General features: G+C 68.4%; 47 protein-coding genes and 1 pseudogene (1 of these 48 only partly in view). 18 read left to right on the top strand and 30 right to left on the bottom strand.

Features of this window, described 5'->3' with window-relative positions:
- A protein-coding gene (locus QKY98_RS18935; protein WP_284671394.1) for an ATP-binding protein crosses the window boundary here: on the bottom strand, positions 1-107 show its start. It extends 1,210 nt beyond the left edge of the window; only the first 107 of its 1,317 coding nucleotides appear in the window; it begins with the start codon at positions 105-107; its stop codon lies off the left edge, out of view.
- Entirely contained in the window at positions 108-803 is a 696-nt protein-coding gene (locus QKY98_RS18930; RefSeq protein ID WP_007162700.1) for a response regulator, read from the bottom strand.
- Positions 804-953: 150 nt separating this feature from the next.
- Between QKY98_RS18930 and QKY98_RS18925 the strand changes: the two genes are divergently transcribed.
- Both QKY98_RS18925 and QKY98_RS18920 read left to right on the top strand, forming a co-directional pair.
- Positions 954-2,096, top strand: a complete 1,143-nt coding sequence (locus QKY98_RS18925) for an efflux RND transporter periplasmic adaptor subunit (protein ID WP_284671393.1) — start codon at positions 954-956, stop codon at positions 2,094-2,096.
- Positions 2,096-5,194 (top strand): multidrug efflux RND transporter permease subunit, encoded by a 3,099-nt coding sequence (locus tag QKY98_RS18920; protein ID WP_284671392.1) that lies wholly within the window; start codon positions 2,096-2,098, stop codon positions 5,192-5,194. Before QKY98_RS18925 ends, QKY98_RS18920 begins: the two co-directional genes overlap by 1 nt.
- 2 nt (positions 5,195-5,196) lie before the next feature.
- Here the strand turns inward: QKY98_RS18920 and QKY98_RS18915 are convergent, their stop codons facing one another.
- From QKY98_RS18915 to QKY98_RS18890, 6 genes are all read right to left on the bottom strand, one after another.
- Positions 5,197-6,582 carry an MFS transporter gene (locus QKY98_RS18915; protein ID WP_037007309.1) on the bottom strand — a complete coding sequence of 462 codons (1,386 nt, stop codon included), beginning with the start codon at positions 6,580-6,582 and terminating at the stop codon, positions 5,197-5,199.
- 77 nt (positions 6,583-6,659) lie between these two features.
- A complete protein-coding gene (locus QKY98_RS18910) occupies positions 6,660-7,586 on the bottom strand; it encodes a hydroxymethylglutaryl-CoA lyase (RefSeq protein ID WP_027598452.1) in 927 nt (308 codons plus the stop codon).
- A complete protein-coding gene (locus tag QKY98_RS18905; RefSeq protein WP_077171004.1) occupies positions 7,583-8,773 on the bottom strand; it encodes a CaiB/BaiF CoA transferase family protein in 1,191 nt (396 codons plus the stop codon). Before QKY98_RS18905 ends, QKY98_RS18910 begins: the two co-directional genes overlap by 4 nt.
- Positions 8,774-8,883: 110 nt before the next feature.
- Positions 8,884-9,789, bottom strand: a complete 906-nt coding sequence (locus QKY98_RS18900; protein WP_027602961.1) for a LysR family transcriptional regulator — start codon at positions 9,787-9,789, stop codon at positions 8,884-8,886.
- Positions 9,790-9,861: 72 nt separating this feature from the next.
- Positions 9,862-10,332, bottom strand: a complete 471-nt coding sequence (locus QKY98_RS18895; RefSeq protein ID WP_027598449.1) for a nuclear transport factor 2 family protein — start codon at positions 10,330-10,332, stop codon at positions 9,862-9,864.
- Positions 10,333-10,420: 88 nt separating this feature from the next.
- Positions 10,421-11,185, bottom strand: a complete 765-nt coding sequence (locus tag QKY98_RS18890) for a LuxR family transcriptional regulator (protein WP_027602960.1) — start codon at positions 11,183-11,185, stop codon at positions 10,421-10,423.
- 154 nt (positions 11,186-11,339) lie between these two features.
- Between QKY98_RS18890 and QKY98_RS18885 the strand changes: the two genes are divergently transcribed.
- Entirely contained in the window at positions 11,340-12,722 is a 1,383-nt protein-coding gene (locus tag QKY98_RS18885; RefSeq protein WP_077171005.1) for an APC family permease, read from the top strand.
- Between the two features lie 26 nt (positions 12,723-12,748).
- On the top strand, positions 12,749-13,681 hold the full coding sequence (locus tag QKY98_RS18880; protein ID WP_077171006.1) for an acetamidase/formamidase family protein: 933 nt from the start codon (positions 12,749-12,751) through the stop codon (positions 13,679-13,681).
- On the opposite strand, the gene QKY98_RS18875 is transcribed toward QKY98_RS18880, so the two are convergent.
- Positions 13,647-14,564: a DMT family transporter gene (locus QKY98_RS18875; RefSeq protein ID WP_284671391.1), complete on the bottom strand. Its 918-nt coding sequence runs from the start codon at positions 14,562-14,564 to the stop codon at positions 13,647-13,649. The genes QKY98_RS18880 and QKY98_RS18875 overlap by 35 nt on opposite strands.
- A gap of 137 nt (positions 14,565-14,701) precedes the next feature.
- Between QKY98_RS18875 and QKY98_RS18870 the strand changes: the two genes are divergently transcribed.
- Entirely contained in the window at positions 14,702-15,628 is a 927-nt protein-coding gene (locus QKY98_RS18870) for a LysR family transcriptional regulator (RefSeq protein WP_027598444.1), read from the top strand.
- Here the strand turns inward: QKY98_RS18870 and modC are convergent.
- From modC to ettA, 4 genes are all read right to left on the bottom strand, one after another.
- On the bottom strand, positions 15,620-16,696 hold the full coding sequence (gene modC, locus QKY98_RS18865; protein ID WP_284671390.1) for a molybdenum ABC transporter ATP-binding protein: 1,077 nt from the start codon (positions 16,694-16,696) through the stop codon (positions 15,620-15,622). The genes QKY98_RS18870 and modC overlap by 9 nt on opposite strands.
- Before the next feature lie 2 nt (positions 16,697-16,698).
- Positions 16,699-17,376, bottom strand: coding sequence for a molybdate ABC transporter permease subunit (gene modB / locus QKY98_RS18860; RefSeq protein ID WP_144956162.1), 678 nt, complete (start codon positions 17,374-17,376; stop codon positions 16,699-16,701).
- Positions 17,377-17,380: 4 nt separating this feature from the next.
- The gene (gene modA / locus QKY98_RS18855; RefSeq protein ID WP_115946697.1) at positions 17,381-18,136 is read right to left on the bottom strand and encodes a molybdate ABC transporter substrate-binding protein; all 756 of its coding nucleotides are present in this window, start codon (positions 18,134-18,136) and stop codon (positions 17,381-17,383) included.
- A gap of 113 nt (positions 18,137-18,249) precedes the next feature.
- Positions 18,250-19,914 (bottom strand): energy-dependent translational throttle protein EttA, encoded by a 1,665-nt coding sequence (gene ettA / locus QKY98_RS18850; RefSeq protein WP_007162716.1) that lies wholly within the window; start codon positions 19,912-19,914, stop codon positions 18,250-18,252.
- A 211-nt stretch (positions 19,915-20,125) separates the two neighbouring features.
- Here ettA and QKY98_RS18845 point away from each other — a divergent pair, with 211 nt between their 5' ends.
- Complete coding sequence (locus tag QKY98_RS18845) at positions 20,126-24,319, top strand: EAL domain-containing protein (protein ID WP_284671389.1); 4,194 nt, start codon at positions 20,126-20,128, stop codon at positions 24,317-24,319.
- Between the two features lie 123 nt (positions 24,320-24,442).
- Positions 24,443-25,696, top strand: a complete 1,254-nt coding sequence (gene glyA, locus QKY98_RS18840) for a serine hydroxymethyltransferase (RefSeq protein WP_027602952.1) — start codon at positions 24,443-24,445, stop codon at positions 25,694-25,696.
- Between the two features lie 210 nt (positions 25,697-25,906).
- Here glyA and trxB read toward each other — a convergent pair whose 3' ends face one another.
- Positions 25,907-26,881, bottom strand: a complete 975-nt coding sequence (gene trxB, locus QKY98_RS18835) for a thioredoxin-disulfide reductase (RefSeq protein ID WP_027598439.1) — start codon at positions 26,879-26,881, stop codon at positions 25,907-25,909.
- Positions 26,882-27,180: 299 nt separating this feature from the next.
- Here trxB and cysZ point away from each other — a divergent pair, with 299 nt between their 5' ends.
- Entirely contained in the window at positions 27,181-27,933 is a 753-nt protein-coding gene (cysZ, locus tag QKY98_RS18830) for a sulfate transporter CysZ (RefSeq protein WP_007162720.1), read from the top strand.
- 129 nt (positions 27,934-28,062) lie between these two features.
- On the opposite strand, the gene QKY98_RS18825 is transcribed toward cysZ, so the two are convergent.
- Positions 28,063-28,548 (bottom strand): FKBP-type peptidyl-prolyl cis-trans isomerase, encoded by a 486-nt coding sequence (locus tag QKY98_RS18825; protein ID WP_027598438.1) that lies wholly within the window; start codon positions 28,546-28,548, stop codon positions 28,063-28,065.
- Between the two features lie 225 nt (positions 28,549-28,773).
- Here QKY98_RS18825 and QKY98_RS18820 point away from each other — a divergent pair, with 225 nt between their 5' ends.
- Together QKY98_RS18820 and QKY98_RS18815 are read left to right on the top strand one after the other, a co-directional pair.
- The gene (locus tag QKY98_RS18820) at positions 28,774-29,502 is read left to right on the top strand and encodes a GNAT family N-acetyltransferase (protein WP_058790355.1); all 729 of its coding nucleotides are present in this window, start codon (positions 28,774-28,776) and stop codon (positions 29,500-29,502) included.
- On the top strand, positions 29,499-30,296 hold the full coding sequence (locus tag QKY98_RS18815) for a lysophospholipid acyltransferase family protein (RefSeq protein ID WP_169854697.1): 798 nt from the start codon (positions 29,499-29,501) through the stop codon (positions 30,294-30,296). Before QKY98_RS18820 ends, QKY98_RS18815 begins: the two co-directional genes overlap by 4 nt.
- Here QKY98_RS18815 and QKY98_RS18810 read toward each other — a convergent pair.
- Positions 30,239-30,826, bottom strand: coding sequence for an acyl carrier protein phosphodiesterase (locus tag QKY98_RS18810; RefSeq protein ID WP_284671388.1), 588 nt, complete (start codon positions 30,824-30,826; stop codon positions 30,239-30,241). The two genes, QKY98_RS18815 and QKY98_RS18810, sit on opposite strands and share 58 nt — an antisense overlap.
- Positions 30,827-30,920: 94 nt before the next feature.
- On the opposite strand from QKY98_RS18810, the gene QKY98_RS18805 reads away from it, so the two are divergent.
- Positions 30,921-31,880 (top strand): 2-hydroxyacid dehydrogenase, encoded by a 960-nt coding sequence (locus QKY98_RS18805; RefSeq protein ID WP_027602947.1) that lies wholly within the window; start codon positions 30,921-30,923, stop codon positions 31,878-31,880.
- Between the two features lie 29 nt (positions 31,881-31,909).
- Positions 31,910-32,911: a methyltransferase gene (locus tag QKY98_RS18800; protein WP_284671387.1), complete on the top strand. Its 1,002-nt coding sequence runs from the start codon at positions 31,910-31,912 to the stop codon at positions 32,909-32,911.
- A gap of 118 nt (positions 32,912-33,029) precedes the next feature.
- Here QKY98_RS18800 and QKY98_RS18795 read toward each other — a convergent pair whose 3' ends face one another.
- Entirely contained in the window at positions 33,030-33,851 is an 822-nt protein-coding gene (locus QKY98_RS18795) for a M48 family metallopeptidase (protein WP_007162727.1), read from the bottom strand.
- Positions 33,852-34,012: 161 nt separating this feature from the next.
- Between QKY98_RS18795 and QKY98_RS24050 the strand changes: the two are divergent.
- Positions 34,013-35,284, top strand: a pseudogene (locus QKY98_RS24050) (cache domain-containing protein); the annotation flags it as partial.
- Positions 35,258-36,142, top strand: coding sequence for a methyl-accepting chemotaxis protein (locus tag QKY98_RS24045; protein ID WP_371100520.1), 885 nt, complete (start codon positions 35,258-35,260; stop codon positions 36,140-36,142). The pseudogene QKY98_RS24050 and the gene QKY98_RS24045, both read left to right, overlap by 27 nt.
- A gap of 64 nt (positions 36,143-36,206) precedes the next feature.
- Here the strand turns inward: QKY98_RS24045 and QKY98_RS18785 are convergent, their stop codons facing one another.
- The 3 genes from QKY98_RS18785 to QKY98_RS18775 form a co-directional block, all read right to left on the bottom strand.
- The gene (locus tag QKY98_RS18785) at positions 36,207-36,824 is read right to left on the bottom strand and encodes an SOS response-associated peptidase (protein ID WP_042136699.1); all 618 of its coding nucleotides are present in this window, start codon (positions 36,822-36,824) and stop codon (positions 36,207-36,209) included.
- A gap of 154 nt (positions 36,825-36,978) precedes the next feature.
- Positions 36,979-37,239 (bottom strand): putative signal transducing protein, encoded by a 261-nt coding sequence (locus tag QKY98_RS18780; protein WP_284671386.1) that lies wholly within the window; start codon positions 37,237-37,239, stop codon positions 36,979-36,981.
- A complete protein-coding gene (locus tag QKY98_RS18775) occupies positions 37,239-37,421 on the bottom strand; it encodes a CPXCG motif-containing cysteine-rich protein (protein WP_017639858.1) in 183 nt (60 codons plus the stop codon). The genes QKY98_RS18780 and QKY98_RS18775 overlap by 1 nt, the downstream gene beginning before the upstream one ends.
- Positions 37,422-37,528: 107 nt before the next feature.
- On the opposite strand from QKY98_RS18775, the gene QKY98_RS18770 reads away from it, so the two are divergent.
- A complete protein-coding gene (locus QKY98_RS18770) occupies positions 37,529-38,689 on the top strand; it encodes a 1-acyl-sn-glycerol-3-phosphate acyltransferase (protein ID WP_284671385.1) in 1,161 nt (386 codons plus the stop codon).
- A gap of 60 nt (positions 38,690-38,749) precedes the next feature.
- Here QKY98_RS18770 and QKY98_RS18765 read toward each other — a convergent pair whose 3' ends face one another.
- From QKY98_RS18765 to QKY98_RS18735, 7 genes are all read right to left on the bottom strand, one after another.
- Positions 38,750-39,337, bottom strand: coding sequence for a YajG family lipoprotein (locus QKY98_RS18765; RefSeq protein WP_007161696.1), 588 nt, complete (start codon positions 39,335-39,337; stop codon positions 38,750-38,752).
- A gap of 118 nt (positions 39,338-39,455) precedes the next feature.
- Positions 39,456-40,958: an efflux transporter outer membrane subunit gene (locus QKY98_RS18760; RefSeq protein ID WP_284671384.1), complete on the bottom strand. Its 1,503-nt coding sequence runs from the start codon at positions 40,956-40,958 to the stop codon at positions 39,456-39,458.
- Between the two features lies 1 nt (position 40,959).
- Complete coding sequence (locus QKY98_RS18755) at positions 40,960-44,097, bottom strand: efflux RND transporter permease subunit (RefSeq protein ID WP_027598429.1); 3,138 nt, start codon at positions 44,095-44,097, stop codon at positions 40,960-40,962.
- 12 nt (positions 44,098-44,109) lie between these two features.
- Entirely contained in the window at positions 44,110-45,306 is a 1,197-nt protein-coding gene (locus QKY98_RS18750; RefSeq protein WP_027598428.1) for an efflux RND transporter periplasmic adaptor subunit, read from the bottom strand.
- 346 nt (positions 45,307-45,652) lie between these two features.
- The gene (locus QKY98_RS18745) at positions 45,653-46,231 is read right to left on the bottom strand and encodes a YceI family protein (RefSeq protein WP_007161692.1); all 579 of its coding nucleotides are present in this window, start codon (positions 46,229-46,231) and stop codon (positions 45,653-45,655) included.
- A gap of 35 nt (positions 46,232-46,266) precedes the next feature.
- Entirely contained in the window at positions 46,267-46,821 is a 555-nt protein-coding gene (locus tag QKY98_RS18740) for a cytochrome b (RefSeq protein ID WP_027598427.1), read from the bottom strand.
- 173 nt (positions 46,822-46,994) lie between these two features.
- Positions 46,995-48,572 (bottom strand): flavin monoamine oxidase family protein, encoded by a 1,578-nt coding sequence (locus QKY98_RS18735; protein WP_115946691.1) that lies wholly within the window; start codon positions 48,570-48,572, stop codon positions 46,995-46,997.
- A gap of 174 nt (positions 48,573-48,746) precedes the next feature.
- On the opposite strand from QKY98_RS18735, the gene QKY98_RS18730 reads away from it, so the two are divergent.
- The 3 genes from QKY98_RS18730 to QKY98_RS18720 all read left to right on the top strand — a co-directional run bounded on the left by QKY98_RS18730 (position 48,747) and on the right by QKY98_RS18720 (position 51,616).
- Positions 48,747-50,147: an adenosylmethionine--8-amino-7-oxononanoate transaminase gene (locus tag QKY98_RS18730; protein ID WP_284671383.1), complete on the top strand. Its 1,401-nt coding sequence runs from the start codon at positions 48,747-48,749 to the stop codon at positions 50,145-50,147.
- Between the two features lie 13 nt (positions 50,148-50,160).
- Positions 50,161-50,889, top strand: coding sequence for a 16S rRNA (uracil(1498)-N(3))-methyltransferase (locus QKY98_RS18725; protein ID WP_284671382.1), 729 nt, complete (start codon positions 50,161-50,163; stop codon positions 50,887-50,889).
- Positions 50,890-50,956: 67 nt separating this feature from the next.
- On the top strand, positions 50,957-51,616 hold the full coding sequence (locus QKY98_RS18720; protein WP_181109465.1) for an HAD-IA family hydrolase: 660 nt from the start codon (positions 50,957-50,959) through the stop codon (positions 51,614-51,616).
- On the opposite strand, the gene QKY98_RS18715 is transcribed toward QKY98_RS18720, so the two are convergent.
- The 3 genes from QKY98_RS18715 to QKY98_RS18705 all read right to left on the bottom strand — a co-directional run.
- Positions 51,613-52,080 carry a chemotaxis protein CheW gene (locus tag QKY98_RS18715; protein ID WP_007161686.1) on the bottom strand — a complete coding sequence of 156 codons (468 nt, stop codon included), beginning with the start codon at positions 52,078-52,080 and terminating at the stop codon, positions 51,613-51,615. The genes QKY98_RS18720 and QKY98_RS18715 overlap by 4 nt on opposite strands.
- Positions 52,081-52,091: 11 nt before the next feature.
- Positions 52,092-53,111, bottom strand: a complete 1,020-nt coding sequence (locus QKY98_RS18710) for a chemotaxis protein CheB (protein WP_284671381.1) — start codon at positions 53,109-53,111, stop codon at positions 52,092-52,094.
- Positions 53,104-56,668 (bottom strand): Hpt domain-containing protein (locus tag QKY98_RS18705; RefSeq protein WP_284671380.1); only part of this gene is annotated, 3,565 nt, incomplete at its 5' end. The genes QKY98_RS18710 and QKY98_RS18705, both read right to left, overlap by 8 nt.

The following is a 56,668-nucleotide window of genomic DNA, read 5'->3' as shown; positions in this document are numbered from 1 at the left end:
CTGTAGCGCTCGTAGAACACCTGCAGCAGCGCCTCGGGCACCAGGTAGCTGGCGGCGCCATAGGTCACCAGCAGGATGAGGTAGAGGCGGACGAGGATCTTGAGCATCTATTCCCACTCGGCGCGGGAAAGGAGATAGCCCTTGCCCCAGACGGTCTTGATCCGCCGGGCGTCGCCGGGGTGCTCTTCGAAGCGCCGGCGCAGCTTGGAGATGGCCACGTCCACCGAGCGGTCGACGCCGTTGAATTCGATGCCGCGCAGTTGCTGGATCAGTTGGTCGCGGCTGAGCACCTCGCCGGCATGGCGCATGAGGATCGCCAGCAGGTTGAATTCGGTAGATGACAGCTCCACCAGCTGGTCGCGCCACCAGACCTGGCGTTCACCCGGCAGCAGCCGCAGCTGGCCGATCGTCAGGCGGTCATCGGCGGGCGCCTCACCCAGCTGGCAGCGGCGCAGCAGGGTGCGGATACGTGCCAGCAGCACCCGCGGTTCGCAGGGCTTGCTGACGTAGTCGTCGGCGCCGATCTCCAGGCCCAGCACCTGGTCGTGGCTGTCGTCCAGGGCGGTGAGCATCAGGATCGGCAGGCCTGGCTGGGCGGCGCGCAGCTGACGGCAGACCTGCAGGCCGTCCAGCCCCGGCAGCATGACGTCGAGCACCACCAGGTGCGGGCGCAGGCGCTGCACCGCGGCCAGGGCTTCGTCGCCGCGACCGATCACCGTCACGGCATAGCCCTGACGGCCCAGGTAGGTGGCGATGAGCTCGGCCAGGGCGGTGTCGTCTTCGACGATGAGCAAGGGGATCACGGCAGGCCTTCATGGCGGAAAGTGCCGAGCATAGCCGAGCCCCGGGCAGGCGGGCGCGGGGCTTAACACTCTTTCACAAGAGACCTACAGACGTTTACAGGGAGGCCCGAGCGGGACGCCTACCATGGCGCTCTCCTGGAGGAAGCCCCGATGTCCCTGCCCCGCCCTGCCCTCGGCAGCCTCGCGCTGCTCTGCCTGCTGCTCGCCGCCTGCGACCGTCCGGCCCCGGAGGCCGCCATCCCGCCCGCGCCCAGGGTGCAGGTGGAGACGCTGCACCCCTCGCCCCTGGCCATCGCCAGCGAACTCAGTGGCCGCCTGGTGGCGCCGCGGACCGCCGAGGTACGGGCGCGGGTCGCCGGCATCGTGCTGCAGCGGGTGTTTCACGAGGGCAGCGAGGTCAAGGCCGGCGCGGTGCTGTTCCGTATCGATCCGGCGCCGCTGCAGGCCGAGGTGGACAGCGCCGCCGCCGCCCTGCGCAAGGCCGAGGCCAGCGCCTTCCAGGCCCGCCGCCTGGCCGAGCGCTATGCGGCACTGGTGGAGAGCGAGGCGATCAGTCGTCAGGCGCAGGACGATGCCCAGGGTGCCAGTCTGCAGGCGCAGGCCGAGGTGGCGGCCGCCCAGGCAGCGCTCAAGCGGGCGCGGCTGAATCTGGGCTATGCCACGGTCACCGCGCCCATCGCCGGGCGCATCGGCAAGGCCCTGGTCAGCGAAGGCGCCCTGGTCGGCCAGGGCGATGCCACGGCGTTGGCGATCATCCAGCAGCTGGACCCCATCCATGCCGACGTCACCCAGTCGACCCGCCAGCTCAAGGCGCTGCGCGATGCCCTCAGCGACGGCCGGCTACAGCAGGTGGCGCCGGACCAGGCGCGGGTCACCCTGCTGCAGGAAGACGGCAGCCCCTACCTGGAGAGCGGCCGCCTGCTATTCGCCGATCTGGCGGTGGACGCCAGCACCGGCCAGATCACCCTGCGCAGCCAGTTTCCCAATCCACGGCGCGAACTCCTGCCGGGCAGCTTCGTGCGGGTGCGCCTGGAGCAGGCGCGGCTCGACCAGGGTCTGAGCGTGGCGCAACGGGCGGTGCAGCGCAGCGCCGGCGGCCAGGCCCAGGTCTGGGTGGTGGATGCCGAAGACCGGCTCGCCCTGCGCGAGGTGCGCCTGGGACCGGTGGTGGACGGTCGCTGGGTGGTGGAATCCGGCCTGGCCGCTGGTGAGCGGGTACTGCTCTCGGGCCTGCAACAGGCGCAGCCGGGCCTGGTGGTGGAACCCCAGGCCGCCCCGGCGGAGGCGCGCTGATGGCCAATTTCTTCATCGACCGCCCGGTGTTCGCCTGGGTGGTGGCGCTGTTCATCCTGCTCGCCGGCCTGCTGGCCCTGCCGCAGTTGCCGGTGGCCCAGTACCCCAACGTGGCGCCGCCGCAGATCGAATTGACCCTGAGCTATCCGGGCGCCTCGCCGCAGACCCTGGACGAGAGCGTGGTCAGCCTGGTCGAGCAGGAACTCAATGGCGTCAATCACCTGCTCTACTTCTCGTCCAGCAGCAGCCAGGGCAGCGCCACCCTGACCGTGACCTTCCAGCCCGGCACCGATCCGGAGCTGGCCAAGGTGGACATCCAGAATCGCCTCAAGGTGGTGGAGCCGCGCCTGCCGCGGGCGGTCACCCAGCAGGGCATCCAGATCGAGGAGACTTCCGCCGGCTACCTGCTGTTCGTCACCCTCACCGCCACCGACGCGCGCCTCGACACCACCGCCCTGAGCGACTACCTGGCGCGCAACGTGGTCAACGAACTGCGCCGGCTGGACGGCGTGGGCAAGGCCCAGCTGTTTGGCGCCGAGCACGCCCTGCGCGTCTGGCTCGATCCCAGTCGCCTGGTGGCGGTCGGCCTGACCCCGGCCGACGTGACCCGCGCCATTGCCGAGCAGAACGTCCAGGTGGCGGCCGGGAGTCTTGGCGAATTGCCCGCCCCCGCGGGTCAGGAGCTGACCGCGCCGGTGCTGATCAAGGGCCAGCTCAGCGACCCGGCCGAATTCGCCGGCATCCTGCTGCGCGCCGGGGCCGATGGCTCCAGCGTGACCCTGGGCGATGTCGCCCGGGTCGAGGTGGGCAGCCAGAGCTACAACTTCGGCACCCGGCTGGACGGCAAGCCCTCGGTGGCGGTGGGGGTGCAGCTGGCGCCCACCGCCAATGCCCTGGCCACCGCCAAGGCGGTGCGCGCCAAGCTGGCCGAGTTGTCCCGGTACTTTCCGCCGGGGATGAAGTACGACATCCCCTACGACACGGCGCCCTTCGTCGAGATCTCCATCACCCAGGTCATCCACACCCTGCTGGAGGCCATGGCGCTGGTGTTCGCGGTGATGTACCTGTTCCTGCAGAATCTGCGCTACACCCTGATCCCGACCCTGGTGGTGCCGGTGGCACTGCTGGGCACCTGCGCCGTGCTCCTGGCGCTGGGCTATTCGATCAATGTGCTGACCCTGTTTGGCATGGTGCTGGCCATCGGTATCCTGGTGGACGACGCCATCGTGGTGGTGGAGAACGTCGAGCGCCTCATGGCCACGGAAGGACTCGATCCGCGCGCCGCCACGCGCAAGGCCATGGGCGAGATCTCCGGCGCCATCGTCGGCATCACCCTGGTGCTGACCGCGGTCTTCGTGCCCATGGCCTTCATGAGCGGTTCGGTGGGCGTCATCTATCGCCAGTTCTCGGCGTCCATGGCGGTGGCCATCCTGCTTTCCGCCTTTCTCGCCCTGAGCCTGACCCCGGCGCTGTGCGCCACCCTGCTCAAGCCGATTCCCCAGGGCGCCCATGCCCGCGGCGGCTTCTTCGGCGCCTTCAACCGGGGCTTCGAGCGCCTGACCGGCGGTTTCGAAGGCTGGGTGGCCCGCGCCATCCGCCGACTGCTGCCCAATCTCCTGCTGTTCGCCGTCCTGCTGGCGGCCCTGGTGGCGCTCTATGGCCGCCTGCCCGGCGCCTTTCTGCCCACCGAGGACCAGGGCTATCTGATCACCGACATCCAGCTGCCGCCGGGCGCTACCCAGGAGCGCACCCTCAAGGTGCTCGAGCGCCTGGAGCGCCATTACGCCGCGGAACCCGGGGTGGCCAACGACCTCGTGCTGCTCGGCTTCAGCTTTTCCGGCAGCGGCCAGAACGCCGCCCTGGCCTTCACCACCCTCAAGGACTGGTCCGCCCGCGGCCCGGCCGACTCCGCCGCGGCCATCGCCGGGCGGGCCAATACCGTCCTGGCGGGCGAGAGCGAGGCCCAGGGCTTCGCCGTGCTGCCGCCGCCGGTGGAAGGCCTGGGCACCTCCAGCGGCTTCGAGGTGCGCCTGCAGGACAGGTCCAATCGCGGCCAGGCGGCGCTCAAGGCCGCGCGGGACGAGTTGCAGGCCAGGCTGGTGGGCAATCCGATCATCGCCTACGTGCGGGAGACCACCCTGGCCGACAGCGCCCAGGTGCAGCTGGTGGTGGATCGCCGCCAGGCCGCCGCGCTAGGAGTAAGTTTCAGCGCCCTCGGCGAAACCATAGGCACGGCCCTGGGCTCCAGCTACGTCAACGACTTTCCCAATCGAGGCCGGATGCAGCAGGTGATCGTGCAGGCCGACCTGGGTACCCGCAGCCAGGTGGACGACCTGCTGCGCCTGGAGGTACGCAACGAGCGCGGACGCATGGTGCCGCTGTCCGCTTTCGTCAGCGCCGACTGGACCCAGGGCCCGGCGCAGTTGTCGCGCTACAACGGCTACCCCGCCATCAGCCTGGCCGGCGAACCGCTGCCCGGTCATACCACCGGCGAGGCCATGGCCGAACTGGAGCGCCTGGCCGCCGAGTTGCCGCGCGGTTTCGCCCTGGAGTGGACGGCGCTGTCGCTGCAGGAACGCCTCTCCGCCGGCCAGGCGCCCCTGCTGCTGGGCCTGTCGCTGCTGGTGGTGTTCCTCTGCCTGGCGGCGCTCTACGAGAGCTGGTCGATTCCCACCGCGGTGCTGCTGGTGGTGCCCCTGGGGGTGCTCGGTGCGGTGCTGGCGGTGACCCTGAGGGGGATGCCCAACGACGTCTTCTTCAAGGTCGGCCTGATCACGGTGATCGGCCTCACGGCGAAGAACGCCATCCTGATGATCGAATTCGCCAAGCGCCTGCACGACGAAGGCATGGACCTGCACCAGGCCACCTGCCGCGCCGCCCGCCTGCGCCTGCGACCCATCGTCATGACCTCGCTGGCCTTCATCCTCGGCGTGGTGCCCCTGGCCCTGGCCACCGGGGCCAGCTCGGCGAGCCAGCAGGCGGTGGGCACCGGGGTGATCGGCGGTATGCTCAGCGCCACCCTGGCGCTGGTCTTCGTTCCGGTGTTCTTCGTGCTGGTGCTGCGGCTGGTCCGGCGCTGGCGCGCGCCGGACCGTTAGCCTCAGGCGTTGTGGGGGCGCTTGTCGCCCAGCAGCGTGGCGTCCTCGACCGGCGCGGGCTCGGGCTTGCGGGCGCCGAGCTTGTCCGAGGTCCGCAGGCTCTGCGGCAGCGCCCAGAACATCAGGCCGGCGGCCAGCAGGCTGGTGCAGCCGATGAGATAGAGCGCCGGGGTGGTGCTGCCGGTCAGGTCCTTGATGTAGCCCACCATCACCGGACTGACGATACCGCCGACCTGCCCCAGGGTGTTGATCAGGGCGATGCCCCCCGCGGCGCCTGCGCCGGCGCCGGCCAGCAGTTTCGGCGGCAGCGACCAGAAGGTCGGGATGGCGGCGATGATGCCGGCGCCCATCAGGGCCAGGGACAGGATCAGGAAGAGGGTGTGGTCGGCGAAGAGTCCCGCACTGAAGAACCCCAGGGCGCCGGCGATCACCAGGCCGCAGACGAACTTGCGCCGCTCGCCGCTGGCGTCCGACAGCCGTCCCACCACCACCATGGTGATGGCGCCGAAGACGTAGGGCACGGCGGTCAGCAGGCCGATGAGGGTGGGGCTCTCGGTACCGGCGCTGCGGATCAGCTGCGGCGCCCAGAAGTTGAGGCCATAGGAGGCGACCTGGATCAGGAAGTAGATCACCGCGAGCAGCAGGAAGCCCGGCAGCCGGATCGCCGCCAGCAGCGAGCCGTGGCTGTTGTTTTCATGGCGGGCGATGCGGCTGGCCAGGAAGGTCTTCTCGTCGGCGTTGAGCCAGGGCGCATCGGCGATGCGGTCATGCAGCAGGCGCAGCACCAGCACGCCGAGCAGCACGCAGGGGATGCCACCGACCAGGAACAGCCAGTGCCAGCCGCGCATGCCGAGCAGACCGTCCATCTGCCCGAGGATCACCCCCGAGACCGGGGCGCCGATCAGTCCGGCAAAGGCCGAGGCGAGAAACAGCGTCGAGGTGATGCGGCCGCGATAGCTCTGCGGAAACCACAGCGTCAGGTAGTAGAGGATGCCCGGCGCGAAGCCGGCCTCCATGGCGCCGATCAGGAAGCGCAGCACATAGAACTGCCATTCGGCGGTGACGAACATCATCAGCGCCGTGGCGATGCCCCAGGAGATCATGATGCGGGCGATCCAGCGCCGGGCGCCGACCTTGTACAGCATCATGTTGCTGGGCACCTCGAACAGCACATAGCCCACCACGAAGAGTCCCGCGCCCAGGCCATAGGCGGTGTTGCTCAGCGACAGGTCGGCCTGCAGCTGGAACTTGGCGAAGCTGATGTTGATGCGATCGAAGAAGGCGAACAGGTAGCAGACCATGATCAGCGGCATGAGCCGCCAGGCGACCTTGCGGACGATGGCCTGTTCGGTGGCCGCCAGGGCGGCGGAGGTTGCGGATGAGGACATAGCGGTCTCCCGGGAGCGGCCAGGCTGGCGCTCCTTTGTTGTTGTAGTCAGGGCGAACGAATGAAAACGGGGGCGGCTCAGCCAGTGGCGGCGGGCGGAGGATGCAGATCGCAGTTGCGACCGGCCTTGGCCAGCTGACCGGGGGTGTCGTGGCCGAGCAGCGCCGGCAGGGTGCGCGACAGCGCTATCAGCCGCTCCAGGTCGATTCCGGTCTCCACTCCGGTTTCCACGCAGAGATTCACCAGGTCCTCGGTGCAGATGTTGCCGGACGCACCGGGCGCGAAGGGGCAGCCGCCGAGGCCGCCGAGGGCGGCGTCGAAGCGGCGCGCGCCGGCTTCATAAGCCGCCAGCACGTTGCACAGGCCGAGGCCGCGGGTGTTGTGGAAATGCAGGGTCAGGGCGGACGCCGGGATCAGCTCCAGCACCTGGCGCACGATCCGCGCGACCTGCCGCGGATTGGCCATGCCGGTGGTGTCGGCGAGGGTGATGCCGGTCATGCCCAGCGCCAGATAGCGCTGCACCAGCTCGAACACCCAGCCTTCGTCGATGCGCCCCTCGAAGGGGCAGCCGAAGGTGGTCGCCACCGTGCCGTTGAGCGAGACCGCCTGCCCCTTGGCCAGCTGCACCACCTCGGCGAAGCTGGCGAGGGACTGCTCGCAGCTCATGCGCATGTTGGCGCGGTTGTGGGTCTGGCTGGCGGAGAGCACCAGGTTCAGCTCGTCGGCGCCGGCCGCCAGGGCGCGCTGGGCGCCCTTGAGATTGGGCACCAGGGCGACGTAGGTCACCCCGGGCCGGCGGGCGATGCCCTGGAACACGGCCTCGCCGTCGCGCAGCATGGGTACCGCCTTGGGCGAGACGAAGGAACCGGCCTCGATCCGCGAGAAACCCAGCGCCGAAAGCTCGTCGATCAGAGCGATCTTGTCGGTGGTTTCCACCCAGCTCGGCTCGATCTGCAAGCCATCGCGGGGGGCGACTTCCTGGACGATCAGGCGTTCGGTACTCATTGCACCACCCCGCCCTGCCTGAGTCGCTGGATGTCCGCTTCGCTCAGCCCCAGTTCGGCCAGCAGGCCGTCGGTGTGCTGACCGAGGGTCGGACCCTGCCAGTTGACCTGGCCCGGAGTGGCCGACAGCTTGGGCACGATGCCCGGCATCTTCAGGGTGGCGCCGTCGGGCAGGGTGGTATCCAGCAGCATGTCTCGCGCCTGGTAGTGGGGATCGGCGACGATGTCGGCGGCCGAATAGATGCGGCCGGCCGGGACTTCGGCGCCTTCGAGGATCTCCAGCACCTCGTCGATGCCGCGACTGCCGGTCCAGGCGGCGATGGCCTCGTCGATCAGCTCGCAGTGGCGGGCGCGCCCATCGTTCTGCGCAAGGTCCGGGCGCTCGGCCAGATCGGGACGGCCGATGGCCTGCATCAGCCGGACATAGATGGGATCGCTGTTGCCGGCGATCACCACGAAACCGCCATCGCCGGTGGGATAGGTGTTGGACGGCGCGATGCCCGGCAACGCCCCGCCGGTGCGCTCGCGCACATGACCGAGCATGGAGTATTCGGGCACCAGGCTTTCCATGACGTTGAACACGCTCTCGACCAGGGAGACATCGACCACCTGGCCGTCGCCCTGGCCGGTCTTGACCCGCAGCACCGACATCAGGGCGCCGATCACCGCGTGCATGGAGGCCAGGGAATCGCCGAGGCTGACCCCAACCCGCGCCGGCGGCACGCCCGGGGTACCGGTGGTGTAGCGGATGCCGCCCATGGCCTCGCCGATGGCACCGAAGCCGGGTCTATCACGATAGGGGCCGGTCTGGCCGTAGCCGGAGATGCGCACCAGGGTGAGCTTGGGATTGAGGGCGTGCAGGACGTCCCAGCCGAGGCCGAGCTTTTCCAGGGCGCCCGGGCGCAGATTCTCGATGAGCACGTCGGCGCCCTCGGCCAGCTGCTTGACCAGGGCCACGCCTTCGGCGGAGCGCAGATTCAGGGCGAGGGACTTCTTGTTGCGCGACTGCAGGTACCACCAGAGCGAGGTGCCCTCGTGCAGCTTGCGCCACTTGCGCAGGGGATCGCCCTTGTCCAGGGCTTCGATCTTGATCACCTCGGCGCCGAATTCGGCCATCAGCCGAGCGGCGAAGGGGGCGGCAATGAGCGTGCCGATCTCGATGACACGGAGTCCGGTGAGAGCCGTCATGGTGGCCTAGCCTCTCTTTGTTATTGGAATGAGGCCGATGCTAGGACAATAGTGCAGTCAGTGGTTAACGTCTTTCGGCAAGGGGTCTTCGCAGATCGCGAAGACCCGATTCACACGTCCAGCAGGTGGTCGTAGAGCAGCCGGCTGACCGGCGACAGCGACTCGACGTCGCGCACCACCAGCGCCAGGCTGCGCTGGGACCAATCGTCATCCAGCGCCGCGGCGATCAGCCCGAGCGGTCGCCCGATGAGTTCGAAGGCCTGCAGCGGCAGCACGCCCAGGCCGAAGCCCGCCTGCACCATGCGGCACACGGCATCGAAGCCGGGCACATGGATGCGCAGGCGCAGGGCCTTGCCGTGACTGCGTGCGGCCGCCTTGGTGCGCAGGTTGATGAAGCTGTCGGCGTGCAGGCCGACGTGGTCGTCGTCCAGGGTCTCGGCGAAGGCCAGCCGCGGGCGTGCGGCCAGGCGATGATCCGGACGCATCACCACCACTAGGGTGTCCTGCCGGTAGGGCACGGCCAGCAGGCCGCGGGTATCGGTGTCCGAGGAGCAGATGCCCAGGTCGGCGGCGCCTTCCAGCACCCCCTTTACCACCCCGGCGCTGGGTCGTTCGTCCAGGCTGACCTTGACCTGGGGATGGCCGACGGTGAAGGCCTGCAGGTCTTCGGGGAGGAATTCGATGATGGCGGAGATGTTGGCCATCATCCGCACGTAGCCGCGCACGCCCTGCAGGTGCTCGCCGACATCGATGCTGATGCGCTCGACGTCGGCGAGGATGCGCTTGGCGTAATGCAGCAGCGTCTCGCCGACCGGGGTGAGGGTAGTGCCCTTGGCGTTGCGCTCGAAGAGTTCGATGTCGAGCGAGCGCTCCAGGTCGTGCAGTCGCTTGCTGGCGGCGGACAGGGCGATCATCTCGCGCTCGGCGGCGCGGGTCAGGGTGCCCTCCTCGTGCACCGCCAGCAGCAGCTGCAGCGAGACCAGGTCGAGGCGGCGGAGCAGGTTGCGGTAGTGCATCGTCTTGGGGTCCAGGCGGCCAGAGGTCCTTGTACAGGACCCGGCGCGCCCGGGGTAGCCACCTGCCTCAGGTTAGAGACCCAGGTCGCTCAGGCCGGGATGGTCATCCGGGCGCCGCCCCTGGGGCCAATGAAACAGCCGCTCGGCTTCGGTGATCGGCAGGTCGTTGATGCTGGCGTGACGCTCGGCCATCAGGCCCTGGTCGTCGAAGTGCCAGTTCTCGTTGCCGTAGGCGCGGTACCACTGGCCGTCTTCGTCCCGCCATTCGTAGGCGAAGCGCACGGCGATACGCGCGCCGTCATGGGCCCAGAGTTCCTTGATCAGCCGGTACTCGTGCTCGCGCTGCCACTTGCGGGTGAGAAAGGCCTCGATGGCGGCGCGGCCCTGGAGGAAATCGCTGCGATTGCGCCAGCGGCTGTCGGCGGTATAGGCCAGCGCCACCTTGGCCGGATCGCGGCTGTTCCAGCCGTCTTCGGCGGCGCGGACCTTTTGCCGGGCGGATTCGAGGGTGAAGGGCGGGACGGGAGGACGGGCGGCGCTCATGGGACACTCCTAGGCAGATGAGGCCCCAGTGTCGGGCCGCAGCGCGGGTGTCACAAGGTCGATCACCCCACGGATCCGGCCAAGTCGCTCAGACCTCGACCAGGCGATAGTGCAAGCCCCGCACCACCGCCTCGACCCGGTTGCGCGCGCCCAGTTTGCGGGCGGCGGAGTTGAGGTGCAGGTTGACCGTGGCGGTGGAGCGGTTGAGGGTCGCGGCGATGCGCTTGGCGGTCAGGCCCTTGGCCGAGTACTGCAGGCATTCGCGCTCGCGCGGCGTCAGGCGGACCTGGCCGCAGCGGCGCTCGGCCGGCGCGAGCAGTTCGTCGGCCCGGGCCTGGAAGGCATGGGCCAGCACCAGGAAGGCGCCCAGGCAGGCTTCGCCGGCGGCCTCGGCGTCCCGCGCATCGGCATCGAGGATGCCGGTCAGGGTGGCGAAGGCACCGCCCGGCAGGTGCAGCGGCACCGTCACCCCGGTGGCCAGGCCGCTGTCACGCACATAGCAGGTGACCGGGCGGTGACTGTCACCCAGGTACTCGCGCAGGGCGCTGCGGGTTTCGCTGCGAAACGACCAGACGAAGGGCGCCGCGCGCCGACTGGCGCATTGCTGCACCGGGTCGATCTGGTAATAGCCGCGCTCGCACCAGAAGGCCTGCATGTCCGCCGGGGCGTTGCGCACCTTGAATACCGAGGGGGTGATGAGCACGCCCTCGTGACTGAGGGGCACCGGGGCATAGTCGTAGATCAGCGCCTTGCACCCCAGGTGGTCGGCGCTGGCCTGGACGGCATCCAGACAGGCGTCGAGCGTGGGCAGTCCGGCGAGGCGGCTGCTGACGGTAAGCAGATCGGCATGCATCTTGGAGCTCCTCCCCTGGATCGCGATGGGGAACGCGAAGCAAAGGTTCTGCCAGTCGCGACAGCACTGCTGCAAACCTAGCACTTTTGCGGATGGGGCCAGGCCCCACCCTGGCCTAGAGTCGAGCCTAACCCGCCCCTTCGAGGAAGCCCCCATGACTCAGCACGCTCCGTCCGGCGACGCCGCCGACCTCGCCCGCTTCGGCTACACCCAGGAACTCAAGCGCCAGCTCGGGTTGAAGGACCTGCTGATCTACGGCCTGGTGTTCATGGTGCCCATCGCGCCCTTTTCCATCTTTGGCGGGGTGTTCGATGCCAGCCACGGCATGGTGCCCCTCACCTACCTGATCGGCTTCGTCGCCATGCTGTTCACCGCGGTCAGCTACCAGCAGATGTCGCGCGCCTTCCCGGTGGCCGGTTCGGTCTATGCCTATGTCGGCCGCGGCCTACACCCGGCCCTGGGCTTTCTCGCCGGCTGGGCCATCCTGCTCGACTACCTGCTGGTGCCCACCCTGCTCTATGTGATCGGCGCCAACGCCATGGCCAACGTCATCCCGGCGCTTCCCCAGCCGCTGTGGATCCTCTTCTTCGTCGGCCTCAACACCCTGGTCAACCTGCGCGGCATCGAGACCACCGCCCGCGCCAACCGGCTGTTCCTCTACGGTCAGCTGGCGGTGCTGCTGGTGTTCGTGGTGCTGGCGTCGCTGGCCATCAGCCGCGGCGTGAACGGCGCCGAGTGGAGCCTGAAGCCGCTGTACAACCCCCAGGAATTCTCCCTGCCGCTGATCTTCAGCGCCCTGTCGGTGGCGGTGCTGTCCTTTCTCGGCTTCGACGCCATCTCCACCCTTTCCGAGGAAACCCGCGGCGGCAGCCGCGTGGTGGGTCGCGCCACCCTGCTGGCCCTGACCCTGGTGGCGGCGCTGTTCATGGTGCAGACCTGGCTGGCCGCCCTGCTGCAACCCAACCTGATCCAGTACCCCGACGCCGACGCCTCCAACAACGCCTTCTACGAGATCGGTCGGCTGATCGCCGGCCCCTGGCTGCAGGTGGTGATCGCCCTGGCGGTGGCCATCGGCGCCGCCATCGCCAACGCCCTGGTGGCCCAGGCCGCCACCTCGCGCCTGCTGTTCGCCATGGCCCGTGATCGCCAGATGCCGCAGTTCCTGCGGCAGATCCATCCCACGACCCGGGTGCCGCAACGCGCCATCCTGCTGGTGGCGGCCCTGAGTCTGGTGCTGGGGCTGTTCTTTGTCGGCCAGATCAATCTGCTCGCCTCCATGTGCAACTTCGGTGCGCTGACCGCCTTCCTGCTCCTGCATGTGGCAGTGGCCTGGCATCACCGCGGCGCCGGTCGCCCGCTGCTCCATGCGCTGGTCCCGCTGATCGGCTTCATCATCCTCGCCTATGTGCTGTTCAACGCCGACGTCTACGCCAAGGTCGGTGGCAGCTGCTGGATGGTGCTGGGCCTGGCCGTGCTGGCCTTCCTCAGGCTCAGCGGCCGGACCACGGAATTCAAGGCCAACGACGCCGTCCATTAGGCACAGACCCGCCGCGGAGGCTTCAGATGATCAAGACCCTGCACAGCCAGCACTGCCATTGCGGCTGGGACCACAGCCTCCCCCCGGCGCTGGAGGTCGCGCCGGGCGAAACGGTCAGCTTTGCCTGCCGCGACGCGGCGGACGGCCACTTCCACGGCCACTCCAGCGCCGCCGACATCGCCACCCTGCCCTTCGAGCGGGTCAATCCGGTCTGCGGTCCGCTGTGGATCGACGGTGCCGAGCCGGGCGACGTGCTCAAGGTGACGCTGGACAGCTTCACCCCCAGCGGCTTTGGCTGGACCGCCAACATCCCCGGCTTCGGCCTGCTCGCCGACCAGTTTCCGGACCCGGTGCTGCAACTCTGGCAGTACGACCGCAGTGGTCAGACGCCGGCCGCCTTCGGCGAGCTGGCGCGGGTCCCGCTCAAGCCCTTCGCCGGCACCCTGGGGGTGGCGCCCGCGGCGCCGGGTCTGCACTCGGTGGTGCCACCGCGACGGGTGGGCGGCAATCTGGATATCCGCGACCTGGCCGCCGGCACCAGCCTCTACCTGCCGGTGGAGGTCACCGGGGCGCTGTTTTCCATCGGCGACACCCATGCCGCCCAGGGCGATGGCGAGGTCTGCGGCACCGCCATCGAAACGGCCATGGCGGTCACCGCCACCTTCGAGCTGATCAAGGGGCAACCGCTGGCCATGCCGCGCTTCAGCACCCCGGGGCCGGTCACCCGCCACCTGGACGGCGCCGGCTACGAGGTCTTCACCGGCGTCGGACCGGACCTGCTGGCCGCGGCGCGCATGGCCGTCAGCGGCGCCATCGACTGGCTCGGGCAGAGCCGCAACCTGCCGGCGGAACAGGCCTATCTGCTCTGCTCGGTGTGTGGCGACCTGCGCATCAGCGAGATCGTCGACGTACCCAACTGGGTAGTCAGCTTCTACTTCCCGCGGATCGTGTTCGAATAGCTGGTTCCGAATAGTCCGGCGCCCGCCGTGGCAAGGTCCCCCACAGCGAGGCGATGACGATCAGCAGGCCGCCCAGCCAGCCCCAGAGGCCCAGGCGTTCGTCCAGCCAGACGCTGGCGAACAGCGCACCGAATAGCGGCTCGGCGCCCATCAGCAGGGCGACGCGGGTGGCGCTGGTGCGGCCCAGGGCAAAGTTCTGGGCGAGAAAGGCGCCCAGGGTGCAGAACAGCACCAGGTAGCCGGTGGCCAGCCAGAAGCCTGGCTGTACGGGCAGCGGCGCCAGGCCCGGGCCGAGGGCGAACAGCAGCAGGCAGGCCAGGCCGACCACCCCGGTCTGTACCGCGGTCAGTGCCAGGGCCGGCACCGGGGCACTGGCCCGCTGCAGACGCCGGCGCACCACGCAGACATTGACCGCGCGCAATACGGCTGCCAGCAGGATCAGGCCATCACCCAGGTTGAAGCTCAGGGTCACGCCACGGGTCAGCAGCCCGGCGCCCGCCACCGCCAGGGCCGCGGCGCCCAGGGCACGGGCCTCGGGGCGCTGGCCGAGCAGCCACCATTCGGCGAAGGGCGTCAGGGCCACGCACAGGCTGATGAGAAAGGCGGCGTTGCTGGCGCTGGTCAGGGCCACGCCATAGGTCTCGGCGAGAAAGATCGCCAATAGCAGCAGACCGGTCGGCACCCCGGGCCGCCAGGCCCGCCGGCCCTCGCCCCTCAGGGTGGGCAGCAGCAGCGCTGCGGTGAGACAGAAGCGCAGCGCCAGATAGCCGAGCACCGGGTAGAGCATCACGGCGTCCTTGACCACGGCGTAGCTGGTCCCCCAGACCAGGGCGGTGGCGAGCAGCAGGCCTTCGGCGAGGCCGAAGGTGGGGCGTGGCGGCATGACGGCTTCTCCCTGGATCAGGCCGCCAGTGTGCCCATCTCAGATAAGCGCGATAAGCCTGTCCGCGCGCATAGCTCTTGTTCCGCCAGGGAAGCAATGCCAATCTTTTCGACCTCATTGCTTCCCACGGATTTGGCATGGATCTCGTGCGCGCCCTCCCCCTGCTGCCCTGCCTGGTCGCCTTCGCCAAGGTGGTGGAGACCGGCAGCTTCACCGCCGCCGCCCGCCTGCTGGACGCCACGCCTTCGGCGGTCAGTCGCCAGGTGGCGCGGCTGGAGCGGGAACTGGGCGTGCGCCTGTTGCAACGCACCACCCGCCAGCTGCGCCTGAGCGAGGCCGGCCGCGAGGTGCTCGGCCACTGCCGCCAGCTGCTGGCCGCCGCCGGCGCGGCGCTGGACAGCGGTCTGCAGCATCGCGAGGAGCCCCGCGGCCAGGTGCGGCTGGCGGTACCCAAGGCGGTCGGCTACCGGCTGATCGCGCCGCTGTTGCCGGACTTCTTCCAGCGCTATCCCGAGGTGGATCTGCAACTGCGCCTGGACGACCGTCCGCTGGATCCCATCGCCGACGATCAGGATCTGCTGGTGCGCATCACCGAGCAGCCACCCGCCGGCTTCGTCGCCCGGCCATTGCGCGAGATGGACTTCGTGCTCTGCGCCAGCCCGGCCTATCTCGGACGCCGCGGCACGCCCCAGCAGCCCCAGGCGCTGGCCGAGCACGACTGCCTCTACCTGGGCGAAACCCCGGGCGACCAGCGCTGGCAACTGCGCCGCGGCGACCGGGTGGAAAGCGTGACGGTGCGCGGCCGCCTGGCCTGCAACCACAGCGGGGTGCGCCTGGAAGCCACTCTCGCCGACCTGGGCATCGCCTGCCTGCCGGCCTTCGCCGCCGAAGCCGGTCTGGCGGACGGCCGCCTGCGGCGGGTGCTATCCGACTGGCAATACCTCGGCCCCTACCAGGGCACCGCCTGGCTGCTCTATCCGCCGGATCGCCAGTTGCCGGCGGCGGTCAGGGCGCTGGTGGACTTTCTGCTGGAGCGGCTCGGGCCAACCCCAGGTTCAGGCTAGCACCGCCACCGACTTGAGCTGCGCCCACACTCGACTCCCCGGCTGCAACGCCAGCCGCTCCAGCGAATAGCGGGTGATCCGCACCAGCAGCGCCGTGCCGCCCAGGTCCAGGCGCAAGAGCACCTGGGCCGGCGAACGGGTCGGGGCGATCTCGGCGACGATGGCCGGCAGCACATTGAGGATGCTGCTGTGCTGGCGTTCCAGGCTGAGGCTGACATCCCGTGCCAGCACCTTGATGCGCAGCGACTGCCCGGGCGGCAGCGGGGCATGGGCCAGCAGCACGCGCTGCTCGCCCGCCAGGCCCAGGCTGAGCAGCCCGTAGTCCGGGTCATGGCCGAGCACCCGCCCTTCCAGCACCACCCCGGCGTCGTCGGCCAGGGCGATGGGCAGGTCGAGGCGCGCCAGTATCTCGGTGGTCGGCCCACTGGCCAGCACACGGCCCCGGTCCAGCAGCACCAGGTGATCGGCCAGCCGCGCCACCTCGTCGGGGGCATGGCTGACATAGAGGATCGGCAGCGCCAGCTCCCGGGTCAGGCGCTCCAGGTAGGGCAGGATCTCGGCCTTGCGCTCGGCGTCCAGCGCCGCCAGGGGTTCGTCCATCAGCAGCAGCCGCGGACTGGTCAGCAGCGCGCGGGCGATGCCGACCCGCTGGCGTTCGCCGCCGGACAGGCGCGCCGGCATCCGCGCGAGCAGTCCTTCGATGCCCAGCAACTCGACGACCTGCTCCAGTTCCAGTCGACGCGCGGCGGGCGCCACCCGCTTCCAACCGAACAGCAGGTTGCGGCGCACGTCCAGGTGCTCGAACAGATTGGCGTCCTGGAAGACGTAGCCCAGGGCGCGTCGGTGCGGCGGCAGGAACAGGCCGCGGTCGCTGTCCTGCCAGGTCTCTTCCGCCACCACCAGGCGGCCACGGGCGGCGGGCTCGAGTCCGGCCACGCACCTCAGGCAACTGGTCTTGCCCGAACCCGAGGGACCGAACAGCGCGGTGACGCCCCTGCCGGGCAGGGCGAGGTCCACGTCCAGCGTAAAGCCCGGGTGTGAGAGTTCGAATCTCGCCGTCAGACTCATACTCATGTCCAGGCCGACCGCCCACGGCGCCCATAGAGCAGCAGCAGGATCACGAAGGAGAAGGCCAGCATGCCCCCGGCCAGCAGGTGCGCCTGGGGATACTCCATGGCTTCCACATGATTGAAGATCTGGGTGGAGACCACCTGGGTGCGCCCGGGGATGTTGCCGCCGATCATCAGCACCACGCCGAATTCGCCCACGGTATGGGCGAAGCCGAGGATGGCGGCGGTGACGAAGCCCGGCCGCGCCAGCGGCAGCACCACGTGGAAGAAGGTATCCAGGGGACTGGCCCTGAGGGTCGCCGCCGCTTCCAGCGGGCGCGGACCGATGGCCTCGAAGGCGTTCTGCAGCGGCTGCACCACGAAGGGCAGCGAATAGCACAGCGAACCCACCACCAGCCCGGCGAAGGTGAAGGGCAACCGCCCCAGCCCCAGCGCCTCGGTCAATTGCCCTACCCAGCCCTCCGGCCCCATGGCCAGCAGCAGGTAGAAGCCGATCACCGTGGGCGGCAGCACCAGCGGCAGGGCCACCAGGGCGCCGACCGGTCCCTTGAGCCGGGAGCGGGTGCGCGCCAGCCACCAGGCGAGGGGCGTACCCAGCACCAGGAGCAGCAGGGTGGTCACGCTGGCCAGTTCCAGGGTCAGGCGGATCGCCGCCCAGTCCGCCGCGCTCAGGCTCATGGCGTCACTGCCGGTAGCCGTAGGCCTTGAGCACCGCGGCCGCCTGGGGGCCCTTGAGATAGGCCAGCAGCGCCTTGGCCGCCGGCTGGTCCTGGCCCTTGTCCAGCAATACGGCGTCCTGGCGGATCGGCTCATAGAGCTCGGCCGGCACGATCCAGGCCGAGCCTTCCTTGATCTTGCCGTCCCCGTAGATCTGCGACAGGGCGACGAAGCCCAGCTCGGCATTGCCGGTGGCGACGAACTGGTAGGTCTGGGTGATGTTCTGGCCTTCGACCCGCTTGGCCGCGACCGCCTCGGTCAGGCCCAGTTTGGCCAGCACCTGGCTGGCGGCCAGGCCATAGGGCGCGGTCTTGGGATTGGCCACGGCCAGGTGGGTGAAGGCGTTCTGCTTGAGCACCGCGCCGTCGCCGTCCACATAGCCGGGCTTGGGCGACCAGAGCGCCAGGGTGCCGATGGCATAGGTGAAGCGCGAGCCCTTGACCGCCGCCCCCTCGCTTTCCAGCTTGGCCGGGGTGCTGTCGTCGGCGGAGAGAAAGACCGCGAAGGGCGCGCCATTCCTGATCTGGCCATAGAGCTGGCCGGTGGCGCCGCTGGAAATCACCAGCTGATGGCCGGTGTCCTGGGCGAAGCGCTCGCCGATGGCCTTGAGCGGCGCGCTGAAATTGGCGGCCACGGCGACCTGGACCTCGTCGGCCAGGGCCGGGGTGGCCAGGGCCGCAGTAAGCAGGGAAAGCAACAGGCGGGAACGGCTGGACGGCATCGGGCTTTCTTCCTCGGGGCTGGCAATCCCTCCGCAGCCGCAGGACGCTGACGGCTGCGGAGGGCACAAAAGAAAACGCCGGCAGGTGGCCCCGCCGGCGTTGATCCTGGCGCTTAGGCCAGCTTCTTGTACTTCACCCGCTTGGGCTGGGCCGCGGCCTCGCCAAGGCGCTTCTTGCGATCGGCTTCGTACTCGGTGTAGTTGCCTTCGAAGAACACCACGTTGGAGTCATCCTCGTAGGAGAGGATGTGGGTGGCGATGCGGTCGAGGAACCAGCGATCGTGGGAGATCACGATGGCCGCGCCGGGGAAGTCCAGCAGGGCGTCTTCCAGGGCGCGCAGGGTTTCCACGTCCAGGTCGTTGGAGGGTTCGTCCAGCAGCAGCACGTTGCCGCCCTGCTTGAGGGTCAGCGCCAGGTGCAGACGACCGCGCTCACCGCCGGAGAGGTCCTTGACGAACTTCTGCTGGTCGGCGCCCTTGAAGTTGAAGCGACCCACATAGCTGCGCGAGGGCACCTCGTAGTTGCCGATCTTGATCACGTCGGAGCCATCGGAGACCTGCTCCCAGACGGTCTTGGTGTCGGACAGGTTCTCGCGGCTCTGGTCGACGCTGGCCAGTTGCACGGTGTCGCCGATCTCAATGCTGCCCGAATCCGGCTGCTCCTTGCCCATGATCATGCGGAACAGGGTCGACTTGCCCGCGCCGTTGCCGCCGATGACACCGACGATGGCGCCCTTGGGCACCACGAAGCTCAGGTCGTCGATCAGCAGGCGATCGCCGTAGCCCTTGCTGACGTTCTTGAACTCGATGACCTTGTCGCCCAGGCGCTGGCCGGCGGGGATGTAGATCTCGTTGGTCTCGCTGCGCTTCTGGAATTCCTGGGACTGCATTTCCTCGAAGCGCTGCAGGCGGGCCTTGGACTTGGACTGGCGGGCCTTGGCACCGGAGCGCACCCATTCCAGTTCGGCCTTCATGGCCTTGGCATGGGCGGCTTCCTGCTTGGCTTCCTGGGTCAGGCGCGCGGCCTTGGATTCCAGCCAGCCGGAGTAGTTGCCCTCGAAGGGGATGCCCTGGCCACGGTCCAGTTCCAGGATCCAGCCGGCGACGTTGTCGAGGAAGTAGCGGTCGTGGGTGATGGCCACCACGGTACCGGGGAAGTCGTGGAGGAAGTGCTCCAGCCAGGCCACCGAGTCGGCGTCCAGGTGGTTGGTGGGTTCGTCCAGCAGCAGCATGTCGGGGGCCGACAGCAGCAGGCGGCACAGTGCCACGCGGCGCTTCTCGCCACCGGAAAGCACCCCGACCTTGGCGTCCCAGGCCGGCAGGCGCAGGGCGTCGGCGGCGACTTCCAGCTGGCGGTCCAGGTTGTGACCGTCGGCGGCCTGGAGGATGGCTTCCAGCTTGGCCTGCTCGGCGGCCAGGGCGTCGAAGTCGGCATCCGGCTCGGCGTAGGCGGCATAGACCTCATCCAGGCGGGCCTGGGCCTGCTTGATCTGACCGACCGCTTCCTCGACCACCTCACGAACCGTCTGCTCGGGATCAAGTTTCGGTTCCTGCGGCAGATAACCCACATTGATACCGGGCATCGGACGCGCTTCACCTTCGATCTCGGTATCGACGCCGGCCATGATGCGCAGCAGCGTCGATTTACCCGCACCGTTCAGACCGAGCACGCCGATCTTGGCGCCGGGAAAGAACGACAGGGAGATGTTCTTGAGGATTTCACGCTTGGGCGGCACGACCTTGCCGACCCGATGCATGGTGTAGACGTATTGAGCCATGGTGGGACCTTGGGACCGGAATGAAAAACAGGGGACACAGTATGGCGTCAGCAGCGAACGCTGTCGAAACCCCGCGCGACGAAAGCGCCGGCGCTGATCACGCGGAAAAAACCGGCGGAGACACCGTCCGGTCCCTTATCATAGGCCATCCCTGCCCCGCGGAATCGGGCGCAGCCGAACGGCCATCGCCTCTGCAGGAACGCAGTCCGTCGTGAACAGCCCGCCCTCCTCGCTGCCGGAAGCGCCGCTCGCCCCCGCCTCGCGACGCCTCACCCGCGGCCTGCTCGTCCTTTCGCTGGTGGCCATGCTGGCCCTGATGTTCTGGCAGGCCTTCGCCAGCGTGGCCGAGCGCGAGGCCCTGCGGCGCGAACAGCTGGACAGCCTGACCCAGCAACTGGCCAACACCGTCGAATTCGGCCTGGCGCTCAAGGCCCAGGCGGTGCGCAGCACCCTGCGCTGGTCGCTGGACCCTACCCTGCCGCTGGCTCCCAACCTGCTGCTCGGCCTCCAGGACTTCTTTCCCGGGCTGCAACAGGTGCGCTGGCTGCCGGCCAACGCCACTCTGCGCGCCGCCCGCCTGGGCGATACGCCGGACGCCGCCTTCATCCAGCAACTGATCGCGCGCGCCGGCCAGGCCGATTTCCGCTACGGCTACAATGCCGAGGCCGCGGCGGCGCCCCTCTATGTGCTGCTGGCCGGCGATCGCGAGGAGCAGCGGGGCTGGTGGGTGCTGACCAGCGCCCCCCTGCTCGAACCCCTGTGGCGGCCGACCCGGGTCCCGTCCGGCCTCGACTGGCGCCTGGAAGATCGCGCCCAAGGCACCCTGCTGTTCCGCGGCGGGGCGACCCCGGCGGCGGACAGCCGCGATGAAGTACGCCAGGAGCTGGCCTACAGCAACTGGCAGGTGGTGGGCAGCCATCCCGCCGAAGACATGGGCACCACCCTGCTCGGGGCCTCCTTCGGCCGCCTGGCGCTGTTCGGCCTGTCCGGCCTGGTGGCGGTCATCCTGCTCTACCTGCTGCTGCGCGAAGAACGTGGCCTGCGCGCCCTGACCCTCGCCTCGCGACGCGGCCTGCGCCTGGCCGGCATCGCCCTCAACGGCATCGAGGAAGCCGTCTGCATGACCCAGGCCGACGGTCGCCTGGTCCATGTCAACGCCACCGCCGCCCGTCTGCTGGGCATCGCCGCCGATGACGCCCAGCAGTTCTTCCTCGCCAGTCTGTTGCCCGAGGTGGTGGCCCTGACGCCCGCCGAACGTGACGGCGGTGCCCTGGTCACCCTGGTGGTGGAAGGCCAGCCGCGGCGCTTCGCGGTCAGCTGCCATGCCCTGGCGGCCAGCCAGCCCAGCGCCCGCGTCCTGCGCGACCGCACCCAGACCCAGGACGGCTTCGTCTGGGTACTGCGCGACGTCACCGAGCAGCAGCGCAACCTGGATACCATCCAGACCACCCGGCAGCGCTACGAAAGCATCTTCAACGGGGTGCACACCGGCATCTGCGTGGTCGATCTGAGCGCCGTCCATCCCCACATGCACGCCCTGGGCCTGGAACGTCCCGAGCAACTGGCGGAGCTGTTCGCCCGCCAGCCCGAGGCCCTGGATGCCCTGGGCCGTCAGGTGCGCATCACCGAGATCAACCAGCGCGCCCTGGAAATGCTCGGCATCGGCCACCTGGACCAGGCCTGGGCGCGGCTGGTGGGTGACTCCCGCGTCCAGCTCGGCGGCAAGCGCTACCGCCTGCTGGCCGGTCTGCTCTCCGGCCAGCAGGTGCTGGAACTCGAGACCTGCATCGACACCGCCGAGGGCGAGCGCCATCTCTGGCTGACCATGCACCTGCCGGCCGATCCCCAACACCTCGATGCCACCCTGCTCAGCCTCACCGACATCACCCAGCGCAAGCTCGGCGAATTGCGCCTGCTCGAGCGCGACAGCTTCTGGTCGAATCTGATCAGCGCCATCCCCGACACCCTCTACACCTACGACGTGGCCAGTGGCGAGCTGACCTACGAGAGTCATTCGCTGGCGCTCAAGCTCGGCTATCCGCCGGAGGCCTTCGCCAGCCTGGGTCGCGCGCGCCTGCACCCGGACGACGTCGAACTGCACGAGCGGGTGGTCAGCATGCGGCCGACGCTGTCCGACCAGCCCAGCAGCAGCCTCCTGCGCTGGCAGCACCGCAACGGCGGCTGGCGGTGGTTCGACGTGCGCGAGCAACGCCTCGCCAGTGCGGCGGACGGCAGCGCGGCGAGCGTGGTGGGGCTGGCCCTGGACGTCACCGACATGGTGCGCGCCAGCGAGCGCCTGCGCGAGAGCGAGAATCGCTACCGGCAGCTGGCGGAAAGCATCAGCGACGTCATCTTCACCACCGACGCCCAGCTGGTGCTCAACTACCTCAGCCCCTCGGTCGAGGAATTGCTCGGCTATCCCGTCGCCGAGCTGCAACAGCGCACCCTGGCGGAGCTGGTGGTGCATTCGCGCCAGCTGCAGGAATTCCGCCGCACCCTGCAGCGGCTGTTGCGCAGCCTCGACGATCCGCGCGCCCTGGCCGAGCTGCGCCGGGAACACTTCGCGCCCCTGCTGCTGGATTGCCTGCACGCCCAGGGTCACACCCTGCAGATCGAGCTGCGGCTCAAGCCGCTGTGGGACGACCACGAGCGCTTCGCCGGCCTGCTCGGCATCTGCCGCGACATCTCCGCCCAGCGCCGCACGGAAAAGGACATGCGCATGGCGGCGACGGTGTTCGACCACTCCGCCGGCGCCATCCTGGTCACCGACCCGGCCGGCTACATCGTGCGGGTCAACCGCACCTTCACCCGCATCACCGGCTTCAGCCCCGAAGAGGTGTTCGACCAGCAGCCGATGATGCTCTGCGCGGACAAGCAGGAAGCCAACCAGCTGCAGCACGTGATGCAACAGCTGCGCACCCAGGAGAGCTGGGAAGGCGAACTCTGGCAGCGACGCCAGGACAACGAGCCCTACCCCTCCTGGGTCGGCATCACCGCCATCCGCGACGACGACGGCGACCTGATGAGCTATGTCTGCTTCTTCGTCGACATCAGCGAGCGCAAGGCCAGCGAAAGACGCATCCATCGCCTCGCCTACTACGACGCCCTGACCCTGCTGCCCAACCGCACCCTGTTCCAGGACCGCCTGCACAACGCCCTGCAGCAGAGTCGCCACAACGGCAGCTGGGTGGTGCTGATGTTCCTCGACCTCGACCGCTTCAAGCCGATCAACGACAGCCTCGGCCACGCCGCCGGTGACCGCCTGCTCAAGGAGGTGGCCATGCGCCTGACCGCCTGCGTGGGCACCGAGGACAGCGTGGCGCGCATGGGTGGCGACGAATTCACCCTGCTGCTGTCGGGCCTGGAAACCCGCGAGGTGGCCCTGGCCCAGGCGATCCGCGTCGGCGAGCAGATCCTCACCCAGCTGTCCGAGGCCTTCGTGCTCGAAGGCCGCGAATTCTTCGTCTCCGCCAGCATCGGCATCGCCCTCTCGCCGCAGGACGGCCATGAGCTCAGCCAGCTGATGAAGAACGCCGACACCGCCATGTACCACGCCAAGGAGATGGGCAAGAACAACTTCCAGTTCTACCAGGCCGAGATGAACGCCCGCGCCCTGGAACGCCTGGAACTGGAAGCCGATCTGCGGCACGCCCTGCTGCAGGGCGAATTCCGCCTGCACTACCAGCCGCAGTACCGCTGCGATAACCGGCGCCTGACCGGGGTCGAGGCCCTGCTGCGCTGGGAGCATCCGGTGCGCGGCCACGTCTCGCCGGCGGAATTCATCCCGGTGCTCGAAGAGATCGGCCTGGTGGTCCAGGTCGGGGACTGGGTGATTCGCGAGGCCTGCCGGCAGATGCGCGAATGGCACGCGGCCAGGGTGCGCATTCCCAAGGTCTCGGTGAATCTCTCCGCACGGCAGTTCAGCGACGGCCAGCTCGGCCAGCGCATCGCGGCGATCCTCGCCGAGACCGGCCTGGCGCCGGCCTGCCTGGAGCTGGAACTGACCGAGAGCATCCTGATGCGCGACGTCGGCGAGGCCCTGCAACTGCTCGGCGAACTCAAGAGCCTGGGCCTGTGCATCGCGGTGGACGACTTCGGCACCGGCTATTCCTCGCTCAACTACCTCAAGCAGTTCCCCATCGACATCCTCAAGATCGACCGCAGCTTCGTCGACGGCCTGCCCCACGGCGAGCAGGATGCGCAGATCGCCCGGGCCATCATCGCCATGGCCCACAGCCTCAATCTCTCGGTGATCGCCGAGGGCGTCGAGGAACCGGCGCAACTGGAATTCCTGCGCCTGCATGGCTGCGACGAGGTGCAGGGCTTCCTCTTCGACCGTCCGCTGCCGCCGGATCTGTTGCGCGAACGGCTGGAGCACCAGGGGCTGTTTCCGGTCCTGACATGAGACCGATGGCGCCACCGCATGACCGGCGCTCATACCTCAGAGTTCCCGCGATGGGGTAGAATACTGCCCCTCACGAGCCCGATCGGGCTCGCTCTTCGCCATGCCTCAGGGGACCCTGCCGCCATGTTCAGCCGTGAAACCACCCTCGCCCGCTTCGACGCCGACCTGTATGCCGCCATGCAGCAGGAAGCCCAGCGTCAGGAAGATCACATCGAGCTGATCGCTTCGGAAAACTACACCAGCCCGGCGGTCATGGAAGCCCAGGGCAGCGTGCTGACCAACAAGTACGCCGAAGGCTATCCCCACAAGCGCTACTATGGCGGCTGCGAATACGTCGACGTGGTCGAGCAACTGGCCATCGACCGCGCCAAGCAGCTGTTCGGCGCCGACTACGCCAACGTCCAGCCGCACTCCGGCTCCCAGGCCAACTCGGCCGTCTACCTCGCGCTGATCGAAGCCGGTGACACCATCCTCGGCATGAGCCTGGCTCACGGCGGTCACCTGACCCACGGCGCCACCGTGTCCTCTTCCGGCAAGCTGTACAACGCCGTGCAGTACGGCATCGACGAGCAGGGCCTGATCGACTACGCCGAGGTCGAGCGCCTGGCCCAGGAGCACAAGCCCAAGGTCATCGTCGCCGGCTACTCCGCCTACTCCCAGGTGCTGGACTTCGCCCGCTTCCGCGCCATCGCCGATGCCGTGGGTGCCTACCTGTTCGTCGACATGGCCCACTTCGCCGGCCTGGTCGCCGCCGGCGTCTACCCCAACCCGGTCCCCTTCGCCGACGTGGTCACCAGCACCACCCACAAGACCCTGCGCGGTCCGCGTGGCGGCCTGATCCTGGCCAAGGCCAACGAAGCCATCGAGAAGAAGCTCAACTCGGCGGTCTTCCCCGGTGCCCAGGGCGGCCCGCTGATGCACGTCATCGCCGGCAAGGCGGTGTGCTTCAAGGAAGCCCTGCAGCCCGAGTTCAAGACCTACCAGCAGCAGGTGATCAAGAACGCCCAGGCCATGGCCGGCGTGTTCATCGAGCGTGGCTTCGACGTCGTCTCCGGCGGCACCGACAACCACCTGTTCCTGCTCAGCCTGATCAAGCAGGAAATCACCGGCAAGGACGCGGACGCCGCCCTGGGTCGCGCCTTCATCACCGTGAACAAGAACTCGGTGCCGAACGATCCGCGCTCGCCCTTCGTCACCTCCGGTCTGCGCATCGGCACCCCGGCCGTCACCACCCGTGGCTTCCAGGAAGCCGAGTGCCGCGAACTGGCCGGCTGGATCTGCGACATCCTCGGCAACATGGGCGACGAATCGGTGATCGACGCCGTCCGTGAAAAGGTCAAGGCCGTCTGCGCTCGCCTGCCGGTCTATGGCAAGTAAGAGGCACGCCTTCCCCCTCTCCCCCTGGGAGAGGGCCGGGGTGAGGGAACCCCCAGAACAAAGAGCCCCGACCAAATGGCCGGGGCTCTTTGCATTTCCAGAAGGGTCGTCAAGGCAGCCAGGCCAGCTCTTGCCGCACGCCGGAAGCTTCCGAAAAAGAAAAACCCCGGCCAGTGCCGGGGTTTTTCTTTTTCAGGCGTCGATCAGGCCTTAGAGGACCTGGAGATCGCCCAACCCATCCAGGTAGCGCTCGGCGTCCAGCGCCGCCATGCAGCCGGCACCGGCCGAGGTGATGGCCTGGCGGTAGGTGTGGTCGGCCACGTCGCCGGCGGCGAACACGCCCGGCACGTTGGTGGCGGTGGCATTGGCCTCGCGGCCGCCCTTCACCACCAGATAGCCGTCGTGGGTCTCCAGCTGGCCTTCGAACAACCCGGTGTTGGGGGTATGGCCGATGGCGACGAACAGACCGGCCACCTGCAGCTCTTCGCTGCTGCCATCGTTGTTCTTGATGCGCACGCCGGTGACGCCCATGTTGTCGCCCAGCACCTCGTCGACGCTGGCGTTGAGCTTGAGCGCCATCTTGCCTTCGGCGACCCGGGCACGCAGCTTGTCCTGCAGGATCTTCTCGGCGCGGAAGGTCTCGCGGCGGTGGATCAGGGTCACCTTGCTGGCGATGTTGGCCAGGTACAGGGCTTCCTCGACCGCGGTGTTGCCGCCGCCGACCACCGCCACCTCGCGGTTGCGATAGAAGAAGCCGTCGCAGGTGGCGCAGGCGGACACGCCCTTGCCCATGAAGGCCTCCTCGCTGGCCAGACCCAGGTAGCGGGCGCTGGCACCGGTGGCGATGATCAGGGCGTCGCAGGTGTAGGTGGCGCTGTCACCCTTGAGGGTGTAGGGCTTGCCGCCAAAGTCCACGGCGTTGATGTGATCGAAGACGATCTCGGTCTCGAAGCGCTCGGCGTGCTCGCGCATCCGCTCCATCAGCGCCGGACCGGTCAGGTCGTGGGGGTCACCCGGCCAGTTGTCGACCTCGGTGGTGGTGGTCAGCTGGCCGCCCATCTGCATGCCGGTGATCAAGAGCGGCTTGAGGTTGGCACGGGCGGCATAGACCGCGGCCGTGTAACCGGCCGGACCGGAACCGAGGATGATGAGACGCGAATGGCGCGAGTTGCTGACTTCAGACATGACATTCTCCCTGCCGGGGTCTCCGGCAGACCTAAGAGTAGAGTGGCCAGCGCGCCCTGGGGGCATGCCGGCCGGTGTGCGTGCGGAGCCGTTCCGCAAGCGCCGGTCGCTCCTGGCGACGGCGCGACCGGCGCCAAAAGGCGGACACCGGGTCCAGGGATGGGGCTCAGCCTAACGGGTGCCGCCCCTCCACAGAAGCGACCATTCTAAATCCAGACCATAGGGCGCGCCTATGTCGACCGCTTCGGCCAGGGAGCCCTGAGGTAAGCTGTGCCTCCCGCCACCTGTCAGGAATCTTCATGGCTGTCGCTCCGCTGTCCGGCTCCGCCTACTTCGCCGAAGGGCTGCGCCTGGTGACCCGCCCCGGCATGCGCCGCTTCGTGGTCATCCCGCTGACCATCAACCTGCTGCTCTACGCCGCCATCCTCACCTTTGCCGTGCGCGGCTTCGAGGGCTGGCTGGAGCAGCTGATGCCGAGCCTGCCGGCCTGGGCGAGCTTCGTCGAATGGCTGCTCTGGCCGCTGTTCGTGCTCCTGCTGCTGGCGATCATCTTCTTTACCTTCACGATGCTGGCCAACCTGGTGGCGGCGCCCTTCAACGGCTTTCTGGCGGAAAAGGTCGAGGTCATGGTGCGCGGCCAGGACGACTTCCCGCCGTTCAACCTCACCGAACTGGTCACCATGGTGCCACGCACCCTGCAGCGCGAACTGCGCAAGCTGGGCTACTACCTGCCGCGCGCCCTGGGCCTGCTGGTGCTGACCTTCATCCCCGGCCTCAACCTGATCGCCGCGCCGCTGTGGATCCTGTTCGGCGTCTGGATGATGGCGGTGCAGTACATCGACTTCCCCGCCGACAACCACAAGCTGGATTTCCGCGCCATGCTCGCCTGGCTGCGCACCCGCCGCCTGCGCTGCCTGGGCTTTGGCGGGGTGACCTACCTGGCGCTGCTGGTCCCTGGCCTGAACGCCCTGTTCATGCCCGCCGCAGTGGCCGGGGCGACGCTGTTCTGGGTACGTGAAGGGGGCGACAAGGCCCTGGTGGTGCGTCCCTAAGGCACCCTACCGGCCCCCTCTCCCCCTGGGAGAGGGTTGGGGTGAGGGCCACGTCGCACGGACGCCACAAACGACAACGCCCGCGCCGGCAAGGCCGGACACGGGCGTCGCAGGAGCCTGAGGCCAGGCTTAGTGGTGGTGACCACCTTCGCCATGGATGTGGCCGTGGGCGATTTCTTCGTCGCTGGCCGCACGCACGTTGACCACCTTGACGTCGAAGTTCAGACGCTGGCCAGCCAGGGGGTGGTTGCCGTCGACGGTGACCTGGTCGCCGTCGATGTCACGCACGGTGACGATCTGCATGGCGCCGTCCGGGCCGGAGGCGTGGAACTGCATGCCCACTTCCAGCTCGTCCACGCCTTCGAACATTTCCTTGCCCAGGGTGGCAACCAGTTCGGGGGTGTATTCGCCGTAGGCGTCTTCCGGCTCGATGGCCACCTTAAGCTCGTCGCCGGCCTGCTTGCCGGACAGGGCGCGCTCGAGGCCGGGAATGATGTTGCCCGCGCCTTGCAGGTACACCAGCGGAGCACCACCAGCGGAGCTGTCGATGACTTCGCCGGCGTCGTTGGTCAGGGTGTAGTCGATGGATACTGCCGTGTTCGCCGCGATCTGCATGGCCAGAACCTTCATGCTGGGAAAAAATAGGATTGACGCATCAGTCTACGCGTCCAACCTAGCAATTGCGAATGCGTTCGGTCAGTCCCCTGGCGCCCGGAGGCATCTGGAGGGCGCCCCTGCAACGGTGCTCGACCGCTCGTCACGAGATCGCCACGGTCGCTTCACGGGGCTGTCATCCCGGCTACCTAGGGTTTGCTGCATACCCACTGCCGGAGCCCTGCCATGCCGATTCCAGTGTCCGCACCGCCCGCGCTGCGCGCCGAACGCCTGTCGACCGCCGCGGATATCCGCGCCGCCCAGCGCCTGCGGGCCAACGTCTTCGGCAGCACCTACGGCGTGCATTTCGCCGACAACCTCGACCAGGATGTCTACGACGCCCACTGCCTGCACCTGGGGGTACGCGACCTGCGCAGCGGCGAGCTGATCGCCACCACGCGACTGCTCGACGGACGCCGCCGCGAGCGCCTGGGCAGTCTCTACAGCGAAAGCGAATTCCAGCTGGAAGGCCTGGACGGCCTGCAGGGTCCGCTGCTGGAAATCGGCCGCACCTGCGTGGCGCCCGGGCATCGCACCGGCGCCGCCATCGCCCTGCTGTGGGCGGAACTGGCCGAAATCATGGCCTGTGGCGACTATCGCTACCTCATGGGCTGCGCCAGCGTGCCCATGGCCGATGGCGGTCTGCAGGCCGCGGCCCTGCTGCGCCAGGCCGCGCGGGACGAACGCATCCCGGCGATCCGTGCCACGCCGCGGCGCCCCTTGCCCTTCGTCGCCGTGCCCGACAACCTGGTGGTGCAGCTGCCGCCCCTGCTCAAGGCCTATCTGCGCCTGGGCGCCCAGGTCTGCGGCGCGCCCTGCTGGGATCCGGAATTCGGCGTGGCCGACGTCTTCATCCTGCTCAAGCGCGAAGACCTCTGCCCACGCTATGCCCGCCACTTCAAGGCCGCGGTATGAGGCGACTGCACCTCGCCCTGCGGCTGTTGCCGGTGCTGGCCGCGCTGCTGCTCGGGGCGCTGTTCGCCCTGACGGTGGCGCTGGCGGTAACGCTCGGTCGGCGGCCCTGTCTGGGGCTGCGGCAACGGCTGACGCGGCGCTTCTTCCAGCTGCTGGCCCGGGCGCTGCGCCTGCGCCTGGAGGTCCGGGGCGAGGTGCCGCGCGGCACCCACCTGTGGCTGGCCAATCATGTGTCCTGGCTGGACATCGTCGCCCTCGGCAGCCTGCGGCCGCTGGGTTTCCTGTCCAAGGCGGAGGTGGCGGACTGGCCCTTCGCCGGCTGGCTGACGCGTCAGGCCGGCACCCTGTTCATCCGCCGCGGTGCCGAACGCGGCGACGCCCTGGGCGAGGCCTTGACCACGCGCCTGACCCAGGGCCTGTCACTGGCGCTCTTTCCCGAGGGCACCACCACCGACGGCAGCGTGCTGCGCACCTTTCATGGCCGGCTGCTGAGTCCGGCCATCGCCACCGGCACCCCGCTGCAACCCGTGGCCCTGAGCTACTGGCGCCACGGCGAGCCTGACCGGGCCGCGGCCTTCATCGGCGACGACGACCTGGTGAGTCATCTGCTGCGGCTGCTGGACAACGGCGGGACCACCCTGAGGATCGAGTTGCTGCCCGCGGTGCTGCCCCAGGGCCAGGCGCGCCAGGTACTGGCGGGTCGCTGCCAGGCGGCCATCGCCGGCCGCCTCGGGATTCAGCTGGAAACCCGCGCCGCCCGCTCGGCGGCGGCAAAGGCCTGCAACTGCGGATAGAAATCGCGGAAATCTGCCAGCAGGCCATCGTAGGCGGCCTCCAGCTCGGCGAAGGCGCCGGCCAGCAGTTCCGGGCGCGACAGCCGTCGCGCCATCCCCTCCACCACCCGCTCCAGCACGGCGAAGTCCCGGTAGCTGCCCAGCCAGTCCTGACGCGCCATCAGGGGCGCGATGCGGGCCAGCCGCGGCGGCAGCTCCGGCTCCTCCAGCAGGGTCTGGTAGCAGTCCGCGACGAAATCCGGCAGCGGCTGCTCGGCATAGTCGTGCCAGAGGCGCGCCAGGCAGTGATCGAAGAAGACATCCACCAGCAGCCCGGCCACCCGCCGCCGCGCCGCGGGCAACCGGGTCTTGGCCCGGATCACCAGGGGATGGTCGTCGGTATAGACGTCGATGCGCCGGTGCAGCCGGATGCCGGCGGCAATCCCGGCCGGCCAGACGTCCGCCGAGCCCTTGACGAAATCGCCGTAGAGACTGCCGAGGCGATCTTCGCGGCCGGGGCCGCCCAGGTGCAGGTGCGCGAGATAATTCATCCCCTCAGCATACTCCAGCCGCGCCCGGGCGGTTTTCCTGGACGACCCGCGGCTGCTAGGCTCGGACCTCCCTTCCCTGTCCGCTGGAGTCGCCATGCCCGTTCGCGCCGTGTTCCTCGACTATGCCTCTCTCGACCTGGGCGATCTGGACCCGGCGCCCTTGCGCGCGGTGTTCGACGAACTGGAACTCCATCCGGCGAGCGCCCCGGAGGAGGTCGCGGCGCGCCTGGCCGGCGCCCAGGTCGCCCTCGTCAACAAGGTGGTGCTGGACGCCGCCATCCTGGCCGCCTGCCCCGAGTTGAAGCTGGTGCTGGTGAGCGCCACCGGCACCAACAACATCGACCTGGAAGCCGCGCGCGCCCAGGGCGTGCGCGTCTGCAACTGCCAGGGCTACGGCACCGCCTCGGTCGCCCAGCACACCCTGGCGCTGCTGCTGGCCCTGGCCACCCGGTTGCCGGACTACCAGGCGGACATCCGCGCCGGTCGCTGGCAGACCGCCAGCCAGTTCTGCCTGCTCGACCACCCCATCGTCGAGCTGGAAGGCAAGACCCTCGGCCTGCTCGGCCTCGGCGAACTGGGCAGCGCGGTCAAGCGGCTGGCCGAAGCCTTCGGCATGCAGACCCTGGTGGGCCAGTTGCCCGGTCGGCCCGCCCGCCCGGGCAGCCTGCCGCTGGCCGAGCTGCTGCCCCAGGTGGATGCCCTGACGATGCACTGCCCGCTGACCGAGCAGACCCGCGGCCTGATCGGTACGGCGGAACTGGCGGCGATGAAACCCACGGCCTTCCTGGTCAACACCGCCCGCGGCGGCATCGTCGACGAACAGGCCCTGGCCGACTGCCTGAGACGCGGCCACCTGGCCGGCGCCGCCACCGACGTGCTCAGCGTCGAGCCGCCGCGCGACGGCAATCCGCTGCTGGCCGGCGACATTCCACGACTGATCGTCACCCCGCACAACGCCTGGGGCAGTCGCGAGGCGCGCCAGCGGATCATTGGCCAGCTCGCCGCCAATGCCGAGGGTCATTTCGCCGGCACGCCGCAGCGGGTGGTCTGCTAAAGTTCGCGCTTTTTTCGCCAGGTAGCCCCATGGATCCGCGCAGCGAAGTCCTCCTCCGTCACCCCGAGCGCTTTGGCGGCGCCTTGCTGCTGGCCGGCTTGCCGGCCGATGAGCTGCTGGGCGCCCTGCCCGCGGCCAGCGGCTGGAGTTGGCATGCGGGCGAGGCCGAACAACTGATGCGGCGCTATCCGGGTCGCGTCAGCCTGGGGATCGAGCCCCCGGCGGGCGACTTCACCGCTGCCGTGCTGTTCCTGCCCAAGTCCCGCGAGGCCACCGACTTCCTGCTCACCGCCCTGAGCCAGCGCCTGCCGGCCGCGGGTAGTCTGTTTCTGGTCGGGGAAAAGAAGGCCGGGATCGAACGCGCGGCGCGCCAGCTGGGCGTCCTGGGCCAGGCCAGCAAGCTCGACAGCGCCCGCCATTGCCAACTGTGGGTGGTGCAGGACCCTCGCACCTCGGCCGATCCGCAGCCGGACGCCTGGCTGCAACGCCATCGGCTGGAGCGGGCGGGGATGAGTCTGGAGATTCTCAGCCTGCCGGGTGTGTTCAGCCATGGCCGGCTGGACGTGGGCACGGCGCTGCTGCTGGAACACCTCGACGGCCTGCCCGAGGGGGCGGTGCTGGACTTCGGTTGTGGCGCCGGCGTGGTCGGCGCCGCCCTGGCCCGCCGCTATCCCGCCAGCACCCTGCACCTGCTCGACGTGGACGCCTTCGCCGTGGCCAGCAGTCGCCAGACCCTGGCGGCCAATGGCCTGGCCGGAACCGTGATCGCCGGTGACGGCATCGCCGCGGCGCCCAGCGGTCTTGCCGCCATCGTCAGCAATCCGCCCTTCCACAGCGGCGTGAAGACCGACTACCGCACCACCGAGACCCTGCTGGCCGAGGCGGTGCGCCATCTGCGCCCCGGCGGCGAATTGCGCCTGGTGGCCAACAGCTTCCTGCGCTATCCGCCGCTGATCGAGGCCGCCTTCGGCAATTGCCGCACCCTGGCCGAACGCGACGGCTTCAAGGTCTACAGCGCCCGGCGGCGGTAGCGACGCTGAGCCCTGCCGGGCTTAGCTGCACTCAACCCAGCCTACGGCGCCTACCCGCCCCCTCTCCCCCTGGGAGAGGGCTGGGGTGAGGGAAGTACCTTCCCCCAAACCCAAATCCTTATCCCTTCTTCGCCGCCTCGTACAGCGGCATCACCTTGGGAATCGCCGCCTGCAGGGCCTTGGTGCGGTTGGCGTCGGAGGGGTGGGTGCTGAGGAATTCCGCCGGCTGCTTGCCCTGGCTGGCCTGGGCCATCTTCTGCCAGAGGGTGATGGCGGCATTGGGGTTGTAGCCGGCGCGCGCCGAGAGCTCCAGACCGATGAGATCCGCCTCGTTCTCGTTGCCGCGGCTGAATGGCAGGGTCAGGGCCACCTGGGACACCTGGTCGGCCAGCTGCATGCCGCCCTGGCCGACACCCAGCAGGGCGCCGCCGAGGTTCTCCCCCATCTGGATGGCATAGGCCCGCGACATCTGCTCGCGGCTGTGCTCGCGCAGGGCGTGGGCGATCTCGTGGCCCATCACCGCCGCCAGTTCGTCGTCGGTCAGCTTGAGCTGATCGATGAGGCCGCTGTAGACGAAGATCTTGCCGCCCGGGCCGCAGTTGGCGTTGAGTTCGTCGCTCTGCACCAGGTTGACCTGCCAATCCCAGTTCACCGCGTCCGGACGGAAGGCCGCGGTCTGCGGGATCAGCCGCTTGGCGATGGCGGCCACGCGCTTGCCGTCGGCCGTGTCGTTGGCCAGCTTGCCGGCGGACTTGGCCTCGCTGACCGTCTTGGCATAGGACTGGGCGTACATCTGGTTGACCTGCTGCTCGGACAGCATGCTGAACATGTACTGCTTGCGCTGCACCCCGACCGCACCACCCGAGGTGGTATTGACGGTCTGGCAGGCGACCAGCAGCAGGCTCAGGGACAGGCCTGCGAGGGGAAGGATACGGCGCATGGGAATCTCCAGGTATCGAGGCGGATACAGTCTAGAGAGGGGCGTCAGACCCGGCAACGTCCGGTAATGCCCGGCAACGCTCTCCTGCCAGCCGACCGGAGGCCTCAATGGACAGACATCTGCGCCGATAGCTCCCGGTATCGAACGCCCCGGAGTCCCCCATGAATTCCCGCTCCATCCGCACCTCCATCACCCTGCTGGCCGGCGCCTGCATCCTGGCGGTGGTCGCTGCCCTGATCGCCTACACCCTGTTCGCCGGTCAGCGCACCCGCGCCCTGGTCGACAGCCATACCGAGGCCCTGGCCGCCACGGCCGCCGAAGCCCGGCTCACGGCCGAGGCCGAGGCCGTGGGCAACCAGCTGCAACGCCAGCTGGACGTCCCCCTGCAACTGGCCAGTCAGCTGGCGCAACTCAACGTGGCCATGGCCAGTCCGGGCGACCAGCAGGTCGAGCTGGATCGCCAGAGTCTGGTCCGCCTGCTGGGCCGGAGTCTGCAGCGCCAGTCCGGCCTGCTCAGTCTCTATACCGTCTGGGAGCCCAATGCCATCGACGGCCAGGACGACCGCCATCGCGGTGATGCCGCGGCCGGCTACGACGAGCAGGGGCGCTTCACCCCCTGGTGGCACAAGACCCTCGACGGCGATGTGACGGTGGAACCGATCGGCCCGACCGTGGAAAGCCAGACCCGGCTGCCCTCGGGCGTGCGCGAAGGCGAGTACTACCTCTGCCCGCGGGAAAATCGCACCACCTGCGTGCTCGACCCCATGCCCGACACGGTCAACGAGCAGCAGGTGCTGATCGCCTCCTTCAACGTGCCGATCCTGGTCGGCGGCGCCTTCAAGGGCGTGGTCGGTGCCGACGTGCCGCTGGACTTCATCCAGCGCCAGCTGGTCAAGGCCAATGGCCGCCTCTATGGCGGCGTGGGCCGCATGGCCCTGGTGGCCGGCCGCGGCACCCTGGTCGCCTACACCGCCGATGCCAGCCAGCTGGGCAAACCGGCCGAACCGGTGCTGGGCGCGACCCTGGCCGGCCTCAAGGACCTGGGCGAAGGCGTCACCCGGCGCTTCGACGCCAAAACCGAGCGCTACCAGGTCTATCTGCCACTGCGTTTCGCCGGCGACAACCGCCAGGTCTGGACGCTGATCATCGAACTCCCCCGCGAAGCCGTGCTGGCCGACCTCTACAGCCTCAAGGACACCCTTGGCAGCCAACGCCACCAGGACGTGATCGGCATGCTGCTGGTGGGCCTGGCGGTCGCCGGCGCCGGTCTGCTGGTGCTCTGGCTGATCAGCCTGCGCATCGCCCGGCCGCTGCGGCAGATGGTGACCATGCTCGACGCCATCGGCCAGGGCGACGGTGACCTCACCCAGCGCCTCGCCACCGAGCGCCGCGACGAGGTCGGCGCCATGGCCGGCGGCTTCAATCGCTTCCTGGCCTCGCTGCAGGGCCTCATCGGCCAGCTGATCCGCTCGGTGGGCGAGGTGGCCTCGGCCGCCGAGCACACCTCCCATATCGCCCAGCGCACCCGCGACGGCGTGCAGCGCCAGTTGCAGGAGATCGACCAGTTGGCCACCGCCATGCAGGAGATGACCGCCACCGCCCAGGACGTGGCCGGCAATGCCGGTCGCGCGGCGCGGGCCGCCACCGAGGCGGACGGCGCGGTCAACGAAGGCCAGCGGCTGGTGCAGCAGAACGTCGCCAGCAGCGCCGCCCTCGCCCGGGAGATCGAGCGCGCGGTGGAGCAGGTCCGCCGGGTCGCCGAGGACAGCGAGAACATCGGCTCCATCCTCACCACCATCAACGGCATCGCCGAGCAGACCAATCTGCTGGCACTCAACGCCGCCATCGAGGCGGCGCGGGCCGGCGAGCAGGGCCGCGGCTTTGCCGTGGTGGCCGACGAGGTGCGCAACCTGGCGCAAAAGACCCAGGTCGCCACCGGCGAGATCCAGGAGATGATCCAGCGCCTGCAGCAGGGCACCCGCGAGGCGGTGACGGTGATGCAGGCCAGCGGCGCCCAGACCAGCACCCAGGTCGCCCAGACCGAGGCCACCCGCCAGGCCCTGGACACCATCCTGGCGGCGGTGGGCGAGATCACCAGCATGAATCTGCAGATCGCCAGCGCCGCGGAAGAACAGAGCGCGGTGGCCGAGGACATCAATCGCAACGTGGTCAACATCGGCCAGAGCGCCCAGGCGGTCCACGGCGAAGCCGACAGCGCCTCCCGCGCCGGCCAGCAACTGCGCGAACTGGCCGAACAGCAACGCCAGCTGGCGGGACGGTTCCGGGTCTAGTCCCCTCCCCCAAGTGCCAAGCCACCCTCTCCCTCCTGGGAAAGGGCCGGGGTGAGGACCGCCTCTACAGCGGCGTCAGACACTCCGGTCCGTCCACCTCGGGCCGATTGACGATATCGGCCAGCACCCGCTCGCGCAGCGGCATGCCGCCCGTGGCCAACAGCGCCTGCAGGGCTTCGGGCGGGCTGTCCGGATCCTGCCAGAGGGCGCGCCCCGCTTCGTCCAGCAGGATCGGCCGCCGCAGCGGGCCGGCGGCCTGGGTGACCATGGCCACCGACAGCCAGAGCTGGTCCCCGGCCGGATAGGCCTCCCAGAGCGCGGCGAACCAGGCCAGGGGTTCGCCATTGAGCATCCAGTAGGGCCGCTTGCGATGATTGCCGCGCCATTCGTAGAAGCCGTTGGCGGGCAGCAGGCAACGCCGCAGGCGAAAGGGCTCGCGAAACATCGGCTGGGTGGCCAGGCTTTCGGCGCGGGCATGGGTGGGGGTGCGGGAAAGATCGGTGAGCCAGGGCGGAGTCAGTCCCCAGCGACCGCTGTCGACCCGCTCGCCCTCGGCGGTCCGCCGCTGCAGCAGCACCTGCTGGTGGGGGGAGATGTTCCAGCGCGGCGCATGCTTTTCGGGGAATCCCGCCAGGGCGGCGAATTCGGCGGGCCAGCGGAACAGGGCGTAGCGTCCGGACATGAAAACCTTTTTAGGTTCTTTACGAAAAGTCGCCGAGCGAAGGTCAGGCGAGGCGAAAAATGCTGAGGAAGCGGAGTTTACAAGTGGTAAATGAGCATTCCGAAGCGTTTTTCAACGAAGCATCACCGATGCGTAGGCACTTTTCGTCTAGAACCTAGCAGACGAGGATGCCCTGCTCGGGGGACGGATCCTCTCCCGGCAGGGGCGTGGCGGCATTGTACGCGGCGATCAGCGCCTGCGCGCGGAGGGCCTCCTCATCCTCGACCAGCAGGCCGAGCAGCCCTGCCGCCGGCAGGTCGCCGATGCCCCCGAGCAGATGGCGCCCGGCGAGAAAGCCGCTGATGCCTTCGCTGGTCAGCACCGCCAGGAGCAATTCACCCTCGTGCAGCGAACCCGGCTCGTAGATGCGACGCATCAGTCGTCCTCCCGACGAACCTCGAGATTCCAGTCCTCGCCATCGGTGTGCAGGCCGAAGCGGATTGGCCGGCAGCAGACTTCGCAGTCTTCGTAGTAGTCCTGATCACCGCCGCTGAGGTCGAGCACCACCTCGCCCGGTTCGCCGCAATAAGGGCAATCGTATTCCTGGCTTTCCAGCATCTGCCTGCACTCCTCGACCGCCAACCTGCCGCCCATCCGGCCCCTGGCGCTTGCATCTGGCGCCACGCCCACTACTATGGCCGCCGGAATTTCTACAAGAGAACACCATGGGCGAGTTCGAAGCCATTCGACCCTATAACGACGCGGAAGTCCCCGGGGTTCTGGCCCGCCTGATCGACGACGACCACTTCATCGCCATCCTCGCCGGCTACCGTTTCCCGCGCCTGTCCAAGGGCCTCGGCTGGGTGGTGCGGCCCCTGTTGCGCACCCGCCTGCGCCAGGAACTGGGCGGCATCCAGAGCGTCGCCGCGCTGCAGGACAAGCTCGAACCCTATGTGGATCGCGCCATCGAAAAGGCCTCGGACGGCGTCACCTACTCCGGTATCGACCAGCTGCGCAGCGGCCGGGCCTATCTGTTCCTGGCCAACCACCGCGACATCGTGATGGACCCGGCCTTCGTCAACTATGCCGTCTACCACGCCGGCCTGCCAACGCCGCGCATCGCCATCGGCGACAACCTCCTGCAGAAGCCCTTCGTCAGCGACCTGATGCGGCTGAACAAGAGCTTCATCGTGCACCGCTCCATCAGCGGTCGGCGCGAGAAGCTGGCGGCGTACCAGAATCTGTCCGCCTACATCAATCACTCGATCCGCCAGGACGGCCAGTCCATCTGGATCGCCCAGGCCGAGGGCCGGGCCAAGGATGGCGACGACCGTACCGATTCGGCCATCCTCAAGATGTTCCACATGAGCTGCAAGGACGCCCCCTTCGCCGAGCTGGTCAAGGCGCTGAACATCGTGCCGGTATCCATCAGCTACGAATTCGATCCCTGCGACCAGGCCAAGGCCCGCGAACTGCACATCCGCGCCATCACCGGCGGCTATACCAAGGCACCGGGCGAGGACGACGTCAGCATCGCCCTGGGCATCACCGGCTACAAGGGCCGGGTGCACGTGGCCTTTGGCGAGCCGGTCACGGGTGAGTTCGAGGATGCCAAGGCGCTGGCCCAGGAAATGGACCGGCAGATCCTCGGCAACTACCGGCTGTTCCCGGCCAGCTACCTGGCCTATGCCGCCTGGGAGGGTCGCGATCCGGAGCTGGCCGTGCCCGCGGTGGACGCCCTGTTTCCCGTCGAGGAGATCGCGGTCGCCCGCGGCGAGTGGGAAAAGCGCCTGGCCGAGTGCCCGGCGGAATACCGCGCGCAGCTGGTGCGCCAGTACGCCCAGCCGGTGCTCAACAAGTACCGCGTGCTGGCCGGCCTGGAATAGCGGTCGGCGACCCATGAAAAAGCCCGGCACTGGCCGGGCTTTTTCGTGGGCGTCGGGTTTTCAGCGACCGCTGAGCACCTGGACCACGGTCGGATCCTTGAATACCCGGGTCAGGGCATCGCTCAGCACATCGCTGACCAGCTTGGTGTTGGCCTCGGCGTTGGGCGCCATGCCGAAACGCTGGTTGAGGCTGGCGCCGTAGCGGCCGCGGTAGCCGCGCTGGCTGTTGCGCACGTCGACCTGGAAGGCCGCGGCGACGTCGGAGGCGGTGACGTACAGTTCCTTGGGCGACTGGTAGTTCAGCTCGGCCAGGGTCAGGGTCAGCTGGGGCGCGCCGGGGCCGGCATTGGGCGACGGGGTGAAGCCCATCTGGCGGACCGCCTTCTCGGCTTCGGCCTGCAGCTTGGGAATCACGTCCTGGGTCTGCACCACCACCACGCTGGTGTCGGGATAGAGACCGCCACGGGTGCCGAGGGTAAAGGAGGAGCGACCGTCGACCACCCGGACCGAGACCGGCTGGCCCTGGCCGACCGGGGCGATGGGCGCGGTGATCTGGGGTTGCGGACTCAATTGCTGGGGGCTGCTGGCGCAGCCGGCCAGGGTCAGACCAGTGGCGGCGAGCAGGCCGAGCAACAGGCGATAGCGCATGCAGAGACTCCAGAGAAAGGGACAGGGGGCAGTATACCCAGCCCCCCAGCGGCGTCGATAGACGGGCACCCCGGACAGAAGAACGCCGGCACGAGGCCGGCGTCTTCCTGGAGCAGGGTCAGGGCCTGGCCGCCAGCGGCGGTCGCGTCTGGCTACGCTCCAGCCAGCCACCGCCGAGGGCCTTGTACAGGGTGACCTCGCTGTTGAGCTGGTTGAGTCGATCGGTGATCAGCTGCTGCTGGGCGCTGTACAGCGAGCGCTGGGCGTCGAGCACCGTGAGGTAGTTGTCGATGCCCTGGCGATAGCGCAGGTTGGCCAGGTCGTAGTACTCCTGGCTGGCCTGCACCAGGTCCTGCTGGGCCTGCAGCTGGTCGTCGTAGGTGCCCTTCGCCGCGAGGGCATCGGCCACTTCGCGGAAGGCGGTCTGGATCGACTTCTCGTAGGTGGCGACGTTGATGTCCTTCTGGATCCTGGCCGCATCCAGGCTGGCCTTGAGGCTGCCGGCCGTGAAGATGGGGATGTTGATGCTCGGCGAGAAGGTCCAGTAGCCGGAGCCGGCGTCGAACAGGCCATTCAGATCGCGACTGGCCGTGCCACCCTGGGCGGTCAGGCTGATGCGCGGGAAGAAGGCCGCCCGCGCCGCGCCGATGTTGGCGTTGGCGGCGCGCAGCTGCAGCTCGGACTGGAGGATGTCCGGGCGCTTCTGCAGGAGATCCGACGGCAGGTTGGCCGGCAGCTCGGCGAGCAGGTCCTTGCCGTCCAGGCCCTTGCCCTGCGGCAGGTCCGCCGGGATCGAGGTGCCCAGCAGCAAGGTCAGGGCATTGCGATCCTGGGCCACCTGGCGGGTGTATTGCGCCAGATTCGCCCGCGCCCCTTCCAGGGCGGTGCGCGACTGGCGCAGGTCCAGGCCACTGGCCACGCCGTTCTCCACGGTCTGACGGGTCAGGTCGTAGGAGCGCTGATAGGCGTCCAGGGTCTCGCGGGTCAGTTGCAGCATGCGCTGGTCGGTGAGCCAGGCGTAGTAGGCGTTGGCCACTTCCGAGACCAGCGAGATCTGGGTGCTGCGACGTCCTTCGCTGGTGGCGAAGTAGTTGAGCAGCGCCTGCTCGCTGAGGCTGCGCAGGCGACCGAAGAGGTCCAGCTCATAGGAGGTGAAGCCCAGGGTCACGCTGTACTGGCTGCTGATGCTGCCGCCGCCACCGCCACCCGCGCCGTTGGCGCTGTTGCCGGCGAGCAGTTCGCGGATGGCGGAGACCTGGCTCAGGTCTTCCGGCTGGCGGGTACGGGTCCCGGTGCCGCTGACACTGATGTCGGGAAACAGCTCGGCGCGCTGCACGCGGTACTGCGCCTGGTAGAGGCGCACGTTCAGCGCGGCCTGGCGCAGGTCGCGGTTGTTGTCCAGCGAGAGCTGGATCAGTTGCTGCAGGGCCGGATCGCGATAGAAATCGCGCCAGCCGATGTCGGCCGCCTGCTGGTCGCGGTTGACCGTCAGGGCATCGTAGGCCTGGCCATGGGGCCAGGCATTCTCCACCGGCGCGTTGGGTCGCTGGTAGTCGGGGATCAGGCTGCAGCCGGAGACGGCCAGCATGCCCACGACCACCGCCAAGAGAGACTTCTTCATATCAGTGTCCTTCCTTGCCATGGGCTTCCTGGTCCTTGGTGGCCTTGTCCTTGAACAGGCTGCTGACCACCACGTAGAACATGGGAATCCAGAAGATCGCCAGTATCGTGGCGGTGAGCATGCCGCCGATCACGCCGGTACCCACGGCGTGCTGGCTGCCGGAGCTCGCGCCCGAGGAGATCGCCAGGGGCACCACGCCCAGGATGAAGGCCATGGAGGTCATGATGATGGGCCGCAGACGCATGCGCGAGGCTTCCACCGCCGCATCGACGATGTTCTTCCCGCCCTCGTGCAGCTCCTTGGCGAATTCCACGATCAGGATGGCGTTCTTCGCCGCCAGACCGATGGTCGTCAACAGACCGACCTGGAAGAAGACGTCGTTGGCCAGGCCACGGAAGTAGGTGGCCAGCAAGGCCCCCACCACCCCCAGCGGCACCACCAGGATGACCGCGATCGGGATCGACCAGCTCTCGTACAGCGCCGCCAGGCAGAGGAACACCACCAGCAGCGACAGGGCGTAGAGGGCCGGCGCCTGGGAGCCCGACAGCCGCTCCTCGTAGGACAGACCGGTCCAGGCGATACCCACGCCCTGCGGCAGGTCCTTGGCCATGCGCTCGATCTCGGCCATGGCGTCACCGGTGCTGTAGCCGGGCGCCGCGGAACCGAGGATCTCCAGCGAGGAGATGCCGTTGTAGCGCTCCAGCTTGGGCGAGCCGTAGATCCACTCGCCGCGGGCGAAGGCCGACACTGGCACCATCTCGCCCGCGCTGTTGCGCACGTACCACTTGTTGAAGTCCTCGGGATTCATCCGCGCGCTGGCTTCGCCCTGCAGGTACACCTTCTTCACCCGACCGCGGTCGATGAAGTCGTTGACGTAGCTGGACGCCCAGCCGATGGACAGCGTCTGGTTGACGTCGCTCTGCGACAGCCCCAGGGCGCGCACCTTCTCGTCGTCGACGATGAGTTTGAATTGCGGCTCGTCGTTGAGGCCGTTGGGACGGGTCTGCATCAGCTTGGGATTCTGCGCGGCCATGCCGAGCAGTTGGTTGCGCGCGGCCATGAGCGCCTCGTGACCGATGCCGCCCTGGTCCTGCAGATAGAAGTCGAAGCCGGTGGCGTTACCCAGCTCCAGCACCGCCGGCGGCACGATGGCGTAGACGATGGCGTCCTTGATGCCCGACAGGTAGCCCATGGCGCGACCGGCCACGGCACTGGCCCCGTCCTTGGCGTCCGGGCGCTCTTCCCAGGGCTTGAGCTGGATGAACGCCAGACCCGAACTCTGGCCGCGACCGGCGAAGTTGAAGCCGTTGACGGTGAACATCGAGCTGACCGCGCTCGAGTCGTTCTTCATCATCATCTCGCGCATGGTGTCGAGCACCTTCTGCGTCCGCTCGGCACTGGAGCCCGGCGGCGTGGTGACCTGGGCGAAGATCACGCCCTGGTCCTCTTCCGGCAGGAAGGACGACTGGATGCGGGTGAACAGGAACACCATGACGCCGACGATCAGCAGGTACAGCAGCAGGAAGGGCACCTTGTGGCGGATCACCGCGGCCACGCTGCGCTCGTAGCGGTGCTGACCGCTCTCGAACTTGCGGTTGAACCAGCCGAAGAAACCGCGCTTCTCGTGGTGCCCCTGCTTGACCGGCTTGAGCAGGGTGGCGCACAGCGCCGGAGTCAGGATCAGGGCCACCAGCACCGAGAGCACCATCGAGGAAACGATGGTGATGGAGAACTGGCGATAGATCACCCCGGTGGAGCCGCCAAAGAAGGCCATGGGCACGAACACCGCCGACAGCACCATGGCGATACCGACCAGGGCGCCCTGGATCTGACCCATGGACTTGCGCGTCGCCTCCTTGGGCGAGAGCCCCTCCTCGGCCATCACCCGCTCGACGTTTTCCACCACCACGATGGCATCGTCCACCAGCAGGCCGATGGCGAGCACCATGCCGAACATGGTCAGGATGTTGATGGTGAAACCGGCGGCCAAGAGCACCGCGAAGGTGCCCAGCAGAACCACGGGTACGGCGATGGTGGGGATCAGGGTGGCCCGGAAGTTCTGCAGGAACAGGAACATCACCAGGAACACCAGCAGGATCGCCTCGCCCAGGGTCTTGACCACCTCGTGGATGGAGGCGGTCACCACCGGGGTGGTGTCATAGGGATAGACCACTTCCATGCCCGGCGGCATGAACGGCTTGAGCCGCTCGATGGTGGCGCGGACCGCCTTGGCGGTATCCAGGGCGTTGGCCCCGGTGGCCAGACGCAGGGCCATGCCGGAGGCCGGCTTGCCGTCGAACTGGGCGTCGATGGAATAGTTCTCGCCCCCCAGCTCCACCCGTGCCACGTCGCGCAGGCGCACCTGGGCGCCGCTCTGATCGACCTTGAGGAAGATTTTGCCGAATTCCTCGACGCTGGTCAGGCGGGTCTTGCCGATGATGGTGGCGTTGAGCTGTTGCCCCGGCACCGCCGGCAGGCCGCCGAGCTGACCGGAGGCGATCTGCACGTTCTGGCTCTGGATGGCGCTGCTGACGTCGACCGGCGTCAGCTGGTACTTCACCAGCTTCTGCGGATCGAGCCAGATGCGCATGGCGTACTGGGCACCGAACACCTGGAAGTCACCCACACCGCTGGTCCGCGCGATGGGATCGCGCATGTTGGAAACGATGTAGTTGGACAGGTCTTCCTTGGTCAGGGAGCCGTCCATGGAGACCAGGCCCACCACCATCATGAAGTTGCGCTGGTACTTGGCCACGCGCATGCCCTGCTGCTGCACTTCCTGCGGCAGCAGCGGCGTCGCCAGCTGCAGCTTGTTCTGCACCTGGACCTGGGCGATGTCGGAGTTGGTGCCCTGGTTGAAGGTCACGATGATGGTCATGCTGCCATCGGAGTTGGACTCCGAGGAGATGTACCTGAGGTTGTCGATCCCGTTCATCTGCTGCTCGATGACCTGGACCACGGTGTCCTGCACCGTCTGCGCCGAGGCGCCCGGGTAGCTCACCTGGATCGAGACCGCCGGGGCGGCGATGTTCGGGTACTGGTTGATCGGCAGATTGAGGATCGACAGGATACCGGCGAGCATGATCACCAGGGCGATCACCCAGGCGAAGATGGGCCGGTCGATGAAGAACTTGGACATCGGGCGCTCCCCTTACTGAGCCTGACCCGCCGGCTTCTGCTCGGCGGAGGCGATGTTGCTCGCCGGCTTGGTGGTGACGGTGGCGCCCGGCTTGATCTTCTGCAGGCCCTCGGTGATGACCTTGTCACCCGCCTTCAGGCCGTCGGTGACCAGCCAGTCGGAGCCCACGGTACGCTCGGTCTTGAGGATTCGCTGCTCGACCTTGCCTTCGCCGTTGACCACCATGGCGGTGGGCTGGCCCTTGATGTCGCGGGTCACGCCCTGTTGCGGCACCAGCAGGGCATTCTGGCGAACGCCGGACTGCAGCTGGGCACGCACGAACATGCCGGGCAGCAGCAGCTTGTCGGGGTTGGGGAATTCGGCGCGGATGGTCACCGAGCCGGTGCCCTGATCCACCGAAACCTCGGCGAACTTGAGCTTGCCGGGACGGCTGTAGGCGCTGCCGTCTTCCAGCATCAGCTTGACCTCGGCGGCGTTCTCGCCCTGCACGCGCTGCAGCTGACCGCTGTCCAGTTCACGGCGCAGGCGCAGCAGATCGGTGGCGGACTGGGTCACGTCGACATAGATGGGATCGAGCTGGGTGATGCTGGTCAGGGCGGTGGTCTGGTCGGCGGTGACCAGGGCGCCTTCGGTCATCATCGAGCGCCCGATGCGGCCGGAAATCGGCGCGGCGACCTTGGTGTAGGCCAGGTTGATCTCGGCGTTGCGCAGGGCGGCTCTCGCCGATTCCACCTGGGCTTCGTTCTGCCGCTGCATGGACAGGGCGTCGTCGGCTTCCTGCTTGCTGATCGCCTGCTCCTTGACCAGGGCGCCATAGCGCTGGGCCTTGAGCCGGTTGGAGGCCAGGGTCGCCTGGGCCTGGGCCAGCGAGGCCTTGGCCGAGTTGACGTTGGCTTCGTAGGTGCGCGGATCGATTTGATAGAGCTGGGTGCCGGCCTTCACGTCGGCGCCCTCGGTGAAGTAGCGCTTGAGCAGGATGCCGCTGACCTGGGGACGGACCTCGGCGATGCGGAAGGCCGAGGTGCGCCCGGGCAGTTCGTCGGTGAGGGTCACGGTGCGGGGTTGCATCGTCACCACCCCGACCTCCGCGGGCTTCTGCTGCTGTTGCTGTTGCTGGTCCTTGTTGTCCTGCTTGCCGCAGGCGCCCAGGGCCAGGGCCACGGCCAGCAGGGCGGGGGCGAAAAAGGCATGCGCCGGCTTGATCTGCATATCAAAAGTCCTTGAAAGCGGGGAAATGAGCATGCGCAGCGCGCCTTGTGGATCCGCACCGGCTCGAGCATAGGAATTATTATCAGACAAATATACTTACGTTCACGACTGTTTGTAAATAACCCAAGCGCCATGCTCGGGTATCTCGCCGGCGGCTCCGGCGCCTCGTGAAAACGGCTATTCCTACGACATCAGGCCCAGACGACCGACCTCGGTAGCAGACCATCAGGCTGAAGGCGAGTTCTGCCGGGGGATTCCTCTGGCGCCCGCCTCGTCGCCAAAAACGACCAGGCATAAAAATGCCGGACGAATCCGGCATCTTTGGTTACAACCTGAGGGCGTCCCGTTACTGGCGCACGCCTTCGAAGGACAGCATGAATTCCACTTCCTGGGACTTCGGACCGAGGTCCTTCTGGATGTTGAAATCCTTGAGCTTGAGGGTGGTGGTGCCCTCGAAGCCGGCGCGGTAGCCGCCCCACGGATCCTTGCCCTCGCCCATGAAGTGGGCCTTGATGGTGACCGGCTTGGTCACGCCGTTCAGGGTCAGGTTGCCGGTGACGTCGGCGGTGCCGTCGCCGGTGGGGGTGACCTTGGTGGATTCGAAGCTGGCCTGGGGATGGGCGGCGACGTTGAGGAAGTCGGCGCTGCGCAGGTGCTTGTCACGCTCGGCGTGGTTGGTGTCGACGCTGTCGGTGTTGATGGTCACCTTGATCTTGTCGGCGGACGGATCCTTGGCATCGAAGCTGAAGTTGCCGTCGAAGTCCTTGAAGGTGCCGTACAGCCAGCTGTAGCCCAGGTGTTGGATGCGGAACTGGATGAAGGCGTGCTGGCCCTGCTTGTCGATCTTGTAATCGGCGGCCATGGCCTGGCCGGCGCCCAGCAGAGCGGTACCCAGGGCCAGGGCGGCAACGGTTTTCTTCAGCATTGGATGGAGCTCCATGTGGTGGTGGGAAGCGAACATCAGGAAGGGGTATGGACCCGGCCGAGCATGCGCACCAGGGTGCCGTCGCGGTCGACGAAATGGTGCTTGAGCGCGGCCAGCACGTGCAGGCCGGCCAGGACGATCAGCGTCCAGGCGAACCAGAGGTGGATCTTGCCGGCGGTATCGGCCTGGTCCGGCAGGCCGCTCAGGGTCGCCGGCACCTTGAACCAGCCGAAGACATCGATGGCCACACCATCGGCGGTGGAGATCAGATAGCCGGCCACCATGACGCTGAGCATCAAGGCATAGAGCAGGAAGTGCCCGGCCCCGGCGGCGCGGCGTACCAGAGGGCTGCCCTCCACCGGCGGCGGCGGACTGACCAGACGCCAGAGCAGGCGCAGCACCAGGGCGATCAGCAGGAGGATGCCGGCGCTCTTATGCAGTTCGGGGGCGGTGTGGTACCAGGTGTCGTAGTAGTCCAGGGTGCGCATCCACAGGCCGGAGGCGAACATGGCGACGATCGCCAGGGCCATGACCCAATGCAGAACCAGACTTACCAGACCGTAGCGAAGGCCATCGTTGCGCCAGTGCATCGCTTTTCTCTCCTGAAAAAGCTTTGCCTAAGCCTAGCCGCAAACGTATCGATGGAAAGCGGAAAAAGTGTCGAATCAATATCGAAGGAATCGATGGATCGGACGGCGCATGGAGGCCCCGTCCGCTGCGGCCGGGAGGCTGCGCAGGGGCAGCCTCCCGGCGCGGGTCTGGATCAGAACGACCAGTGGAACAGCTTCCAGAAGAAGCCGTGCTCGCCACTGTCCTTGGCCGGCGCGGCGTCGGCGGCCTTGGGCGCGGCAGCCGGCTGAGCCGGGGCCTTGGCGCTGGCGACGACCGGCACCACGGCCTTGCCGGCCTTGAGGTCGCGGACCTGGCCGGCGGCGCGCTGACCGCTGGCCAGGGCCCCTTCCAGGGTGCCCGGATGCAGCGGATCGGTGTGCTCGCCGGCAAAGATCACCCGGCCGGTGGGCTTTTCCCACAGCCGCCAGTAGCGGGTGATCTGGCCCGGACCATAGGCCAGGTAGGCACCGCCCACGCCCGGATCGCGGCTGTAGCGACGGACTTCGTAGCCGGAGAAGGCACCGCGCGCCTTGGGATAGAGGGCGTGGAAGCGAATCAGCACCTGATCGACCATCTGCTTGTCGCCGAAGGCCTGCACCAGGCGCGCGCTGTCGCCGGCCAGGTTGACCAGCACATTGGCGCCGCCCTTGACGTCCGGTTCCACCCACAGCATGCCCAGACCCTGGTCGCTGTAGATCTCGCCGCTCATGCGCGACTTGCTGTCCCACACCGGGGTCTTGAACTTGAGCAGGATCTGGTCGCGCCAGCCATAGGTGGTGCCCTTGATGGCGGCCTGCTGGGTGGCGTCCAGCGCCGGGGTCATCTGCACCTGACCAAGGGCGCGCAGCGGCACCGCCATCACCACGTAGTCGGCCTTGTAGCCATTGGCGCCGGCCTTGACCGTCACGCCGCTCGGATCCTGGACGATGCTCGACACCTTGCTGTCGGTCTTGATCGTCTTGATCTGCTTGACGAAGGCCTGGGCCAGGACGTCGCTGCCGCCGGGCAGGCGCGAGGCGCGCAGGTCCTTGTCCTCGACGCCGCGATAGACGCGGGTCTGCTGGGCCAGATAGAGCAGCGACAGCCGCGAGGGCTCGTCATAGCGCACGCGGATGCGCTGGTTGATCAGTTGGCGGGCCACCGGCGGCAGATTCTGCTTGTCCAGCCAGGTGGCGGCATTGATCTGGTCGAGGGCGTGCAGGGTCGGGGTGGCGGTCGGCTGCAGCGGATCGCTGATGGCGGCGGCCAGGTCGTCCAGGGACTTGTCGACGCGCTTCAGGGCATCGGCCACGGCCGGCATCTTCTGCACCAGGTCGTCCTGGGAATAGTACTGGCCGTCGATCAGATAGCCCGGGGTGCGCACGAAGGACGGCGCGTCCACGGTCTTGAGCTTGAAGGTGTCCAGGTAGTGGTTGAGCACCGGCTGGGCCTTGGTGTCGCCGATCCATTCGCTGGAGGCGAGACCGGAGCGACCGCCGACGCGCGCGCCGGCTTCCAGCAGGGTCACGTTCCAGCCGGCCTGCTGCAGTTCATAGGCCGAGGCCAGACCGGCCATGCCGGCACCGACCACGATCACCGAAGGACCACTGGGCGCGACGGGCGCCGCGGCAGCCTTTTCCGGCGCCTTGTGCGACTCTTTATGGGCCTTCTCGGCAGCGCCTGCGCTCAGGCTGGTAGCGAATACGCCGGCTGCCAAGCAGACGGTAAAACCTGTCCAACGCGACGACATCTTTTCTAGACTCCTGGGACCGGGAAACGGCGGTGGCGCAGCATACGCCAGCGGCCCCGGGGCAACCAGACGGCGCCACGACCGGCAATCGGCCCGCGCCTTGCTCCCGTCGCGCGCCCTGGCTTAGGCTTGCGCCCCCTTTTTATCGCCGGGCCCGTCGCCAGGAGACCGCCAATGACCAATCACGACTGGATGCGCCGTGACCTGGAGGTGCTCTGGCACCCCTGCACCCAGATGAAGGATCACGAGCAGCTGCCGGTGATCCCGATCCGCCGCGGCGAGGGCGTCTGGCTGGAAGACTTCGACGGCAAGCGCTACCTGGACGCCGTCAGTTCCTGGTGGGTCAATGTCTTCGGCCACGCCAATCCGCGCATCAACGACCGCATCAAGGCCCAGGTCGACCAGTTGGAGCACGTCATCCTCGCCGGCTTCAGTCACCAGCCGGTGATCGAGCTGTCCGAGCGCCTGGTCGCCCTGACCCCGGCCGGTCTCGACCGGGTGTTCTACGCCGACAACGGCTCCTCGTGCATCGAGGTGGCCCTGAAGATGAGCTACCACTACTGGCGCAACGTGGGCCAGCCGGACAAGCGCCGCTTCGTCACCCTGACCAACAGCTACCATGGCGAGACGGTGGCGGCCATGTCGGTGGGCGACGTGGCGCTGTTCACCGAGACCTACCAGGGCCTGTTGCTGGACACCCTCAAAGTGCCGAGCCCCGATTGCTACCTGCGCCCCGAAGGCATGGACTGGGAAGAGCATTCGCGGCAGATGTTCGTGCACATGGAGCGCACCCTGGCCGAGCACCACGCCAGCGTCGCCGCGGTCATCGTCGAGCCGCTGATCCAGGGCGCCACCGGCATGCGCATGTACCACCCGGTCTATCTGCGCCTCCTGCGCGAGGCCTGCGATCGCTATGGCGTGCACCTGATCCATGACGAGATCGCCGTGGGCTTCGGTCGCACCGGGACGATGTTCGCCTGCGAACAGGCCGGTATCCGTCCGGATTTCCTCTGCCTGTCCAAGGCCCTGACCGGCGGCTACCTGCCGCTGGCCGCCTGCCTGACCACCGATGCGGTCTACCAGGCCTTCTACGACGACTACCACACTCTGCGCGCCTTCCTGCATTCCCACAGCTATACCGGCAATCCGCTGGCCTGCGCCGCCGCCCTGGCGACCCTGGACATCTTCGCCGAGGACGACGTCATCGAGGCCAACAAGCCCCTGGCCCGGCGCATGGCCGAGGCCACCGCGCACCTGGCCGAGCACCCCCAGATCGGCGAGGTACGCCAGACCGGCATGGCCCTGGCCATCGAGATGACCGCCGACAAGGCCCGCCGCACGCCCTACCCCTGGCAGGAGCGCCGCGGCCTGGCCGTCTACCAGCACGCCCTCTCCCGCGGTGCCCTGTTGCGGCCGCTGGGCAACGTGGTCTACTTCCTGCCGCCCTATGTGATCACCCCCGAGCAGATCGACTTCCTCGCCGAGGTGGCGAGCGAAGGCATCGACCTCGCCACCCGCACCTCGGTCAGCGTCGCCCTGAGCGACCTGCACCCCAACCACCGCGATCCCGGCTGATCTGGAGTCCGCCATGCGTCTCACCCGCTGCCACCTCGACCTGCCCCTGGCCCTCGGCCGTCTCGAACTGCCCGAGGCCCAGGCCCACTACCTGGGCCGCGTGCTGCGCCTGGCGCCGGGGGATGCCGTGCAACTGTTCGACGGCAGCGGCCGCGAATACCTCGGCCAGGTCGCCGAGGTGGGCAAGAAGACCCTCAGCGTCGACCTCACCAAGGAATTGCCCGGCCAACCCGATTCGCCATTGCGGATCCACCTCGGCCAGGGCCTGTCCCGCGGCGAGCGCATGGACTGGGCGATCCAGAAGGCCACCGAGCTGGGGGTGGCCGAGATCACCCCGCTGGTCAGCGAACGCTGCGAGGTGCGCCTCAAGGACGAACGCGCCGACAAGCGCCTGCAGCACTGGCGCCAGGTCGCCATCAGCGCCTGCGAACAGTGCGGTCGCTCCACGGTGCCGCTGATCCATCCACCGCAGTTGCTGGCCGACTGGCAGGCCGGGCTGGACGCCGATCTCAAGCTGGTCCTGCACCCGGTGGCCGAGCCCCTGGAAAGCCATGCCCGCCCCACCCGCCTGGCCCTGCTGATCGGGCCGGAAGGCGGCCTGAGCGAGACCGAAGTCACGGCCGCCCGCGCCGCCGGTTTCCAGCCGGCCCGCCTAGGGCCGCGGGTGCTGCGCACCGAGACCGCGCCGGTGGTGGCCCTGAGCGTGGCCCAGCAACTCTGGGGTGATTTCCAGACCCCCTGACCTGCCCCCCGGACCGCTGCCCCGCGGCGGTCCGTCCCTTTCCCCACGGATAGTTTTGGAGCCCCGGATGACCCTGCCCTCTCGCCCCTACGCCGCCTTCCTGTTCGACATGGACGGCACCCTGCTCACCAGCGTGGCCTCCGCCGAACGCGCCTGGAGCACCTGGGCCCTCGGCCATGGCCTCGATCCGGCGGACGTCCTCGCCGTGATGCACGGGGTGCGGGCGGTGGAGACGGTCAGGCGCTTCGCCCCGGCGGGCGCGGACATCGACGCCGAGACCCGCGCCATCACCGAACTGGAGATCGCCGATGTCGCCGATATCCAGGAAATCCCCGGCGCCGCGGCCTTTCTCGCCAGCCTGCCGGCCGGCAGCTGGGCGCTGGTCACCTCGGCTTCGCGCCGGCTGGCCGAAGTGCGGCTCGCCGCGGCCGGCATGGCCCTGCCGCCGGTGATGATCTGCGCCGAAGACGTCACCCAGGGCAAGCCCGCGCCGGACTGTTTCCTGGCGGGTGCGCGCAAGCTGGGGGTGGAGATCGGCGACTGCCTGGTGTTCGAGGATGCCCACGCCGGCTTTGCCGCGGCCAAGGCCGCCGGCGCCGATGCGGTGGCCATCACCGCGACCCATCGCCAGCCGCTGGACCTGGGGCTGCCGACCCTGGCCGACTACCGCGGCGTCGGCATCAGCCGTGATGAAGACGGCGCCCTGCGCCTGATCCGGAAGGACTAGAAGACGCCCGCGGCGGCGAGGCGCTCTTCCACCCCGATCAGATCGGGAATGCGCGCCGTGCCGCCTTCGTAGGCCACGGCGCCCAGTTCCAGGGCGGCCAGGGGTACCTCGGCAGCGACCAGCTCGGGGGTGATGCGCAACGAGCGCGGAATGCTGCGGATCAGCAGGGCCAGGAAGCGCACCCGCTCACGCCCACCCAGGGCGTTGAGGATGGCCACCCGCGCATGGCGATCGCCATCGAATTGCGCGGCGCTGCCACTGGACAGCGCCTCGAAACTGATCAGCGGCAGACGCAGGTCGCGCCAGGCGACCTGGCCCAGGCACCAGTCGGGTTGCACCGGCAGTGGCCGGATCTCGCGACAGGGCACCAGCTCGGCCACCGCCGCGTTGGGCAGCAGCAGGGTGCGATCGGCCAGGGTCAGCAGCAGACCGGTCAGGTGTTCGGCGGGCGCGGCGGTCGACATGGGAGATTCCTTCAGCTTTGCTGCTCGGCCAGGCGCGCCACCAGGGCTTCGGCCAGGCCGCGGGGATCGGCGGTAAGGGTCGCGAGACCCGATTCGCGCATGCTTTCCGGCATGCTCGGGGCGATGCAGGTGCTCGCCGACTGGGTCCAGAGCGTGCCACCGCGCCGCCGCACATAGGGCGCCGAGGCGGTGCCGTCGTTGCCCATACCGCTGAACACGATGACCCCGCAGCGGGCGCCGAAGTGCTGCGCCAGGTTGAGCATCATCTGGCTGATCGACGGCGTATGGGGCTCGGGCCATGCGCGCTCGACGATGTCCAGGGCGCCGTTGGCCCGGAAGGTGAGCTCCTGCTGGGTCGGCACTACTACCACCTCGCCACAGCGCACCGGCTCACCCGGGCGCACGCCCTGGATGTGCCACTGACTGTGCCGGCCGACCGCGCGCAGCAGGTTGGCGGCAAAGCCGTCACCGATGTGCTGCGCATAGAGGAAACCGACCGGCAGACCGCCCGGCAAGGCGTCGAGAAAGGCCTTTACCGCCGCCGGACCGCCCAGGGAGGCCGCCAGCAACCAGACCTCGGGAGCCGGATCGCCGGCGGGCAGCGGCAGGTTGGCTAGGGGTTCCGGCAGGGTCAGGCGCGGCGGTCGCGGCTGGTCCTGCAACAGGGTCTCCAAGGCCGGACCGACCGCCGCCACCGGATCGCCGATCAGCCGCTTGAGCTTGCCGATCAGGCGCTTCTCCCACTGGGTGAAGGGGTCGGTGAAGCGCTCCGGCGCCTGGCCTTCGCCGAACAGGATGGGCACTTCGGCCCCCTCCAGCAGCGCGTCCACCAGCGGTGATTCCTCGGTCTGGCTCAGGTCGATCAGCCACAGGTCGGTCGCGACCGAGGGCCAGGCCGCTTCGTCGAAGCGCTCCGGATCGCTGTTGAGGACGACGTGATAGCCATTGTCGGCCAGCACCTGCTGCAGTACGTGACGCTGCAGCGGACTGTCGGCCAGGATGGCGACGCGGGCGGTGTGCATCTCAGTCATGTTCCCTGACCAACCGATGGATGTGGGCCAGGAGTTCGCTCTCCTGGTAGGGCTTGCCCAGGTATTCGTTCACGCCCAGGCTCAGCGCCCGCTCGCGGTGTTTTTCCCCGGTCCGGGAGGTGATCATCACGATCGGCAGGTCCTTGAGGCGCGCATCGTGGCGCACCAGGGTCGCCACCTCGAAGCCGTCCATGCGCGGCATCTCGATGTCCAGCAGCAGGATGTCCGGCTGCCGCTCCTGCAACTGGGCGATGGCGTCCACCCCGTCCTTGGCGGTGAAGACCTCCATGCCGTGGCGTTCCAGCAGGCGGCTGGTGACCTTGCGCACGGTGACCGAATCGTCGACCACCATGACCAGCGCCGGTCGGGTGACCTCGGCCACAGTGGCCGGACCCTGCGCCAGCCGCGCCAGCTCTTCGCCACTGGCGCGCTGACTGCGGATCATCGCCAGCAGGTCGAGAATCACCACCACGCGCCCGTCCCCCAGCAGGGTGGCACCGGACAGACCCGGCACCCCGGCGAATTGCGGACCCAGGCTCTTCACCACGATCTCCCGCGAACCGGCCACCGCATCCACCTGTACCGCCACCGCGTATTCGGCGGCGCGCACCAGCACCACCGGCAGCGGCAGACTCTGGCCGCTCAGCTTGGGCTGCTGGCCATTGCCGAGCAGGTGCCCCAGGTAGCGCAGGTCATAGTGCTGGCCGCCGTATTCGAAGGTGCCCGCTCCCGGACGGTAATAGCGTTCGAGATCGGCCGCGGTCACCCGCACGATGCCTTCGATGGTGTTGAGCGGCACGGCATAGAGGTCGTCGCCGGCATGCACCATGAGCGCGCGGTTCACCGACACGGTGAACGGCAGGCGAATGGTGAAGCGCGTCCCCTCGCCCGCCACGCTGTGGATGTCCATGTTGCCGCCGAGCTGCTTCACCTCCTGGTGCACCACGTCCATGCCCACACCCCGCCCGGAGATCTGGGTGACGGTCGGCGCGGTGGAGAAGCCCGATTCGAGGATGAATTGCAGCAGCTCCTCATCGGCGAGCTGCGCGTCTTCCGCCATCAGGCCGCGCTCGATGGCCTTGCGGCGTACCGCGGCCAGGTCGATGCCACGGCCGTCGTCGGCCAGGGTCAGAATGATGTCGCCACCTTCGCGGCGCAGATCCAGGCTGATCACGCCTTCGGCCGGCTTGCCGGCGCGCTGGCGTCCGGCGGCGTCCTCGACGCCGTGGTCGATGGCGTTGCGCAGCATGTGCTCCAGCGGCGGAATGATCCGCTCGAGCACCGTGCGGTCCAGCTCGCCTTCGGCGTTGCCGACCCTGAGCTCGATCGGCTTGTCCAGTTCGGCGCTGACCTGGCGTACCACCCGGTGCAGGCGCGGCACCATGCGCTCGAAAGGCACCATGCGCGTCTGCATGAGGCTTTCCTGCAGCTCGGTGTTGACCCGCGCCTGTTGCAGCAGCAGGGTCTCGGCATCGCGATTGCGCTGGCCCAGGGTGTTCTTCAGATCCAGCAGGTCGGACGCCGATTCGAACAGGGCGCGGGACAGCTGCTGCAGCTGGGAATAGCGATCCAGCTCCAGGGGGTCGAAATCCTCGTAGCCGGCGCGATCCACGTCTTCGTGGTGACGACTGATGATCTGCGCCTGGGTCTCGGTATCCAGCCGGCGCAGCTGATCGCGCACCCGCTCGATGGTGGCTTCCATCTCGCCGAGGGTGGTGCCGATGTCGCTGACCTGCTGTTCGACGCGACCGCGGAAGATCGAGGTCTCGCCGGCCAGGTTGACCAGCTGCTCCAGCAGCGCGGCCGGTACCCGCACCAGCTCCTGGGACGAACGCCGCTGCGCCGCCTGCTGGCGGACCTGCTGCAGGCGTAGCACGAAGGGCAGTGGCGCCACTGGGGCCGCGGGTGTCTCGGCCGCGACCATGACGGGGGCCGCCGCGCTGTCTTGCTCAGGCAGGGCAACAGGCAGGCCCTCGATGGCGGGCTCGACGTCCGGGTCGGCAGGCGCTTCCTCCTCGGCGACGTCCGCGACCGGTGGCTGCTCAGCCTCGCGCACGACGTCCGGTTCGGCCTCGAGCGTCTCGACCGGCTCGGCCGTCGCACTCGCCTGGGCGGCAGCCGGCAGCGACAGCTGGGCGACCGCCAGTTGCAGCCCGTCGACGCCCTGGGTCGCCAGGGCGCGTACCCGTTCTCGGTCGCCCTCGCTCAGCCCCACGGCGAGCGAGCGCAATTCCGCCAGTTGCTGTTCCAGTTCATGGGCCTGCTCGCCCAGGCCGTGCAGACCGGCCAGGCGCGCGCCACCCTTGAGGGTATGCAGGCAGCGCAACAATTCGTCCACCGCCACATCGGGCGCGGCCGCCCAGTCCGCCAGGGCCTCGTCCATGCTGACCAGCAGGTCCTGGGCTTCCTCGATGAAGATCTCGAGGATTTCCGCATCGGTGTCGGCATCGAAGACCGGTGCCGCCACCACGGCCGCAGCGGTCACGCCGGTCGCCAGTGGCTCGCCGCGGTAGTCGCGCAAGGCCGCGATCAGATCGGCGGCCGGGACCGGGGTCTCGCCCCGGGCTAGGGCTTCGAGTTGCTCGTGCAGGCGGTCATGGCAGCGCTGCAGCAGGTCGCCCAGGTCCGCGCCGGGCTTGATCCGTCCGCGCGCCAGCCCTTCGTAGAAGGCTTCCAGGGCATGGGCGAGATCGCCGATGGCATCCACCTCGGCCAGCCGCGCACCGCCCTTGAGGGTGTGCAGGTCGCGCAGCAGGGATTCCAGTTCGAGACTGTTGTGCGGCTCGGCTTCCCAGGCGCGCAGCGAGGTCGCCATGCTGTCGAGCAGGTCGCGACTCTCTTCGATGTAGATGGCCAGCAACTCGGCGTCGGGACCTTCCTCCGCCTCCGGCGCGGTCGCCATGGGCGCCGGCTCCCGAAGCGCAGACTCGGCGTCCGCCGGGTGGTCCGCGAGCGATTCGCCAAGCGCGGGCTCGCCCGGGGCCGATCCGCTGTCGTCCAGCGCCGGCAGGTCATCGAGATGACCGCTACGGATCCGCTGCAGGCGCTCGACCTGGTCGGCATGCTCGCTGACCGGCTCCCCCGCCGCCAGCTCTTCGAGTTGCGCCGCCAGGCAGCCATGGGCATCGCGCAGGGGCTGGGCCAGTTCGGCACCGCCGGCGAGACGGCCGTCGAGCAGGCCTTCGTAGATGGCGTCCAGCTCCGTGGCCAGGTGCGCGACCGGCGCCACCCCGGCGAGGTGGGCGCCGCCCTTGAGGGTATGCAGATCGCGCTGCAGGGTGCCGAGGTGGAAGCGCTGCTGCGGCTCCACCAGCCAGCGTTTCAGCGCCCGGTCGGCGCTGTCCAGCAGATCCTGGGCCTCTTCAAGGAAGATCAGCTGCATCTCCGGATCGACGGGCTCGGCGGTCTCGGCCTCGACCGCCGCCGGCTCGCTGTCCGCTGCCAGCGGCTGCGGCGCTTCCGGCAGCTCGAGGTCAGGCTCGGCTTCGGCTTCGGCTTCGGCTTCGGCTTCGGCTTCGGCTTCGGCTTCGGCTTCGGCTTCGGCTTCGGCTTCGGCT

The sequence above is a fragment of the Pseudomonas sp. HR1 genome, from assembly GCF_030175875.1.
GTDB lineage: Bacteria > Pseudomonadota > Gammaproteobacteria > Pseudomonadales > Pseudomonadaceae > Chryseomonas > Chryseomonas oryzihabitans.
This window is presented reverse-complemented; position numbering and strand designations above follow the sequence as displayed.

What these genes read in the sequence shown, in the direction of transcription:
- QKY98_RS18925 (WP_284671393.1), top strand. Translation starts at nt 954, where the DNA reads ATGTCCCTGCCCCGCCCTGCCCTCGGCAGCCTCGCGCTGCTCTGCCTG.
- QKY98_RS18920 (WP_284671392.1), top strand. Translation starts at nt 2,096, where the DNA reads ATGGCCAATTTCTTCATCGACCGCCCGGTGTTCGCCTGGGTGGTGGCG.
- QKY98_RS18915 (WP_037007309.1), bottom strand. Translation starts at nt 6,582, where the DNA reads ATGTCCTCATCCGCAACCTCCGCCGCCCTGGCGGCCACCGAACAGGCC.
- QKY98_RS18910 (WP_027598452.1), bottom strand. Translation starts at nt 7,586, where the DNA reads ATGAGTACCGAACGCCTGATCGTCCAGGAAGTCGCCCCCCGCGATGGC.
- QKY98_RS18905 (WP_077171004.1), bottom strand. Translation starts at nt 8,773, where the DNA reads ATGACGGCTCTCACCGGACTCCGTGTCATCGAGATCGGCACGCTCATT.
- QKY98_RS18900 (WP_027602961.1), bottom strand. Translation starts at nt 9,789, where the DNA reads ATGCACTACCGCAACCTGCTCCGCCGCCTCGACCTGGTCTCGCTGCAG.
- QKY98_RS18895 (WP_027598449.1), bottom strand. Translation starts at nt 10,332, where the DNA reads ATGAGCGCCGCCCGTCCTCCCGTCCCGCCCTTCACCCTCGAATCCGCC.
- QKY98_RS18890 (WP_027602960.1), bottom strand. Translation starts at nt 11,185, where the DNA reads ATGCATGCCGATCTGCTTACCGTCAGCAGCCGCCTCGCCGGACTGCCC.
- QKY98_RS18885 (WP_077171005.1), top strand. Translation starts at nt 11,340, where the DNA reads ATGACTCAGCACGCTCCGTCCGGCGACGCCGCCGACCTCGCCCGCTTC.
- QKY98_RS18880 (WP_077171006.1), top strand. Translation starts at nt 12,749, where the DNA reads ATGATCAAGACCCTGCACAGCCAGCACTGCCATTGCGGCTGGGACCAC.
- QKY98_RS18875 (WP_284671391.1), bottom strand. Translation starts at nt 14,564, where the DNA reads ATGCCGCCACGCCCCACCTTCGGCCTCGCCGAAGGCCTGCTGCTCGCC.
- QKY98_RS18870 (WP_027598444.1), top strand. Translation starts at nt 14,702, where the DNA reads ATGGATCTCGTGCGCGCCCTCCCCCTGCTGCCCTGCCTGGTCGCCTTC.
- modC (WP_284671390.1), bottom strand. Translation starts at nt 16,696, where the DNA reads ATGAGTCTGACGGCGAGATTCGAACTCTCACACCCGGGCTTTACGCTG.
- modB (WP_144956162.1), bottom strand. Translation starts at nt 17,376, where the DNA reads ATGAGCCTGAGCGCGGCGGACTGGGCGGCGATCCGCCTGACCCTGGAA.
- modA (WP_115946697.1), bottom strand. Translation starts at nt 18,136, where the DNA reads ATGCCGTCCAGCCGTTCCCGCCTGTTGCTTTCCCTGCTTACTGCGGCC.
- ettA (WP_007162716.1), bottom strand. Translation starts at nt 19,914, where the DNA reads ATGGCTCAATACGTCTACACCATGCATCGGGTCGGCAAGGTCGTGCCG.
- glyA (WP_027602952.1), top strand. Translation starts at nt 24,443, where the DNA reads ATGTTCAGCCGTGAAACCACCCTCGCCCGCTTCGACGCCGACCTGTAT.
- trxB (WP_027598439.1), bottom strand. Translation starts at nt 26,881, where the DNA reads ATGTCTGAAGTCAGCAACTCGCGCCATTCGCGTCTCATCATCCTCGGT.
- cysZ (WP_007162720.1), top strand. Translation starts at nt 27,181, where the DNA reads ATGGCTGTCGCTCCGCTGTCCGGCTCCGCCTACTTCGCCGAAGGGCTG.
- QKY98_RS18825 (WP_027598438.1), bottom strand. Translation starts at nt 28,548, where the DNA reads ATGCAGATCGCGGCGAACACGGCAGTATCCATCGACTACACCCTGACC.
- QKY98_RS18820 (WP_058790355.1), top strand. Translation starts at nt 28,774, where the DNA reads ATGCCGATTCCAGTGTCCGCACCGCCCGCGCTGCGCGCCGAACGCCTG.
- QKY98_RS18815 (WP_169854697.1), top strand. Translation starts at nt 29,499, where the DNA reads ATGAGGCGACTGCACCTCGCCCTGCGGCTGTTGCCGGTGCTGGCCGCG.
- QKY98_RS18810 (WP_284671388.1), bottom strand. Translation starts at nt 30,826, where the DNA reads ATGAATTATCTCGCGCACCTGCACCTGGGCGGCCCCGGCCGCGAAGAT.
- QKY98_RS18805 (WP_027602947.1), top strand. Translation starts at nt 30,921, where the DNA reads ATGCCCGTTCGCGCCGTGTTCCTCGACTATGCCTCTCTCGACCTGGGC.
- QKY98_RS18800 (WP_284671387.1), top strand. Translation starts at nt 31,910, where the DNA reads ATGGATCCGCGCAGCGAAGTCCTCCTCCGTCACCCCGAGCGCTTTGGC.
- QKY98_RS18795 (WP_007162727.1), bottom strand. Translation starts at nt 33,851, where the DNA reads ATGCGCCGTATCCTTCCCCTCGCAGGCCTGTCCCTGAGCCTGCTGCTG.
- QKY98_RS24045 (WP_371100520.1), top strand. Translation starts at nt 35,258, where the DNA reads ATGGCCGGCGGCTTCAATCGCTTCCTGGCCTCGCTGCAGGGCCTCATC.
- QKY98_RS18785 (WP_042136699.1), bottom strand. Translation starts at nt 36,824, where the DNA reads ATGTCCGGACGCTACGCCCTGTTCCGCTGGCCCGCCGAATTCGCCGCC.
- QKY98_RS18780 (WP_284671386.1), bottom strand. Translation starts at nt 37,239, where the DNA reads ATGCGTCGCATCTACGAGCCGGGTTCGCTGCACGAGGGTGAATTGCTC.
- QKY98_RS18775 (WP_017639858.1), bottom strand. Translation starts at nt 37,421, where the DNA reads ATGCTGGAAAGCCAGGAATACGATTGCCCTTATTGCGGCGAACCGGGC.
- QKY98_RS18770 (WP_284671385.1), top strand. Translation starts at nt 37,529, where the DNA reads ATGGGCGAGTTCGAAGCCATTCGACCCTATAACGACGCGGAAGTCCCC.
- QKY98_RS18765 (WP_007161696.1), bottom strand. Translation starts at nt 39,337, where the DNA reads ATGCGCTATCGCCTGTTGCTCGGCCTGCTCGCCGCCACTGGTCTGACC.
- QKY98_RS18760 (WP_284671384.1), bottom strand. Translation starts at nt 40,958, where the DNA reads ATGAAGAAGTCTCTCTTGGCGGTGGTCGTGGGCATGCTGGCCGTCTCC.
- QKY98_RS18755 (WP_027598429.1), bottom strand. Translation starts at nt 44,097, where the DNA reads ATGTCCAAGTTCTTCATCGACCGGCCCATCTTCGCCTGGGTGATCGCC.
- QKY98_RS18750 (WP_027598428.1), bottom strand. Translation starts at nt 45,306, where the DNA reads ATGCAGATCAAGCCGGCGCATGCCTTTTTCGCCCCCGCCCTGCTGGCC.
- QKY98_RS18745 (WP_007161692.1), bottom strand. Translation starts at nt 46,231, where the DNA reads ATGCTGAAGAAAACCGTTGCCGCCCTGGCCCTGGGTACCGCTCTGCTG.
- QKY98_RS18740 (WP_027598427.1), bottom strand. Translation starts at nt 46,821, where the DNA reads ATGCACTGGCGCAACGATGGCCTTCGCTACGGTCTGGTAAGTCTGGTT.
- QKY98_RS18735 (WP_115946691.1), bottom strand. Translation starts at nt 48,572, where the DNA reads ATGTCGTCGCGTTGGACAGGTTTTACCGTCTGCTTGGCAGCCGGCGTA.
- QKY98_RS18730 (WP_284671383.1), top strand. Translation starts at nt 48,747, where the DNA reads ATGACCAATCACGACTGGATGCGCCGTGACCTGGAGGTGCTCTGGCAC.
- QKY98_RS18725 (WP_284671382.1), top strand. Translation starts at nt 50,161, where the DNA reads ATGCGTCTCACCCGCTGCCACCTCGACCTGCCCCTGGCCCTCGGCCGT.
- QKY98_RS18720 (WP_181109465.1), top strand. Translation starts at nt 50,957, where the DNA reads ATGACCCTGCCCTCTCGCCCCTACGCCGCCTTCCTGTTCGACATGGAC.
- QKY98_RS18715 (WP_007161686.1), bottom strand. Translation starts at nt 52,080, where the DNA reads ATGTCGACCGCCGCGCCCGCCGAACACCTGACCGGTCTGCTGCTGACC.
- QKY98_RS18710 (WP_284671381.1), bottom strand. Translation starts at nt 53,111, where the DNA reads ATGACTGAGATGCACACCGCCCGCGTCGCCATCCTGGCCGACAGTCCG.